The 57,671-nt window shown below is 72.0% G+C and carries 44 protein-coding genes and 2 tRNA genes; 10 read left to right on the forward strand and 36 right to left on the reverse strand.

The annotated features are described in order from the left end of the window. The 3 genes from ACIQUQ_RS14170 to ACIQUQ_RS14180 all read left to right on the forward strand — a co-directional run. Positions 1 to 2,079: CDP-glycerol glycerophosphotransferase family protein (locus ACIQUQ_RS14170; protein ID WP_403975153.1), on the forward strand; the 2,079-nt coding region annotated here is incomplete at its 5' end. Continuing rightward, on the forward strand, positions 2,045 to 3,217 hold the full coding sequence (locus ACIQUQ_RS14175; protein WP_403975156.1) for a glycosyltransferase: 1,173 nt from the start codon (positions 2,045 to 2,047) through the stop codon (positions 3,215 to 3,217). The genes ACIQUQ_RS14170 and ACIQUQ_RS14175, both read left to right, overlap by 35 nt. A 153-nt stretch (positions 3,218 to 3,370) precedes the next feature. After that, positions 3,371 to 5,269, forward strand: a complete 1,899-nt coding sequence (locus ACIQUQ_RS14180) for a glycosyltransferase family 2 protein (protein WP_403975158.1) — start codon at positions 3,371 to 3,373, stop codon at positions 5,267 to 5,269. 6 nt (positions 5,270 to 5,275) lie between these two features. On the opposite strand, the gene galE is transcribed toward ACIQUQ_RS14180, so the two are convergent. The 20 genes from galE to ACIQUQ_RS14280 form a co-directional block, all read right to left on the reverse strand. Further along, positions 5,276 to 6,274, reverse strand: a complete 999-nt coding sequence (gene galE, locus ACIQUQ_RS14185; protein WP_403975160.1) for a UDP-glucose 4-epimerase GalE — start codon at positions 6,272 to 6,274, stop codon at positions 5,276 to 5,278. A 70-nt stretch (positions 6,275 to 6,344) separates the two neighbouring features. Beyond that, the gene (locus ACIQUQ_RS14190; RefSeq protein WP_403975162.1) at positions 6,345 to 8,018 is read right to left on the reverse strand and encodes a glycosyltransferase family 2 protein; all 1,674 of its coding nucleotides are present in this window, start codon (positions 8,016 to 8,018) and stop codon (positions 6,345 to 6,347) included. A 150-nt stretch (positions 8,019 to 8,168) separates the two neighbouring features. Then, positions 8,169 to 9,611, reverse strand: a complete 1,443-nt coding sequence (gene obgE, locus ACIQUQ_RS14195; RefSeq protein ID WP_403975164.1) for a GTPase ObgE — start codon at positions 9,609 to 9,611, stop codon at positions 8,169 to 8,171. A 158-nt stretch (positions 9,612 to 9,769) separates the two neighbouring features. Next, positions 9,770 to 10,024: a 50S ribosomal protein L27 gene (rpmA, locus tag ACIQUQ_RS14200; RefSeq protein WP_008738950.1), complete on the reverse strand. Its 255-nt coding sequence runs from the start codon at positions 10,022 to 10,024 to the stop codon at positions 9,770 to 9,772. Positions 10,025 to 10,038: 14 nt separating this feature from the next. After that, positions 10,039 to 10,359 carry a 50S ribosomal protein L21 gene (gene rplU / locus ACIQUQ_RS14205; RefSeq protein ID WP_399950765.1) on the reverse strand — a complete coding sequence of 107 codons (321 nt, stop codon included), beginning with the start codon at positions 10,357 to 10,359 and terminating at the stop codon, positions 10,039 to 10,041. 186 nt (positions 10,360 to 10,545) lie between these two features. Then, positions 10,546 to 14,583 (reverse strand): ribonuclease E/G, encoded by a 4,038-nt coding sequence (locus tag ACIQUQ_RS14210; protein ID WP_403975166.1) that lies wholly within the window; start codon positions 14,581 to 14,583, stop codon positions 10,546 to 10,548. Between the two features lie 257 nt (positions 14,584 to 14,840). Then, entirely contained in the window at positions 14,841 to 15,596 is a 756-nt protein-coding gene (locus ACIQUQ_RS14215) for a TIGR03936 family radical SAM-associated protein (RefSeq protein WP_403975169.1), read from the reverse strand. A 197-nt stretch (positions 15,597 to 15,793) separates the two neighbouring features. After that, positions 15,794 to 16,378: a hypothetical protein gene (locus ACIQUQ_RS14220; protein WP_403975172.1), complete on the reverse strand. Its 585-nt coding sequence runs from the start codon at positions 16,376 to 16,378 to the stop codon at positions 15,794 to 15,796. Positions 16,379 to 16,488: 110 nt separating this feature from the next. Beyond that, positions 16,489 to 16,911, reverse strand: a complete 423-nt coding sequence (locus ACIQUQ_RS14225; protein ID WP_403975174.1) for a PIN domain nuclease — start codon at positions 16,909 to 16,911, stop codon at positions 16,489 to 16,491. After that, the gene (locus ACIQUQ_RS14230; protein WP_403975177.1) at positions 16,912 to 17,118 is read right to left on the reverse strand and encodes a type II toxin-antitoxin system VapB family antitoxin; all 207 of its coding nucleotides are present in this window, start codon (positions 17,116 to 17,118) and stop codon (positions 16,912 to 16,914) included. A 136-nt stretch (positions 17,119 to 17,254) separates the two neighbouring features. Further along, positions 17,255 to 19,177 carry a TIGR03960 family B12-binding radical SAM protein gene (locus ACIQUQ_RS14235; protein ID WP_403975179.1) on the reverse strand — a complete coding sequence of 641 codons (1,923 nt, stop codon included), beginning with the start codon at positions 19,175 to 19,177 and terminating at the stop codon, positions 17,255 to 17,257. A gap of 72 nt (positions 19,178 to 19,249) precedes the next feature. Continuing rightward, positions 19,250 to 20,794, reverse strand: coding sequence for a CHAD domain-containing protein (locus ACIQUQ_RS14240; RefSeq protein ID WP_403975181.1), 1,545 nt, complete (start codon positions 20,792 to 20,794; stop codon positions 19,250 to 19,252). 70 nt (positions 20,795 to 20,864) lie between these two features. After that, positions 20,865 to 22,064, reverse strand: a complete 1,200-nt coding sequence (gene rodA, locus ACIQUQ_RS14245) for a rod shape-determining protein RodA (RefSeq protein WP_399950743.1) — start codon at positions 22,062 to 22,064, stop codon at positions 20,865 to 20,867. A 4-nt stretch (positions 22,065 to 22,068) separates the two neighbouring features. Beyond that, positions 22,069 to 24,258 carry a penicillin-binding protein 2 gene (mrdA, locus tag ACIQUQ_RS14250; RefSeq protein WP_403975183.1) on the reverse strand — a complete coding sequence of 730 codons (2,190 nt, stop codon included), beginning with the start codon at positions 24,256 to 24,258 and terminating at the stop codon, positions 22,069 to 22,071. A gap of 10 nt (positions 24,259 to 24,268) precedes the next feature. After that, entirely contained in the window at positions 24,269 to 24,955 is a 687-nt protein-coding gene (mreD, locus tag ACIQUQ_RS14255; protein ID WP_399950737.1) for a rod shape-determining protein MreD, read from the reverse strand. Between the two features lie 9 nt (positions 24,956 to 24,964). Next, a complete protein-coding gene (gene mreC, locus ACIQUQ_RS14260) occupies positions 24,965 to 25,921 on the reverse strand; it encodes a rod shape-determining protein MreC (protein WP_403975185.1) in 957 nt (318 codons plus the stop codon). 199 nt (positions 25,922 to 26,120) lie between these two features. Then, positions 26,121 to 27,140: a rod shape-determining protein gene (locus ACIQUQ_RS14265; RefSeq protein WP_125647420.1), complete on the reverse strand. Its 1,020-nt coding sequence runs from the start codon at positions 27,138 to 27,140 to the stop codon at positions 26,121 to 26,123. A gap of 284 nt (positions 27,141 to 27,424) precedes the next feature. Beyond that, a complete protein-coding gene (gene ndk, locus ACIQUQ_RS14270) occupies positions 27,425 to 27,838 on the reverse strand; it encodes a nucleoside-diphosphate kinase (protein WP_403975187.1) in 414 nt (137 codons plus the stop codon). 64 nt (positions 27,839 to 27,902) lie between these two features. Further along, the gene (locus ACIQUQ_RS14275) at positions 27,903 to 28,259 is read right to left on the reverse strand and encodes a DUF4233 domain-containing protein (RefSeq protein WP_399950727.1); all 357 of its coding nucleotides are present in this window, start codon (positions 28,257 to 28,259) and stop codon (positions 27,903 to 27,905) included. Between the two features lie 8 nt (positions 28,260 to 28,267). Then, complete coding sequence (locus ACIQUQ_RS14280) at positions 28,268 to 29,740, reverse strand: bifunctional folylpolyglutamate synthase/dihydrofolate synthase (protein WP_403975658.1); 1,473 nt, start codon at positions 29,738 to 29,740, stop codon at positions 28,268 to 28,270. 162 nt (positions 29,741 to 29,902) lie between these two features. On the opposite strand from ACIQUQ_RS14280, the gene ACIQUQ_RS14285 reads away from it, so the two are divergent. Next, positions 29,903 to 30,952, forward strand: coding sequence for a rod shape-determining protein (locus tag ACIQUQ_RS14285; protein WP_403975190.1), 1,050 nt, complete (start codon positions 29,903 to 29,905; stop codon positions 30,950 to 30,952). Here the strand turns inward: ACIQUQ_RS14285 and ACIQUQ_RS14290 are convergent. Then, positions 30,949 to 32,100, reverse strand: a complete 1,152-nt coding sequence (locus ACIQUQ_RS14290; RefSeq protein ID WP_403975192.1) for a sensor histidine kinase — start codon at positions 32,098 to 32,100, stop codon at positions 30,949 to 30,951. The genes ACIQUQ_RS14285 and ACIQUQ_RS14290 overlap by 4 nt on opposite strands. A 174-nt stretch (positions 32,101 to 32,274) precedes the next feature. Between ACIQUQ_RS14290 and ACIQUQ_RS14295 the strand changes: the two genes are divergently transcribed. Continuing rightward, positions 32,275 to 32,856, forward strand: a complete 582-nt coding sequence (locus tag ACIQUQ_RS14295; RefSeq protein ID WP_403975194.1) for a vitamin K epoxide reductase family protein — start codon at positions 32,275 to 32,277, stop codon at positions 32,854 to 32,856. A gap of 64 nt (positions 32,857 to 32,920) precedes the next feature. Next, positions 32,921 to 35,509 carry a YfhO family protein gene (locus ACIQUQ_RS14300; protein ID WP_403975197.1) on the forward strand — a complete coding sequence of 863 codons (2,589 nt, stop codon included), beginning with the start codon at positions 32,921 to 32,923 and terminating at the stop codon, positions 35,507 to 35,509. 88 nt (positions 35,510 to 35,597) lie between these two features. On the opposite strand, the gene ACIQUQ_RS14305 is transcribed toward ACIQUQ_RS14300, so the two are convergent. Further along, on the reverse strand, positions 35,598 to 38,219 hold the full coding sequence (locus ACIQUQ_RS14305) for a valine--tRNA ligase (protein WP_403975200.1): 2,622 nt from the start codon (positions 38,217 to 38,219) through the stop codon (positions 35,598 to 35,600). A 278-nt stretch (positions 38,220 to 38,497) separates the two neighbouring features. On the opposite strand from ACIQUQ_RS14305, the gene ACIQUQ_RS14310 reads away from it, so the two are divergent. After that, positions 38,498 to 39,466, forward strand: coding sequence for a hypothetical protein (locus ACIQUQ_RS14310; protein WP_403975203.1), 969 nt, complete (start codon positions 38,498 to 38,500; stop codon positions 39,464 to 39,466). A 504-nt stretch (positions 39,467 to 39,970) separates the two neighbouring features. Here ACIQUQ_RS14310 and clpX read toward each other — a convergent pair. From clpX to ACIQUQ_RS14335, 5 genes are all read right to left on the reverse strand, one after another. Continuing rightward, positions 39,971 to 41,257 (reverse strand): ATP-dependent Clp protease ATP-binding subunit ClpX, encoded by a 1,287-nt coding sequence (gene clpX / locus ACIQUQ_RS14315; RefSeq protein ID WP_007264060.1) that lies wholly within the window; start codon positions 41,255 to 41,257, stop codon positions 39,971 to 39,973. Positions 41,258 to 41,409: 152 nt separating this feature from the next. Continuing rightward, positions 41,410 to 42,078, reverse strand: a complete 669-nt coding sequence (locus ACIQUQ_RS14320) for an ATP-dependent Clp protease proteolytic subunit (RefSeq protein WP_399950707.1) — start codon at positions 42,076 to 42,078, stop codon at positions 41,410 to 41,412. A 47-nt stretch (positions 42,079 to 42,125) separates the two neighbouring features. Then, positions 42,126 to 42,743 (reverse strand): ATP-dependent Clp protease proteolytic subunit, encoded by a 618-nt coding sequence (locus ACIQUQ_RS14325; RefSeq protein WP_403975205.1) that lies wholly within the window; start codon positions 42,741 to 42,743, stop codon positions 42,126 to 42,128. Positions 42,744 to 43,038: 295 nt separating this feature from the next. Beyond that, entirely contained in the window at positions 43,039 to 44,421 is a 1,383-nt protein-coding gene (gene tig / locus ACIQUQ_RS14330) for a trigger factor (protein ID WP_403975207.1), read from the reverse strand. A 159-nt stretch (positions 44,422 to 44,580) separates the two neighbouring features. Next, positions 44,581 to 44,657, reverse strand: a tRNA-Pro gene (locus ACIQUQ_RS14335). A gap of 141 nt (positions 44,658 to 44,798) precedes the next feature. On the opposite strand from ACIQUQ_RS14335, the gene ACIQUQ_RS14340 reads away from it, so the two are divergent. Next, a tRNA-Gly gene (locus ACIQUQ_RS14340) sits at positions 44,799 to 44,872 on the forward strand. A gap of 44 nt (positions 44,873 to 44,916) precedes the next feature. Here ACIQUQ_RS14340 and ACIQUQ_RS14345 read toward each other — a convergent pair. The 8 genes from ACIQUQ_RS14345 to ACIQUQ_RS14380 all read right to left on the reverse strand — a co-directional run bounded on the left by ACIQUQ_RS14345 (position 44,917) and on the right by ACIQUQ_RS14380 (position 53,538). Beyond that, the gene (locus ACIQUQ_RS14345) at positions 44,917 to 45,111 is read right to left on the reverse strand and encodes a hypothetical protein (protein ID WP_399950698.1); all 195 of its coding nucleotides are present in this window, start codon (positions 45,109 to 45,111) and stop codon (positions 44,917 to 44,919) included. 155 nt (positions 45,112 to 45,266) lie between these two features. Then, positions 45,267 to 45,725 carry an HD domain-containing protein gene (locus ACIQUQ_RS14350; RefSeq protein WP_403975209.1) on the reverse strand — a complete coding sequence of 153 codons (459 nt, stop codon included), beginning with the start codon at positions 45,723 to 45,725 and terminating at the stop codon, positions 45,267 to 45,269. Positions 45,726 to 45,747: 22 nt separating this feature from the next. Further along, a complete protein-coding gene (locus ACIQUQ_RS14355; RefSeq protein ID WP_403975211.1) occupies positions 45,748 to 47,148 on the reverse strand; it encodes a pyridoxal phosphate-dependent decarboxylase family protein in 1,401 nt (466 codons plus the stop codon). Positions 47,149 to 47,236: 88 nt separating this feature from the next. Continuing rightward, complete coding sequence (locus tag ACIQUQ_RS14360; protein ID WP_403975213.1) at positions 47,237 to 49,861, reverse strand: FtsX-like permease family protein; 2,625 nt, start codon at positions 49,859 to 49,861, stop codon at positions 47,237 to 47,239. Then, positions 49,861 to 50,730 carry an ABC transporter ATP-binding protein gene (locus ACIQUQ_RS14365; RefSeq protein WP_403975216.1) on the reverse strand — a complete coding sequence of 290 codons (870 nt, stop codon included), beginning with the start codon at positions 50,728 to 50,730 and terminating at the stop codon, positions 49,861 to 49,863. The genes ACIQUQ_RS14360 and ACIQUQ_RS14365 overlap by 1 nt, the downstream gene beginning before the upstream one ends. Before the next feature lie 113 nt (positions 50,731 to 50,843). Next, positions 50,844 to 51,986 (reverse strand): PP2C family protein-serine/threonine phosphatase, encoded by a 1,143-nt coding sequence (locus tag ACIQUQ_RS14370; protein WP_403975219.1) that lies wholly within the window; start codon positions 51,984 to 51,986, stop codon positions 50,844 to 50,846. An 80-nt stretch (positions 51,987 to 52,066) separates the two neighbouring features. Further along, positions 52,067 to 52,876 (reverse strand): Fpg/Nei family DNA glycosylase, encoded by an 810-nt coding sequence (locus ACIQUQ_RS14375; RefSeq protein ID WP_403975221.1) that lies wholly within the window; start codon positions 52,874 to 52,876, stop codon positions 52,067 to 52,069. A 173-nt stretch (positions 52,877 to 53,049) separates the two neighbouring features. After that, positions 53,050 to 53,538: a ribose-5-phosphate isomerase gene (locus ACIQUQ_RS14380; RefSeq protein ID WP_403975223.1), complete on the reverse strand. Its 489-nt coding sequence runs from the start codon at positions 53,536 to 53,538 to the stop codon at positions 53,050 to 53,052. 230 nt (positions 53,539 to 53,768) lie between these two features. On the opposite strand from ACIQUQ_RS14380, the gene ACIQUQ_RS14385 reads away from it, so the two are divergent. After that, positions 53,769 to 55,199 (forward strand): amino acid permease, encoded by a 1,431-nt coding sequence (locus ACIQUQ_RS14385; protein ID WP_403975225.1) that lies wholly within the window; start codon positions 53,769 to 53,771, stop codon positions 55,197 to 55,199. Between the two features lie 94 nt (positions 55,200 to 55,293). Here the strand turns inward: ACIQUQ_RS14385 and ACIQUQ_RS14390 are convergent, their stop codons facing one another. Continuing rightward, positions 55,294 to 55,878, reverse strand: a complete 585-nt coding sequence (locus ACIQUQ_RS14390) for a biotin transporter BioY (protein WP_403975228.1) — start codon at positions 55,876 to 55,878, stop codon at positions 55,294 to 55,296. 233 nt (positions 55,879 to 56,111) lie between these two features. Between ACIQUQ_RS14390 and ACIQUQ_RS14395 the strand changes: the two genes are divergently transcribed. Further along, a complete protein-coding gene (locus ACIQUQ_RS14395) occupies positions 56,112 to 57,506 on the forward strand; it encodes an amino acid permease (RefSeq protein ID WP_403975231.1) in 1,395 nt (464 codons plus the stop codon). Positions 57,507 to 57,671: the final 165 nt, after the last annotated feature.

Here is a 57,671-nt window from a genome sequence, read left to right on the forward strand (position 1 = left end):
CTGCGCGACCTCCCCCTCCTCGACGACGACTACCGCCACGAATTCGCCCAACTCGCCAACGGCTACCTCGACACCATCCACCCCGACGCCTACGACCACGTGCAGCCCCTCCAGGCGATCTGCGCCTACCTCCTCAAGCAGGAGGACTGGGACAACCTGCTGCCGACGGCCGAGGCGCTCACCAACAAGGGGCGGCTGACCTCGCCGCTGGCCGAGCGCGACGGCCGGATCTACTGGTGCGCCGAGCACCTCGACGACGCCGAGGCCCGCCGGATACTGGACGTCACGGAGGACGGCTTCCACACCCGTCCGCTGACCGCGCTGACCCTGGGCAACCGGCTCACCTCGTACGAGGACGACGGCCGCGGCACGGTACGGCTCTCCGGCGAGGTCGTGAACCCGCTGGGCCGCATCAAGCCGGACGCCAAGCTGAGCGCCGCCGTGGAGTTCCGGGCCCGCCGCCAGATCGGTGTGAAGTCCTTCCGCTTCCCGGCGACCTCCGTCCGGCACGAGGGCGGGACCATCGCGTGGTCGGCCGAGGCGGACGTGGCGCACAAGGTCCGCCCGCTGGGCATCATCGACGCGGTCTGGGACGTGCGGCTGGTCCTCACCGCGGGCGGCGACAAGCTGACCACCCGCGTCTCGGTGGGCGGCACCGACCTGGAGTCGGCCCGCTCGCTGCGCGTACGGCCCCGGCTGACCCGCATGGTCGCCGACCGGTTCGTCCCCGAGATGACCAAGAAGGGCAACCTCTCGTACGTGCTCACCGCCGAGGGCAAGGCCGCGGTGCGCACGACGGAGCTGCTGGGCGACGCCATGCAGTCGAAGGCGGCCGGGGTGCTCAAGAAGGGCCTCAAGCGCGCCCTGAAGGCCAAGCGGAACTTCGGCTCCGGCGAGCAGAAGATCAAGGTCTACCACGACGTCTTCTCGAAGCTGCCGGTCAAGAAGGGCCTGGTCGTCTTCGAGAGCCACCTCGGCAAGCAGTACAGCGACAGCCCCAAGGCCATCTACGAGGAGATGCGCCGCCAGGGCGTGAAGTTCGACGCCGTCTGGTCGTACGCCGGCAGCGCGAAGGGCTTCCCGAAGGACGCCACCCTGGTCAAGCGGTGGAGCTGGCAGTACCTGCGGGCGCTGGCGCAGGCGGAGTTCTGGGTGGACAACCAGGGCTTCCCGCTCAAGCTCACCAAGCGCCCCGAGACCACGTACATCCAGACCTGGCACGGCTCCGCACTCAAGCGCATGGGCTTCGACGAGCCGCGCATCAAGGCTCAGGGCCGCTCGGGCCAGGACGCCTACCAGGTGGCGCTCGACCGCTTCGACCACTTCCTGATCCGCTCGGAGCACGACACCCGCACCCTCGCCAAGGGCTTCCGGCTGAAGGAGTCGGTGCTGCTGCGCACCGGCTACCCGCGCAACGACGAGCTCGTCGCGGCCCACCGGAACGAGACGGAGAGCGGCGAGCGCGTCCGCGGGCCGCTGGCCGCCGAGCTGGGCATCGCCCCCGACAAGACGGTGCTGCTGTACGCGCCGACCTTCCGGGCCGGTCCCGACGGGGCCGTGCGGGGCTTCGAGCTGCCCTTCGACGTGGAGCGCTTCGCGGAGGAGCTGGGCGACCGCTTCACGCTGCTGATCCGCACCCACTACCTCAACAGCGTCACGCTGCCCCCGTCGGTGCGCGGCAAGGTCATCGACGTCAGCCGGCACCACGACATCAGCCCGCTGCTGGCCCTGGCCGACGGCCTGGTGACGGACTACTCCTCCGTGATGTTCGACTACGCGGTGCTCGACCGCCCCATGATCTTCTTCGCGTACGACTACGCCGAGTACGTGGACGACATCCGCGGCACGTACTTCGACCTGAAGGAGAAGGCGCCCGGTCCGGTCGTCTCCTCCGCCGACGAGCTCTTCGAGACCGTGGACGGCTTCGAGGACACCGCGGCGAAGTTCTCCGAGGCACGGCAGCGGTTCCTCGCCGAGTTCGGCGAGCACGACCGTGGCGACGCGGCGAAGCAGATCGTCGAGCAGTTCTTCACCAGGGGAGCAAGTGACCGATCAGACCCCACGGCCGGGAGGCCGTGACCTCTTCCTCGTCTGCAACAGCGTGGACGAGCTGGGCGGGGTGACCACCTGGTCGCACCAGATCGCCCGGCTGTTCACCGAGCGCGGCAACCGCGTCCACGTCATCGGCATCGCGCCGGTCGAGGAGCACCTCCGCCAGGAGCTCCCGGCCGGCCTGCCGTACGCGACGACCACGCTCTACGAGGAGAGGCCGCCCAGCATCCCCCCCATAGAGGGTCTGAAGGGGAGGCTGAACGCGGCGGAGCGGGCCCGCCGCGCGTCCCGCGCGTCGCAGATGCGCGCGAAGGCCGAACAGCTGTCGGAGATGTTCCGGGCGGCCGGCCCCGGCGCCGTCGTGATCGTCACCCAGGTGTGGGCGATGGAGTGGGTGGCGCTGGCCGACACCAAGAACGTCACGCTGATCGGCATGAGCCACGAGTCCTTCGAGGCCAGCAACAAGTCCTCGCGCGGCGGCCGGGTGCGCCGGTACTACCGCGACGTCGACCGGATGCTGGTCCTCACCCCGGAGGACGCCGACCGGTGGATCCGCGCCGGGATGGACAACACCGGCAGCATGCCCAACCCCCTCCCCTTCCTGCCGGACACCCCCGCGCCGCGCACCGCCAAGGTGGTCGCGTCCATCGGCCGGCTCTCCGACGAGAAGGGCGTCGACCTGCTGCTGGACACCTGGGCGGAGGTCGCGCCGAAGCACCCCGGCTGGACGCTGCGCATCTACGGCGCCGGCGGCGACGAGCCGCTGCTGCGCGCCCGCTGCACCGAGCTGGGCCTCGACGACTCCGTCGCGTGGATGGGCCGCACCGGCGACGTGCTCGGCGCCCTCACGGGCGCCTCGGTGTTCGCCCAGGCCTCCCGCGCCGAGGGCTTCCCGATCACGCTGCTGGAGGCGATGGCGGCGGGCGTGCCGTGCGTCGCCTTCGACTGCGCCCCCGGCGTCCGCGAGATCGTCCGGCACGGCGAGGACGGCCTGCTGGCCCGGGTGGGCAACACCATGGAGCTGGCCTCCCACCTCGACCGGCTGCTCTCGGACCGGGAGCTGCGCGACCGGTTCGGGGACGCGGCCTTCCACAACGTGAAGCGCTATGCCAGCAGCGAGATCATCGACCGCTGGGAGGCGCTTTTCGCGTTCCTCCAGCGCTGAGGAGGACGAAAAGGCCGATAGGCCCGGTTTCCGGCAAAGGATCTTTCGGGCACGGGCGACGGGTCACCATTTGAGCAGTGGTGGCCCGTCGTCCTCGTCCGTAACCTCGGGTTGCAGGAAGCAGTCTGGGCACAAACCCGAGGAAGTAGCCACATGGGCCCGCGCGTCAGTGTCATCGTCCCGGTCCACAACACCGAGAGATACCTCCGGCGCTGCTTCGATTCCGTGGCCGCCCAGACCCTCGGGCAGGACCGGATCGAGGTCATCGCCGTCGACGACGGCTCGGGCGACGGCTCGGGTGCGTGGCTGGACGCCTGGGCGGAGACCCACCCGAACGTGAGCGTGGTCCACCAGCCCGCCTCCGGCGGGGCGGGCAGGCCGCGGAACGTGGGCATCGAGCGGGCCACCGGCGAGTACCTGTTCTTCCTCGACTCCGACGACTACCTCGGCACGGAGGCCCTGGAGCGGATGGTCGCCATGGCCGAGGAGCAGGGCTCGGACGTGGTGTACGGGCGGATCGTGGGCATCGGCGGCCGCCCCGCCCCCGTGGACCTGCGGCTGAACAGCCCGGACGTGAGCATCTTCGACTCCCCCGTCTACTGGACCCTCGCCGCCTACAAGCTGTGGCGCCGCACCCTGATCGAGAAGCACGGCCTGCGCTTCACCGAGGGCTACCTGATCAACGAGGACATCCCCTTCGCCGCGCACGGCGTCCTGCACGCCGAGAAGATCTCCGTGGTCGCCGACCACGACTGCTACTTCCTGGAGGGCCGCGACGACGGCAGCAACGCCAGCCGCCAGGACGTGGACTGGGTGCGCCAGCTGGCGTACGTCTCCGGGATCCTCGACATGGTGGCCGCGCACGTCCCCGAGGGGCAGGACCGGGACAAGCTGATGGAGCGCCACTTCCACGGCGAGGTGCTGAGCATGTTCGGCGCCCCCTACCTCGCCCGCGACGAGGAGGGCCGCCGGGCCATGGCCGGGGCGGCCGCCCCACTGGTCGAGAAGTGGATGACGGAGCGGATAGCCACGGCACTGCCGCCGCGCCTGCGGCTGCGCGCCCACTGCCTGCGCACCGGCGACCTCGCGCAGCTCACCGCCGCCGTCGAGGCCGACACGGCCCGTGAGCTGGGGCCGGCCGTCATCGAGGGCGACCGTGCCTACGCCGCGTACCCGGCCTTCCGCGACCCCGCGGCCGGGATACCCGACGAGGTCTTCGACCTCACCTCCCGCATCACCCTGCGGCACCGCCTCACCGACCACCACTGGGACGGCCCGGTGCTGCGGCTGACCGGCACCGCCCGGCTGGAGGGGCTCGGGCCCGCCACCGAGCAGGGCGCCGGGATCCTGTTGCGGCGTCAGGGGTACACGTACTGGGTGCCCGCCGAGACCGACGAGGACGGCCACTACACCGCTGCGATCGACGTCGGCCACGCGGCCGACGGGGGCCCGCTGCCGGACGGCATCTGGACGATGCGCGTCACCGCGGCCGCCGGCGAGCTGGTCAAGGACGCCTGGCTGCCGCGGCCCGAGGGCGCCGCGTACGACGCCCCGCCCGAGCCCAGGGTCGTGGACCGCGGCCGGGCCGCCGGGCCGACGGCCGTGACCGTCTTCCACTCCGACCCGCACCGGCACGTGAACCTGGACGTCGGCGCCACCCGCTACCCCCTGGGCCGCGATGCCCTGGGCGCGGTGCACGTCGGCCCGCTGGGCCGCACCACCGTCGAGGCCTCCGCCACGGTGCCGGGCTGGCCCGCGGACGCCCCGGTGCACCTGGTGCTGACGGCGCCGGGCAAGGCGCCCTTCGTGACCCCGGGCCGGGGCTCCAGCTTCGGCGAGAGCAAGGTCTCCGCCGCCGCCGGCCTGCGGGGCGTGCCGGTGGGCACCTGGGAACTGGCGCTCCGGCTGGAGCACCGCGGGTTCCTGCGGGACCTGCCGGTGCGCGGTGCCGACGGCGAGCGGCTGCGCGTCACCGTACGGCCGTCCGTGCCGCAGCGGCTGGTGCGGAAGGCCCGCAGGACGCTGGGCCGGGCACGGAGGACCGTGGGCTGACGAGCCTCAGATGATCTCGGCGCCGGCCGGGGCGCGGTGCATGCCCCAGCCGGCCCAGGCCGAGCCGATCATGTCGCGCACGTCGTGCCGGGCCTTCCAGCCCAGCTCGCGCTCGATCAGGTCGGCTGAGGCCACGACGCGGGCCGGGTCGCCGGGGCGGCGCGGGGTGACGAGGGGCTCGACGGTGTGGCCGGTGATCTCGTTGATGAGGTCGACCATCTCGCGCACGGAGGCGCCCTCGCCGCGGCCGATGTTGACGGTCAGGTCGCGCGCGGTGCCCGCCGCGGCCCACTCGGCCAGCTTGCGGGCGGCGACCACGTGCGCGTCCGCCAGGTCCTCGACGTGGATGTAGTCGCGGACGCAGGTGCCGTCGGGGGTCGGGTAGTCGTCGCCGAAGATGCGCGGCGCCTCACCGGCGTCGAGCCGCTCGAAGACCATCGGGACGAGGTTGAAGACGCCGGTGTCGGCGAGTTCCGGGGTGGCCGCGCCCGCCACGTTGAAGTAGCGCAGGCAGGCGGTGGAGATGCCGTGGGCCTGGCCCGCGGCGCGCACCAGCCACTCGCCGGCGAGCTTGGTCTCGCCGTAGGGGCTGAGCGGCTTGCAGGGCGTCTCCTCCGTCACGAAGTCGACGTCCGGCATGCCGTAGACGGAGGCGGAGGAGGAGAAGAGGAAGTTCTTCACGCCCGCGTCCGCGACGGCCTGGAGCAGGACGGTGAGGCCCTGGACGTTCTCGTGGTAGTAGAACAGCGGCTTCTCGACGGACTCGCCGACCTGCTTCTTGCCCGCGAGGTGCACCACGCCGGTGATGTGGTGCCGCCGGAGGGTCTCGTCGAGGACCAGCCGGTCGAGTACGGAGCCGACCACCAGCGGCACGCCCTCCGGGACGCGGCGGGCGTCACCCGTGGACAGGTCGTCCAGCACCACGACGCGCTCGCCCGCGAGCTGCATCGCGCGGACCACGTGCGAGCCGATGTAGCCGGCGCCACCGGTGATCAGAAAGGTCATTGTTACTCCTGATTCCTGTCCTTGCGGGTCTCCGCGGTCCCTGCGTGCCGCGGGGTCGGCAGCGGTGTCGTCAGCCCGCCGAGCCTGCGGCCCTGGCCATCCGGGCCCGGCCCAGCCGGTTCCTGACCAGGCTGACCGTGCCGTGCATCCCGGGGGCGAGCCGCATCCCGAGCGAGCCGGAGTTCGTCACGTAGGACTGCACCAGCAGCACACCGTACCTTCTGCTGGGGACGGCCCGGCGGCTCAGCCGGTTCCCCGAACAGCGCAGGGATGCGAGCAGCGTCTCGCCGCCGGCGCACTCCACGCGCAGCTGGACCTGCCATATCTGCAGGCCGGGGCGGCCGCGGCGGCGTCCGGCGCGGGCCAGGGCGGTGAGGCCGACCGGCAGGTCCGCGGTCCAGGAATCCGGACCCGCGGGGGTGAGGGGCGTGGAGCTCCCGACGTGCGGCTCGTCGCTGCCGCGGGTGCGGAACTCCAGCCGGGCGGTACGGGGGGCGGCCGCCGCCAGGCGCCCGTACAGGTCGTGGACGCGGACCCTGATCCGGCCGTCGACCCCGGTGACCAGCTCGGCGTCCACGGTGACGGGCAGCCGGTCCGGCGCCAGCTCGTCGAGTCCGTCGAGCACGGCGGTGGGCAGCTCCTCGCTCCACACGGCGGTGCCGTCGGCGTCCCGCGCGTACGGCGGGAGCAGCCGCGGCGGTTCGGCGGCGAACGCGACCAGCCTGGCGATGTCGGCGGGTGGGGGGTCGGTGGCGCGCAGCACGTTGACGATCCAGCGGGCGGAGGCGTCCGCCGCGGCGACCTCCGACGGCAGGAAGCCGGCGAGGTACTCGCGGGTCAGCGTCCACCAGGCCTGCTGGTACTCGGGGTCGGTGCCCAGCTCGCGGAGGTACATGCGCAGGTCGTACTCGAGGAACTTGACCCGGCAGGCGTGGACGAGGGCGTCCGCGCCGGCGTGCCGCAGGATCTCGACGGCCTTGTGGTGGGCGTCGACCCGGGCCCGCCAGTTGCCGATGTCGGCGCGGTCCAGGGAGATGGAGACCTGCGCGGCGCTGCGGCGCACGTGCCAGACGTAGACGAGGTCCGGGATCACGGCGATGCGCGGGGCGGCGGCGAGCACCTGTGCGGTGAAGACGAAGTCCTCGTAGATGAAACGACCGTCGGGAAAGCGGATCGAATGCTTGTCCAGGAAGGAGCGCTCGTAGAGCTTGTTGACGCACAGGGTGTCGCGGACGAGCTCGGGCTTGTCCGCGGGCCGCTCGATGACCGCGGGAGCCTGGTACAGCCCGGGCACCCAGGGCGTGTCCTGCCCCTGCGGGAGCTCCCGGCGCACGCAGGCGCCGACGGTCACCGGCGCGTTGTGGCGCAGGGCGGCGCGCAGGAGGGCCTCGGCCGCCCCCTCGGGCAGCACGTCGTCGCTGTCGAGGAACAGGACGTACGGGGCCGACGCGGCGGCGATCCCGTCGTTCCGCGGGGTGCCGCAGCCGCCGCTGTTCTCCGAGCGGTGGATCACCCGCAGGCGCGGGTGTACGGCGGCCAGCTCGTCCAGCACCTGGGCGGTGCCGTCGGACGAGCGGTCGTTCACGGCGATGACCTCGGAGACCACCGGGCCCTGGGAGAGGGCCGACCGTACGGCCTCGCCGACGAGCCGGGCGTCGTTGTAGGCGATCACCACGACGGCGACGCTGCCGTCACGGGCGGAAGGCGCAGTTCCGCCCGGGTGCTGAGGGAGCACGTTACTCACCCCGGGATCCTACGGGAGCCCGGTGAACAGCCCGTTCCACCCCTCGGCCGGAGCCGGCGCCGGGGCACACGACGCGGCCGGGGCCGGGCGCACACCGCAGCCCCGGGCCGGGCATACGCCGTACGCCCGGCCCCGGGATCACGCGGACCGTCAGAAGGGACGGAACTCGTCGAACTCGCGCTGCACGTCGTCGCGGCGCGCCTCCTTCTCGCGGCGGCGCTGGGTCGCCGGACGCGGGGCGTCCAGGCGGTGGTCCTCACCACGGCGGCCGAGCATCTCGGCACCCGCCGTCAGCGTCGGCTCCCAGTCGAAGACGACCGCGTCCTCGTCGGAGCCGATGGCCACGCCGTCGCCCGCCCGGGCACCGGCCTTGACCAGCGCGTCCTCGACGCCGAGGCGGTTGAGGCGGTCGGCCAGGTAGCCCACGGCCTCGTCGTTGTTGAAGTCCGTCTGGCGCACCCAGCGCTCCGGCTTCTCGCCGCGCACCCGGTACACGTCCTCGGCCTCGTCGTAGGCGACGGTGAAGCCGGCGTCGTCCACGGCCTTCGGACGGATGACGATGCGGGTCGCCTCCGCCTTCGGCTTGCGGGCGCGCGCCTTGGCGACGATCTCGGCCAGTGCGAACGACAGCTCCTTGAGGCCCGTGCGGGCGACCGCGGAGACCTCGAAGACCTTGTAGCCGCGCTCCTCCAGCTCGGGACGGATCATCTCCGCCAGGTCCTTGCCGTCGGGGATGTCGACCTTGTTCAGGACCACCAGGCGCGGGCGCTTCTCCAGGCCGCCGCCGTACAGGCGCAGCTCCTCCTCGATCACGTCGAGGTCCGAGACCGGGTCGCGGTCCGACTCCAGCGTCGCGGTGTCCAGCACGTGCACCAGCACCGAGCAGCGCTCGACGTGACGCAGGAACTCGAGGCCGAGGCCCCGGCCCTGGCTGGCGCCCGGGATCAGGCCCGGCACGTCGGCGATCGTGTAGACCGTCGAGCCGGCGGTGACCACGCCGAGGTTGGGGACCAGAGTGGTGAACGGGTAGTCGGCGATCTTCGGCTTCGCGGCGGAGAGCACGGAGATCAGCGAGGACTTGCCGGCGCTCGGGTAGCCGACGAGGGCCACGTCCGCGACGGTCTTGAGCTCCAGGACGACGTCGCCGGCGTCACCGGGCTCGCCGAGCAGGGCGAAGCCGGGGGCCTTGCGGCGGGCGGAGGACAGCGCGGCGTTGCCGAGGCCGCCGCGGCCGCCCTGGGCGGCGATGTACGTGGTGCCCTCGCCGACCAGGTCGGCCAGGACGTTGCCCTGCTTGTCCAGGACCACCGTGCCGTCCGGCACCGTCAGGACCAGGTCCTGGCCGTCCTTGCCGGAGCGGTTGCCGCCCTCGCCGGGCTTGCCGTTGGTGGCCTTGCGGTGCGGGCTGTGGTGGTACTCCAGCAGCGTCGTGATCGACTGGTCGACGGTGAGGATCACGTCGCCGCCGCGGCCGCCGTTGCCGCCGTCCGGGCCGCCGAGCGGCTTGAACTTCTCCCGGTGAACGGAGGCACAGCCGTGGCCTCCGTTACCCGCGGCGACGTGCAGCTCGACGCGGTCCACGAAGGTGGTCATGGGGGGTGCCTCCGATACTGAGGGGTGAATCAGGCGAAATGTGGGTGCAGTACTGCACCCATGGAAACGCGCCGAGGGCGGACCCGCTTCCCGGCATGGCCAGGAAGTCTGAGATCCGCCCTCGGTGGGTGCTGCGTGTCGTTCCGCTGACGCCTGGATCAGGCGGCGGGAACGATGTTCACGACCTTGCGGCCACGGTGGGTGCCGAACTGCACCGCGCCGGCCTGCAGGGCGAACAGGGTGTCGTCGCCACCACGGCCCACGCCCGCGCCGGGGTGGAAGTGGGTGCCGCGCTGGCGGACGAGGATCTCACCAGCGGAGACGACCTGACCGCCGAAGCGCTTCACGCCGAGCCGCTGGGCATTGGAGTCGCGACCGTTCCGGGTGGACGATGCGCCCTTCTTGTGTGCCATGTCTCAGTCCCTCTTTACTTCGCGGCCGACGGGATCGCGGTGACCTTGATCGCCGTGTACTGCTGGCGGTGACCCTGGCGACGGCGGTAGCCGGTCTTGTTCTTGTAGCGGAGGATGTCGATCTTCGCGCCCTTGTGGTGGTCCACGACCTCGGCCTGGACCTTGATGCCGGCCAGGACCCACGGGTCGCTGGTCACGGAGTCGCCGTCGACAACGAGCAGGGTCGAGAGCTCGACCGTGTCGCCAACATTGGCAGTGGAAATCTTGTCAACCTCAACGATGTCGCCGACAGCAACCTTGTGCTGGCGACCACCGCTGCGCACGATGGCGTACACGCGGATCTCTCTCTCACTCGGGACGGAACCCCTGAAGCCAGCCGGCCCCGGCCGATGCACGGGCGGCCTCCCCCACGCCGCGAGGCCGGGAGGTGTGGTGCTCAGGAGTGCGGCGTGCCTCAGACACGCCGACGGTCAAGGTTACGGGGCCCGGTTTGAGAGGTCAAACCGGGCCCTGTGAACCGGTCAGGCGTCGGTGGAGGCCGACACGGAGGGCAGCGTCTGCTGCTCCGCCGCGGCGGTCTTCTTCGTCGCCTTCTTGGCCGTGGTCTTCTTGGCCACCGTCTTCTTGGCGACCGCCTTCTTCGCGGTGGTCGTCTTCTTGGCGGCGGCCTTCTTCGCGGGGGCCTTCTTGACGGCTGCCTTGCGGGCCGTCTTCTTGGCCGGAGCGGCCTCCTCGGCCTCCACCGGAGCCTCGGCCTCCGCGGCGGCCTCGGGGGCCTCCGCCGGCGCCTCGGCCGCCGGGGCGGCGACGACCACGACGGCCGCCTCCGCCGCACCCGCCGGCGAACCGGCAGGCGCGGTGGCCTTACGGGTGGCACGGCGGCGCGCACGCGGCGGCGCGGCGGTCTCCGCCACCGGCGCCTCGGCCTGCGCGGCCTCCGGCTCCTCAGCGGCGGCCGGAGCCTCCGCCACGGGCTCGGCGGCCACGGGCTCGGCCACTGCCACCGGCTCGGCCGCCGGTACGACGACCTCCGCAGCGGCCTCGGCGGCCTTCGGGGCACCCGCCGGAGCGGTGGCCTTCCGGGTCGCGCGGCGACGCGTACGGCCCTTGAGGGCGACCTCCTCGGCCGACGCCTCCACGTCCTCCGGGGCGGCGCCGACGGCCTCGACCGTCTCGGCGACCGCGACGGCCTCCGCGACGACCTCGGCGGCCGGCTCCAGCACCGTGTCCACGGGCTCGGTGACCGGCTCGTCCATCACCACCGGGGCGGCGACGACCGGAGCGGTCGCCTTGCGGGTGGCCCGGCGGCGCGAGCGACGGCCGCGCACCGCGGCCTCCGCCTCGGCGGCGCTGCTGTACAGCTCCTCGTCCGGGGCGAACGCCGGCTCGGGCAGCGCGACCGGCGCCGCGGCCTCGGCCGCGACCTCCGCCGCCGTCTCGACGGCCTCGGCGGACTCGCCCGCCACGGTCTCGACCTCGTGCTCGTGGTCGTGGCCCTCGGCACCGCCGCGGCCGCGCCTCTTCGCACGCTTGCCGCCGCCACCGACCGCGGTCGGCTGCTCCATGTGCACGATCACGCCGCGGCCGTTGCAGTGGACACAAGTCTCGGAGAAGGACTCCAGCAGACCCTGGCCCACCCGCTTGCGGGTCATCTGGACCAGGCCCAGCGAGGTGACCTCGGCGACCTGGTGCTTCGTACGGTCCCGGCCCAGGCACTCCAGCAGGCGCCGCAGCACGAGGTCCCGGTTCGACTCCAGCACCATGTCGATGAAGTCGATGACGACGATGCCGCCCAGGTCGCGCAGCCGCAGCTGGCGCACGATCTCCTCGGCCGCCTCCAGGTTGTTCCGGGTGACGGTCTCCTCGAGGTTGCCGCCCTGGCCCGTGAACTTGCCGGTGTTGACGTCGATGACGATCATCGCCTCGGTCTTGTCGATCACGAGGGAGCCGCCCGAGGGCAGCCACACCTTGCGGTCGAGCGCCTTGGCGAGCTGCTCGTCGATCCGGTACGTGGCGAAGATGTCGACCTCGGAGGTCCACCGCTGCAGGCGGTCTGCCAGGTCCGGCGCCACGTGGTTGACGTAGCCGTGGATGGTCTCCCACGCCTCGTCACCGCTCACGATGACCTTGGAGAAGTCCTCGTTGAAGATGTCGCGGACGACGCGGACGGTCATGTCCGGCTCGCCGTACAGCAGCGACGGCGACGAGGTCGTCATCTGCTTCGACTTCTTCTGGATGTCCTCCCACTGCGCCTGCAGACGCTCGACGTCGCGGCGCAGCTCGTCCTCGCTCGCACCCTCGGCGGCGGTGCGCACGATCACGCCCGCGTCCTCGGGGACGATCTTCTTGAGGATGGTCTTCAGACGCGCGCGCTCGGTGTCGGGCAGCTTGCGGCTGATGCCGGTCATCGAGCCCTCGGGCACGTAGACCAGGTAGCGGCCCGGCAGCGAGACCTGCGAGGTCAGACGGGCGCCCTTGTGGCCGATCGGGTCCTTGGTGACCTGCACGAGCACCGACTGGCCCGACTTCAGGGCGGACTCGATGCGGCGCGGCCCGTTGGCCAGGCCGAGCGCCTCGAAGTTGACCTCACCGGCGTACAGGACGGCGTTGCGGCCCTTGCCGATGTCGATGAACGCGGCCTCCATGGACGGCAGCACGTTCTGGACCTTGCCCAGGTAGACGTTGCCGACGTACGAGGTGGCCTGCTCCTTGTTGACGTAGTGCTCGACGAGCACGTTGTCCTCGAGGACGCCGATCTGGGTGCGCTCGCCGTTCTGGCGGACGACCATCACGCGCTCGACGGCCTCACGGCGGGCCAGGAACTCGGCCTCGGTGATGATCGGCACGCGGCGGCGGCCCTGCTCGCGGCCCTCGCGGCGGCGCTGCTTCTTCGCCTCCAGACGGGTCGAGCCCTTGATGGACTGCACCTCGTCGGAGGGCTCGGCCTTCTCGCGCGCCGGACGCGGCTCGCGGACCTTGACGACGGTGCGGACACCGTCCTCGTCGGTGGCCTCGGCCTCGCCCGCGGTGTCGCCGGACCGACGGCGGCGGCGACGGCGACGGCGGCTGGAGCTGCTGCCCAGGCCCGCGGCGCCCTCGTCGGCCTCCTCCTCGTCGTCCTCGTGCCCCTCGGCCTCGTCGGACTCCTCCGCCTCCTCGTCGGCGGACTCCTCCGCCTCGGCGGCCTCGCCACGACGGCGGCGACGGCCACCACGGCGACGGCGGCGCGCGGGGCGCTCGTCGCCCTCGGCCTCGTCCTCCGCCTCGGCCTCTTCGAGCTCGGCCTCGACGGCCTCCTCCTCGGCCTCGGCCTCGGGCTCCTGCTCGATGACCGGCTCGGGCTCGGCGGCACCGCCACGGCGGCGACGGCGACGGCCGGACACCGGCGCGGGCGCCTCGACGACCTCGGTCTCCTCGGTCTCCTCCACCTCGGCCTCGCGCAGCGCGGCGGCCTCGGCGGCGGCCTGGGCCGCGGCGGTCTCCGGGGTCTGGAACATCGGCTCGGTGAACACCGGCGCCTGGAAGACGGCCACGGCGGGGCGCGCCGCACGGCGGGCGGGCGCGGCCTGCTCGGCGGCGGGCGCCTCGGCGCGGGCCTCGGCCCTGGCCGGGGCGGCGGCACGGGTCGCGCGGCGGCGGGTACGGCCCTGCGGGGCGTCCACGGCGTCGGCGACGGTCACGGTCTTCGCCGGCGCGGCGGCGGCCGGGGCCTCGGCGGCCTCGGAACCGGCGGCGGGGGCGGTGGTGGCGCGGGTGGCGCGGCGGCGGGTGCGCTTGGGAGCGGCGTCCTCGACGACCGGCTCGGCGACGGGCGCCTCGGCAGCCGGGGCCTCCGCCTCTTCGGCGGCCTCGTCCTCGTCCTCGGCCTCGACGGCCGGAACCTCCTCGGCCACCGGCGCGGCGACGGCGCGGGTGGCACGGCGGCGCGTGCGCTTGGGGGCGGCCTCCTCGGCCACCGGCTCGGCGGCGGGCGCCTCGGCGGCCGGGGCCTCCACGGGAGCCTCGGCGGCGGCCGCGTCCGCGCCCGGGGTGCTCACGGCGCGGGTCGCACGCCGGCGCGTGCGCTTCGGAGCGGCGTCGTCGGCCACCGGCTCGGCGGCGGGCGCCTCGGCGGCCGGGGTCTGCGCGGGAGCCGCAGCCGGGGTCTCGGCGGGGGTCTCCTCCGCCACCGCGGCGGTGGTGGCGCGGGTGGCACGGCGGCGCGTGCGCTTCGGCGCGGCCTCCTCGGCCACCGGCTCGGCGGCGGGCGCCCCGGCGGCCGGGGCCTCCACGGGAGCCTCGGCGGCGGCCGCGTCCGCGGCCGGGGTGCTCACGGCGCGGGTCGCACGCCGGCGCGTGCGCTTCGGAGCGGCCTCCTCGGCCGCGGGGGCCTCGGCCGGAGCGGCCTCGGCGGCGGGGGCCGGAGCGGCCTCCTCGGCGGCGGCCGTCACCGGCGTACCGCCGGGAGGGCCGGCCGGACGCGACGCGGCCCGGCGCCGGCGGCGCGGGGGCAGCGTGTCGCTGGGGCTTTCGTCGGCATTGCGCTGCGCCGACGCGTCAGTCGATTCGTACTCGAGCATGCGGGCGGTTCTCCCGTCACGCTCCCGGGCGCCACGCCTGACTTCCGGCCCGCTCGGTTCCGCGCGATGAGCGCGGACCCTGCGTCCGGGGCGCGTGCGCCGCACGGGAGCTCTAGTCCATGACCGCCGGTTCCGTACGCGATGTGACGCACGGCCTGGCGGAAGTCTTCAGGTGGGTGCGCGGCCCGACCCAGGTGGCTCCCGAGTGCCAGGGCTGCGCGTCGACGGCTGTCCCTACGCGGGACCTCCTCCGGCGCCTACGCGCTGGCAGGTCCGGCGGCCGTGGGTGGGGCGGCCGTGACTGCCTCGCGGTCGGGCGCGAGCGGGTCGGTCACCGTGCCGGACTCCTCGTCGAAGAGCCCCTGCGCCAGCCTGGTCACCGCAGCGGGGACCGGCGGCGCCAGGTCGGCCACAGCTCGGAGACCGGACAGGACGTCGTCGGGTCGCACGGCAGGTGTCAAATGCCGAACAACCAGCCGCAGTATCGCACAGGCGTCGTCAGCAGGCCTATCAACCGCGGCAGGAAGAGCCTCGAGGCTCACCACGGCACCGCGGGTGTCGAAGGTGCGCACGCCGTTCTTGGTACGCCGCTGGACCTCGACGGCCTCGGCGGCGAGGAATGCCTCGGCGGCCCGCTGCGCCTCGGCGACCGCGACGCCGTCCAGCCGCAGCTCCCAGATGGAGGCGGTCAGCCGGTCGGCGAGACCCGAGGTGCGGGCCTCGACGGCGTCGGTGATGTCCAGCCCTGCGGGCAGCGACTCGTCGAGCAGCTCGCGGAGCTTCTCGGGGTCGCGGACCTGGGTGAGCGCGATCTCCAGGTACTCGGCCTCGCTGCCGGTACCGGTCGGCGCGGCGTTCGCGTACGAGACCTTCGGGTGCGGGGTGAAGCCGGCCGAGTACGCCATGGGCACCTCGGCGCGGCGCAGGGCCCGCTCGAAGGCACGCTGGAAGTCACGGTGGCTGGTGAACCGGAGGCGGCCGCGCTTGGTGTAGCGCAGGCGGATGCGCTGCACCGCGGGTGCGGGCGGCGGGCCTTCGGGCTGTCGCTTGCCCAGTGGTTCTTCTCCTTGATGCGGGGCGTGGCGCTCGCGCGCCGCCCTTGTGACGTCTTTCGCAGCGGGGGCGGCTACGGGGCCGCGCCTACGGCTGTCGTACTACCCAGAGTACGCGCCCCTGACCTCCCCGGTTCCCTGCCGGTGCGCCGCGCTCCCTACCCGAACAGGGCGACCCGCACCTCCCGCGCCGCCACCCGCACGCTCCTCCAGGCCTCCCGCGCCACCCGCCCCACGGGCACCACCACATACCGGTACACCCGCACGGCCCCCCACCCGACGAGCACCCACCCGAGCCACCCGAGGGCACGGCCGACGGCGCGCGAGGCGATGGCGGTGTACCGCCAGGCCCAGGCGAGCAGGGTCCCGACGGGCACCAGCACGTGGCGCCACAGCGGCCTTAGCAGGTACCGGTGAACGGCCAGGCCCAGCGGCACGAGCAGGTACCGCCACAGCAGCCGGGCCACGGGCGCGATCACGTACGTGCCGAACCACCGGGCCAGCCAGGCCAGCCCCCGGCCGACCGGGGCGAGCAGGTGCCGCCAGAGCAGCACGCCGACGGGCCGCAACACGTACCGCCACAGAGCCCGGACCGGCGCCACGACCAGCACCTCGAACAGCCACCCCAGCGCTCGGCCGAGGGGCTCGAGAAGGTACCGGTACGCCACCCGCAGCAGGAAGGTCAGCGCGTCCCAGACCAGCCGCACCGGCAGCACGACCACGAGCGCGATGCCGCGTGCCACTGCCCCGAGGCACCCTCCGCCGCCCGGCGGTCTCTTGTCGCGTTCCATACCGGCTAGGACATCAGAAGGCCCCCGGCCGTTGCGGCGGGGGCCGGGAGGGTGCTGAGCGGTCAGTCGATGGTGCCGGGCTCGGCCAGCCACTGCGTGCGCACGTCGATCACACCGCTGAGGGTGTCGAAGTCCCGGTCGTAGTGCAGCACCGTCAGACGGTGCTCCCGCGCCGTGACCGCGACGAGGATGTCGGCGGCACTCGCCGACCGGTGCCAGCCCCGCTCGACCAACGCTTCCTGGACATCGAGCGCCTTGAGCCAGCCGTCCTCGGGCACGGGCTGCCAGCCGTAGAGGCTGCGCAGCTGGGACTTCATCTCCTTGTAGTGGTCCGAAGCCCTGGCCGAGTAGAGCATTTCGAACTCGGTCGGCTCGCAGACGGAAATGCGCCCTGCCCGGAGACGCTCGAGCCAGGACTCACGGACCTTCGGGCGCAGGATGCGCGCGGCGGCCGACTTGTCGATGAGGTAGAGCTCGGACTTCACCTAGCGCCACACCCGTTCCTCGAAGTCGGGCTCCAGCATGTCGTCGAACGCACCCTCGTCGGCAAGCTTGATCATCCGCTCCAGCGCCCGCTCCCTCTTGAGCCGTGCTCCTATTTCCTGCAGCGCCGCGTTGACCGTGTCCTTCTTGGTCTTGGTGCCGAGCGCCTCCGCCGCGAGCGCGAGCGCTTCCTCGTCAATATCGATCAAGGTCTTGGCCATAAAGAACACCTCCACCATGGAGGATATCCAGCAGCGGTGATTGCAGAAACAATTCACTGCCACACGAACACATATGCCCCCTCACCGTTCCCGGTGAGGGGGCATATGCGGCGTCAGCCTGCGGCTACTTCACGACCGTCAGCGGCAGGAGCTTCTTGCCGGTGGGGCCGATCTGGATGTGCGTGTCGAGCTGAGGACAGACGCCACAGTCGAAGCACGGGGTCCAGCGGCAGTCCTCGACCTCGGTTTCGTCGAGGGCGTCCTGCCAGTCCTCCCAGAGCCAGTCCTTGTCCAGGCCGGAGTCCAGGTGGTCCCAGGGGAGGACCTCCTCGTACGTGCGCTCGCGCGTCGTGTACCAGGCGACGTCCACGCCGTGGTCGGGGAGGGCCTTCTCCGCCGCGCGCATCCAGCGGTCGTACGAGAAGTGCTCGCGCCAGCCGTCGAAGCGGCCGCCGTCCTCGTACACGGCGCGGATGACGTCGCCGATGCGGCGGTCACCGCGCGAGAGGAGGCCCTCGACGATGCCCGGCTTGCCGTCGTGGTAGCGGAAGCCGATCGAGCGGCCGTACTTCTTGTCGCCGCGGATCTTGTCGCGGAGCTTCTCCAGGCGGGCGTCCGTCTCCTCCGCCGAGAGCTGCGGGGCCCACTGGAACGGGGTGTGGGGCTTCGGGACGAAGCCGCCGATCGAGACCGTGCAGCGGATGTCGTTCTGGCCGGAGACCTCGCGGCCCTTGGCGATGACGTTGACCGCCATGTCGCCGATCTGGAGCACGTCCTCGTCGGTCTCCGTCGGCAGGCCGCACATGAAGTACAGCTTCACCTGGCGCCAGCCGTTGCCGTACGCGGTGGCGACCGTGCGGATCAGGTCCTCCTCCGAGACCATCTTGTTGATGACCTTGCGCATGCGCTCGGAGCCGCCCTCGGGGGCGAAGGTGAGGCCGGACCGGCGGCCGTTGCGGGTCAGCTCGTTGGCCAGGTCGACGTTGAACGCGTCCACGCGGGTCGAGGGCAGGGACAGGCCCACCTTCTCGTCCTCGTAGCGGTCCGCCAGGCCCTTCGCGATGTCCGCGATCTCCGTGTGGTCCGCGGAGGAGAGGGAGAGGAGGCCGACCTCCTCGAAGCCCGTCGCCTTGAGGCCCTTCTCCACCATCTCGCCGATGCCGGTGATGCTTCGCTCCCGCACGGGGCGCGTGATCATGCCGGCCTGGCAGAAACGGCAGCCGCGGGTGCAGCCGCGGAAGATCTCGACGGACATCCGCTCGTGGACCGTCTCGGCGAGCGGCACCAGCGGCTGCTTCGGGTACGGCCACTCGTCGAGGTCCATGACGGTGTGCTTGGACACGCGCCACGGCACGCCGGAGCGGTTGGGGACGACGCGGCCGATGCGGCCGTCCGCCAGGTACTCGACGTCGTAGAAGCCCGGCACGTACACGCCGCCGGTCTTGGCGAGGCGGAGGAGGACCTCCTCGCGGCCGCCGGGGCGGCCCTCGGCCTTCCACTCGCGGATGATCTTCGTCATGTCGAGGACGGCCTGCTCGCCGTCGCCGATGACCGCGCAGTCGATGAACTCCGCGATCGGCTCCGGGTTGAAGGCCGCGTGGCCGCCGGCCAGGACGATCGGGTCGTCGATGCCGCGGTCCCGGGCCGACAGCGGGATGCCCGCCAGGTCCAGGGCCGTGAGCATGTTGGTGTAGCCCAGCTCGGTGGAGAAGGACAGGCCGAAGACGTCGAACGCGCCGACTGGCCGGTGGCTGTCCACAGTGAACTGGGGCACCTCGTGCTCGCGCATGAGGGCTTCCAGGTCAGGCCACACGCTGTACGTGCGCTCGGCGAGGACGCCCTCCTGCTCGTTCAGTACCTCGTAGAGGATCATGACGCCCTGGTTGGGCAGGCCGACCTCGTAGGCGTCGGGGTACATGAGGGCCCACCGCACGTCGCAGCTCTCCCACGGCTTGACCGTGGAGTTGAGCTCTCCGCCGACGTACTGGATGGGCTTCTGCACATGCGGGAGCAGCGCTTCGAGCTGTGGGAAGACCGACTCGGACATCTGGAACCTTCGTGGGCGGCAGGGGGCGACTATCTAGCGTAACCCGAGTGGAGGCGGCCCCCTGCCGCAAGATCACGACCGGAGGGGTGCCCGGAGCGCCGGATCGGAGGCCTTCTTCCACACGGCGGGCAGCTCGCGCTCGCCGAGGTCGCCCAGGGCCTCCTCCCGCCCGAACACCAGACCCCAGGTGAACGCCGACTCGCCGGCGGCGTGCGCCTGCGCGGCAAGGCCCCGCAGGGCCTCGCGGGCCACCACGCTGTCCTGGTGGTCGCCCAGCAGCGTCTGCACCTTCTTCAGCCGCTTGGCCAGCCGCTTCGCGGGCTTGCCCAGTGCCGGGGTGGCGGCCTCGGCGGCGTAACGGGCCCGCTTCGCGGCCTTGCGGGCGTCGTGCAGCGCGAGGTCGCGCTCGTGCCCGGGGTCCATCGCCAGCGCGTGGTCCACCCGCTCCGCGAGCCGCCCGTAGTCCCGCAGCACCGCCTTGGCCAGCACCTTCTCCGGGGCACCGGCCGCGCCCGGGAGCAGCGGCGGCCCGGCCAGCAGGCGGTCGAGGGAGCGCAGCAGCGTGAGGTACCTGGCGCTGTCGAGCACTGCGACGGCGCGGCGCCGGGATCCGGTGCGCCGGGCGGCGTTCCAGATCCGGAGCCGGCCGCGGACGGGACCGAGGAGGAGGGTGCGGGGCAGTTCGCCGAGCCGGGTCTGGAGGCGGTCCATCAGGACTTCCTGGTCCCTGTCCACGCCGAGTTCGCCGCCGAGCCAGCGCAGTTCCTCGGACAGGGGGTCGGTGGCGTTGCGGTCCAGCACCTTGCGGTAGGTCTTGAGGGCGCTGCGCAGCCGGCGTGCGGCGACGCGCATCTGGTGGACGGAGTCGGGGAGGTCGCGGCGTACGGCCGGGTCGTAGGAGATCAGTGCGTCGACCTGTTCGCGCAGGTAGTCCAGTACGTACGCGCCTGCGGTGCCCGGTGGCGGGGCGTCCGGGGGTGCGGGCTGCGCGGAGGGGGCGGGCGCGGAGCCGGTCTCGGCGAGCGCGCGGGCCAGCTTCGAGGGGGCGTCGGAGACCTTGAGCCCGGCCTTGCGGAACCGTTTCTCGACGGCGTCCAGGAAGGCGGGGTCGACGCCGTCGGCCAGTTCTGCCTCGACCTCGGTCCACTTGGCGGTGGCGCGGGGTTCCGCGAGCCGCTCGGCCCGTACGGCGTCGGTGCTGACCTCGGCGAGGAGGGCGCCGTCGGCGGCCTTGAGGTGCTGGACCTCGCGGGAGGAGAGGAGGCGTACGAGGGGGACGAGTTCGGCGTCCCGGATCCGGGAGCGGACGAGGGCTGCGAGGGCCCGGGGGACGGTGTCGCTGAGGGGGGCGCGGATCTCGTCCCGTACGCCGGGGGCGACGGGGAGCTTGAGGTGCCAGCCGGCGTCCTCGCCGCCGGTGCGGCGGCGCAGGGTGAGGCCGTCGGCGGCGAGCCGCTGGTCGGTGGTGTCGTAGTAGACGGCATCGAGGTCGGCCGTGCCCTGCGGCACGACCTCGGCGACGTCCGCGGTCCCGGTCAGGTCGGGCAGCTTCCGCTGTCGCTTCTTGGCTTGTGTGAACTCGAATTTCCGCTCGATCTCGCGCTTCGTGTCCGCCATAGACCGAACTTAGTCTTCATCAGCTCATCTTGTGAACGTTACGTCGATTTCGGCCGCCGGCCGTGCCGCCTCAGGCGGACATCGGCCGCTGGACCCTGATCGACTGCAGCAGTCCGATCGCCACCCAGACCGCGAACATCGAGGACCCGCCGTACGACACGAACGGCAGCGGCAGGCCCGCCACCGGCATGATGCCGAGCGTCATCCCGATGTTCTCGAAGGACTGGAACGCGAACCACGCGATGATGCCGGCGGCCACGACCGTGCCGTACAGCTCGGTGGTCTCGCGGGCGATCCGGCAGGCCCGCCAGAGGATCACGCCGAGCAGCAGGATGATCAGTCCGGCGCCGAGGAAGCCGAGCTCCTCGCCCGCCACGGTGAAGATGAAGTCGGTCTGCTGCTCGGGCACGAACTGGCCGCTGGTCTGGTGACCGTTGAACAGCCCCGCGCCGTACAGGCCGCCGGAGCCGATCGCGATGCGGGCCTGGTTGGTGTTGTAGCCGACGCCCGAGGGGTCGAGTTCGGGGTTGGCGAAGGCCGCGAAGCGGTTGATCTGGTACTCGTCGAGCACGCCCAGCGCGGCGACGAGGGCGGCGCCGGTCGCTCCGGTCAGGATCAGGCCGAGGACCCAGCGGTTGGAGGCGCCGGAGGCCAGCAGCACGCCGAGGACGATCACCACCATGACCATCACCGAGCCGAGGTCGGGCATCAGCATGACGATGCCCATGGGGAGTGCGGCGAGGCACAGCGCCTTGGCGACGGTGCGGTGGTCCGGGTGGGGCAGGTCGCCCGCGTCGACGCGGGCGGACAGCAGCATCGCCATGATCAGGATGATGGTGATCTTGACGAACTCGCTGGGCTGGAGCGAGAAGCCGCCGCCGATGACGATCCAGGCGTGGGCGCCGTTGATCGTCGCGCCGAGCGGGGTGAGCACGGCGAGGATCAGCAGGATCGAGATGCCGTAGAGGACCGGCACCGCCCCGCGCAGGGTGCGGTGGCCGAGCCAGACCGTGCCGATCATCAGGACGAGTCCGATGCCGGTGTTCAGGGCGTGCCGGAACAGGAAGTAGTACGGGTCGCCCTGGTTGAGCTCCGTGCGGCCGCGGGTGGCGGACCACACCAGCAGGGCGCCCAGCAGCGACAGGCCGAGGCTGGACAGCAGGATCGGCCAGTCGAGCCGGCGGAGCACGGAGTCACGGGCGGTGAGCTTCGCCAGCGGCCCGCGCTCCGGTGCGTAGCGGGAGACGGAGAATCCGTGGGGTGCGGTCATCGGGTCAGTCCCTCAGGTGGGCGGGCGGACCCGCGAGCGCCGGCAGCCCGTCGCCCTTCTCTCCGGGGTCGACCTTCTGGGCGTCCGGGTCGTACGGCTTGATCTCGGGCGCCTCGATGGTGCCGTCGGGCAGGATCTTCGGCAGGGCCTTCTGCGGCTGCGGCAGCAGGGCCCGCTTGAGGTCCTGGTTGCCGGCGTCGTCGAGGCCGTAGATGGCGTCGTAGATGTTGCGGACGGCGGGCCCGGAGGCTCCGGAGCCGGTGCCGCCCTGGGAGATGGTCATGATGATCGTGAAGTCCCTGGTGTACGTCGCCAGCCAGGAGGTCGTCTGCTTGCCGTAGACCTGGGCGGTGCCGGTCTTGGCGTGCATGGGGATGCGGTCCTGCGGCCAGCCGCCGAAGCGCCAGGCGGCGGTGCCGCCGGGCTCGACGACGGAGCGCAGTCCCTTGTCCAGGTTCTTGATCGTCGCGGCGTCGACCGGGAGCCTGCCGTGCGGGGTGGGCCTGATCTCGTGGACCGTCTTGCCGTCGGGGCTGATCACGGCCTTGCCGATGGTCGGGGTGTAGAGGGTGCCGCCGTTGCTGATGGCCGAGTAGGCGGTCGCCAGCTGGATCGGGGTGATCAGGACGTCGCCCTGGCCGATGGCGAAGTTGATGCTGTCGAAGGCCTTGAGCTGGTTGCCTTCGAGGCAGCTCTCGTACGCGATCTGCTCGACGTACGTGCCGCCCTTCTTGCCCTGCTTGCACCAGGCGTCCTTGTTGGCCTCCCAGAAGGCCTTCTTCCACTGGCGGTCCGGGATGCGGCCCTTGACCTCGTTCGGCACGTCGATGCCGGTCTCGCCGCCGAAGCCGAACTCACGGGCGGTCCGGTAGAACCAGTCGTGGGCGTTCTTCTTGGGCTTGAGGCCGCCGTCGCGCTGCCACTCCTGGTGGCCCAGGCGGTAGAAGACGGTGTTGCAGGAGAACTTGAGGGCGTCGCCGAGGGTGATGGGGCCGTGCCCCTTGGACTCGAAGTTCGCGAAGCTGCGGTTGCCCATGCTGTACGAGGCGCTGCAGTCGTACTTGTCGTTGAAGTCGTGCCCGGCGCGGACCGCCGCGCTCGCGGAGACCACCTTGAAGACGGAGCCGGCGGGAGCCTGGCCCTGGATGGCCCGGTTGAGCAGCGGGTAGTTGGAGTTCTTGCTGGTCAGCTTGGCGTAGTCCTTGGCGGAGATGCCGCCGACCCAGGCGTTGGGGTCGTAGTCGGGCTGGGAGGCCATGGCCACGACGCGGCCGGTCCTGGACTCCATGACGACGACGGCGCCCGCGTCGGCCTCGTACTTGCGGCCGGTGATCTTGTCGGTCTCCTGGCGCACGGTCTTCATCGCCTGGGCCAGCTCGTACTCGGCCACGGCCTGGACCCGCGCGTCGATGCTGGTGACGAGCGTGGAGCCCGGCACGCCGGGGTCGGACTCGGCCTCGCCCATGACGCGGCCCAGGTTGTCGACCTCGTAGCTGGTGACGCCCGCCTTGCCGCGCAGCTCCCTGTCGTACGTGCGCTCGATGCCGGAGCGGCCGACCTGGTCGGAGCGCAGGTGCGGGGAGTCGGTCGCCTTGGCCTTCTGGATCTCGTCGTCGGTGACCGGCGAGAGGTAGCCCAGCACCTGTGCCGTGCGGGCCCCGCCGGGCGCGGCGTAGCGGCGTACGGCGGTGGGCTCGGCGGTGATGCCGGGGAAGTCCTCGGGGCGCTCGCGGATCTGCAGCGCCTGCTGGGTGGTGGCCTCCGTGGTGACCGGGATGGGCTGGTACGGGGAGCCGTTCCAGCAGGGCTTGGGGGTCTCGGAGTCGCAGAGCCTGATCTTGTCCATGACCTCCTTGGGGGTCATGTCCAGGACGCCGGCGAGGCGGGTGAGCACGGCCTTGCCCCGGTCCTTTATCCGCATCAGCTCGGTGCGGCTGGCGGAGACGACGAGGCGGGTCTCGTTGTCGGCCAGCGGGACGCCGCGGGCGTCGAGGATCGGCCCGCGGACGGCGGGCTGGACGACCCGCTGGACGTGGTTGCCCTTCGCTTCTGCCGTGTACTCGTCGCCGTTGCGGATCTGGAGGTACCAGAGCCGCCCGCCGAGCGTGAGCAGCAGCGAGAAGACGATCACCTGGATGATGCCGAGCCGGATCTGCACCCGGGGGGTGCGTCCGGTCTCCGGGATGTTGGTCACGCGCTCCCCCTCAGAGCTTCTTCGCGCTCTTGATGCCCTTTATGCGGCCGGCGTTCGAGGCTCTGCTGCGGGCCGCCTTGATCCGCAGGCCGTTGCGCCGGCCGCCGATGCGCAGGCCGGTGCCGCCGGAGAGCCAGCCGGAGGCCACGTCGGTGCCCTGCGCGGGACCGGCGTTGGCCTCGACGGCCATCGGGTCGCTCTCGGCGCGCCGGGCCAGCGCCATGATGAGCGGCACGGTGAAGGGCGCGAGGAGCAGGTCGTAGAGGGCGGCGCTGAACAGCAGCCCGGTGAGGCCCACGTGGCGGGCGGCGTCGTCGCCGACGAGGGCGCCGACCGCTCCGTAGAGGAGGGTGGAGCCGACGGCGGCCGCGACCACGGTGAGCATCGGGCCCCAGGCGGACCGGAACCGGCCGTCGGAGGGCCGGACCAGTCCGCAGAGGTAGCCGACGACGCACAGGACCAGGGCGTACCGGCCGGCGGCGTGGTCGGCGGGCGGGGCGAGGTCGGAGAGCAGGCCCGCGCCGAAGCCGATGAGGGCGCCGCTGGTGTGTCCGTAGACCAGGGCGAGGGCGACGACGGTCAGCAGCACCAGGTCGGGCACGGCGCCGGGCAGTTGGAGGCGTGCGAGGACGGTGACCTGGACGACGAGCGCGACCACGACGAGGGTGGTCGCGAGCAGGATCCGGTTGAAGCGCATGGCGGCCTCCTAGTCGTCGGCCGGCTGACCGGCGTCTTCCCCGGCGCCGGCACGCGCGCTGGGGGTGACCGTCACGGTGACCGTCGGGGTGGGCTTGGGCGGGGCGGGCTTGGCCGGCAGGACGGCGTCGCGCGGGTCGGTGCGCGGGGGCATCACGACCACGCCGACGATGTCGAGGCGGGAGAAGCCGACGTACGGGCGGACGAAGACGGTACGGGTGAGACCGCCGCCCGCGGGGTCGACGCGGACCACCTCGCCGATCGGGACGCCCGGGACGAAGGGGCGGTTGGCGCGGGAGCCGAACGTGACGAGCCGGTCGCCGGGCTTGACCCTGGCCTTGCCGTTGAGCATCTGGACGGAGAGGGAGTGGTCGCCCTGGCCGGTGGCGAAGCCGAGTTCGCCGGTCTTCTCCAGGCGGGTGCCGACGGTGAAGTCGGGGTCGGTGGCCAGCAGGACGGTGGAGGTGTCGGGGCCGACCGTGGTGACCCGGCCGACGAGTCCGTCGCCGTTGAGCACGGTCATGTCGCGCTGGATGCCGTCCTTGGTGCCGACGTCGATGGTGACGGTCCAGGAGAAGCCCTGGGCCGCTCCTATCGCGATGACCTCGGCGCCCTTGATGCCGTACTGGCCGGCTCCGGCCTTCTTGAGCATGTCGTCGAGTTCGCGGATGCGGCTGCGGTTGCGGTCGTCGCTGCCGAGCTTCGCCTTCAGGGCCGTGTTCTCGCGCTCGAGTTCGGTGATGCGGTTGTGGCGCTCGCCGGAGTCGCGTACGGCGCCTATGGCGTTGGCGACCGGGTCGACGGCGGTCGCGACGCCCTTCTCCACCGGTCCGAAGACCGCGGCGGCGGCCTGCCGGGCACCGTCGACCGGTGACTCCTCGCCGGCCCGGATGTCCACCGTGATCAGCGCGAACGCGATGGCGACCAGCAGTACCAGGAGCAGCCGGCTCTCTCGTGTGTCCCTCACGTGCGGCGGCCGTGCCTTCCGTTTGATCCGTACCGACGCGGCGGGCTCCACTGGAGCCGGTGCGCGCACCGGGTCTCTTGCCTGTATATCAACGATCCGCCGCACGGGCGCGGTAGCACCCGTACGGCGGATCTGTGTGTTTCCGGTATCCCCTGATCGGGGGCCTTGTCAATGCGCTGTCAACGACGGCCGGGCGGCGTCAGCGACGGGGCTGGGCGTCCAGCACCTGCTGGAGCGCCTCGAACTCCTCGACGCACTTGCCGGAACCGAGCGCGACGGAGTCGAGCGGGTCTTCGGCGATGTGGATGGGCATTCCGGTTTCCCGGCGCAGCCGCTCGTCGAGGCCGCGGAGCAGGGCGCCGCCGCCGGTGAGGACGATGCCGCGGTCCATGATGTCGCCGGACAGCTCGGGCGGGCACTTGTCGAGGGTGGTCTTCACCGCGTCGACGATGGCGTTGACGGGCTCCTCGATGGCCTTGCGCACCTCGGCCGCGGAGATGACCACGGTCTTGGGCAGGCCCGAGACGAGGTCGCGGCCGCGGATCTCGGTGTGCTCGTCCTTGTCGAGGTCGTACGCCGACCCGATGGTGATCTTGATCTGCTCGGCGGTGCGCTCACCGAGGAGGAGGCTGTACTCCTTCTTGATGTGCTGGATGATCGCGTTGTCGAGCTCGTCGCCGGCCACCCGGATGGACTGTGCCGTGACGATTCCGCCGAGGGAGATGACCGCGACCTCGGTGGTGCCGCCGCCGATGTCGACCACCATGTTGCCGGTGGCCTCGTGCACGGGCAGGCCCGAGCCGATGGCCGCGGCCATGGGCTCCTCGATGATGTGCACCTGACGGGCGCCGGCCTGGGTGGACGCCTCGATGACGGCGCGGCGCTCGACCCCGGTGATGCCGGAGGGCACGCAGACGACGACGCGGGGGCGGGCCAGGTAGCGGCGCTTGTGGATCTTGAGGATGAAGTACCGGAGCATGCGCTCGGTGATCTCGAAGTCGGCGATCACGCCGTCCTTGAGGGGGCGCACCGCGACGATGTTGCCTGGCGTCCGGCCGATCATCTTCTTGGCCTCGGAGCCGACCGCGAGGATTCCGCCGGTGTTCGTGTTGATGGCGACCACGGACGGCTCGTTCAGGACGATCCCCCGGCCCCTCACGTACACCAGCGTGTTGGCGGTCCCGAGGTCGACAGCCATGTCACGGCCGATGAACGACATTGAGTTCCCCTTGTTCCCCATGAGGAGCGTCTGGCCTTCCCAGTTGAGAGCGGCTGCTGTCAGGTCGGCGAGGTGGGTGTGTGGGTGGAGGTCCCATCGTAGTGCCGCAGGTGCGGAGTCCGCGCGACGGGACTCCTCCACTTCCGGCCGGAACGGGTACCCGCCCCCCTAATGGTGACGACATGTCTGGCCCATGCGTTCCCGGGCACCGCCGTCCATACCGAAGGGCGACCGAAATTACTTCGGTCGCCCCAGGTCATGAGCGCTATATGGCTGACGCGAGATCAGACGAGGGAGGGGAAGAAGAGCTTCAGCTCACGCTCGGCGGACTCCTCGGAGTCCGAGGCGTGGATGAGGTTCTCGCGCACGATGGTGCCGAAGTCGCCCCGGATGGAGCCGGGGGTGGCCGCGATCGGGTCGGTCGGGCCGGCCAGGGTCCGCAGGCCCTCGATGGCGCGCTCGCCCTCGACGACGAGGACGACGACCGGGCCGGAGGCCATGAAGCCCATCAGGGGCTCGTAGAACGGCTTGCCCTTGTGCTCGCCGTAGTGCGCCTCCAGGGTCTCCTGGTCCAGCGTGCGCAGCTCCATCGCCGGGATGGTCCAGCCGGCCTTGCGCTCGATACGGCCGATGATCTCGCCGATCAGGCCGCGACGGACGGCGTCGGGCTTGAGGATGACGAGAGTGCGCTGGGTCATGTTCCGGCTCCTTGCGGCATACGGGTGCGGTCTGAAGAGGCTACAGGGGTGCAGCGGGCCGCCGTCACGCAGCGTCAGCGGCCTCGGCGGCCGCTGCCTGCGCCGCCCAGCGGGCCTTCGCTTCGTCGATCTTGCGGCCGTAGTGGACGGAGCACCACCACAGGCCGGCGAAGACGGCGCCCAGGAAGAACATGGTGGGGACGACGAAGCCGCTGGCGATCAGGCCGGCCTGGAGGGCCCAGCCGATCTGGACCGCGCCGGGGCGGGACAGCATCCCGCACAGCAGCACGGTCAGCAGCATGCCGATCCCGCACACCGTCCACACGGTGGCGGCGGACAGGTCGCCCTTCATGGCGACCAGTCCGGCGAAGCCGATCACGAAGAACTCGCCGATCAGCGTGGATGCGCACAGCGTCCGCATGTCTTCCCTCAGTCCCTCTTCAGCAGCAGCCGGGCCTCGCCGACCGTGAACACCGAGCCGGTCACCAGGACGCCGGCCCCTCCGTACTCCGCCTCTTCCTCGGCCAGCGTGATCGCCGCCTCGATGGCGTCGTCCAGGCGCGGCTCGACCTGCACGCGGTCGGCGCCGAAGACCTCGACCGCCATGGCGGCCAGCTCGTCCGCGCCGATCGCGCGGTGGGTGGAGTTCTGGGTCACCACGACCTCGGCGAAGATCGGCTCGAAGGCCTCCAGCACGCCGCGGATGTCCTTGCCGTCGCTCGCGGCGACCACGCCGACGAGCCGGCTGAAGCCGAAGGCTTCGGTGACCGCCTCGGCCGTCACCCGGGCGCCGGCCGGGTTGTGCGCGGCGTCGAGCACGACGGTGGGGCTGCGCCGGACCACCTCCATCCGGCCGGGCGAGGTGACCGAGGCGAAGGCGCGGCGGACGGTGTCGATGTCCAGCGGGCGGGCGTGCTCGGCGCCGATGCCGAAGAAGGCCTCGACGGCGGACAGGGCGACCGCGGCGTTGGCGGCCATGTGGGCGCCGTACAGGGGGAGGAAGACCTCCTCGTACTCGCCGCCGAGTCCGCGCAGCGTGAGGAGCTGGCCGCCGACGGCCACCTCTCGGGACACCACGCCGAACTCCATGCCCTCGCGCGCCACCGTCGCGTCGACCTCCACGGCCCGCTTGAGCAGGGCCTGGGCCGCGTCGACCGGCTGCTGGGCCAGGATCACGGTGGCGTCCTGCTTGATGATGCCGCCCTTCTCCTGGGCGATCTCACCGGTGGTGCCGCCGAGGCGGTCGGTGTGGTCGAGGCTGATCGGGGTGATCACGGCGACCGACCCGTCGATGACGTTGGTGGCGTCCCAGGTGCCGCCCATGCCGACCTCGACCACGGCCACGTCGACCGGGGCGTCGGCGAAGGCCGCGTACGCCATGCCGGTCATGACCTCGAAGAAGGACAGGCGGTAGTCCTCGCGGTCGTCGACCAGCTCGATGTACGGCTTGAGGTCGCGGTACGTCTCGACGAAGCGCTCGGCGTCGATGGGGGCGCCGTCCAGGCTGATCCGCTCGGTGATCATCTGGACGTGGGGGCTGGTGTACCGGCCGGTGCGCAGGTCGAAGGCGGCGAGCAGGGCCTCGATCATGCGGGCCGTGCTGGTCTTGCCGTTGGTGCCGGTGACGTGGATGGAGGGGTAGGCGCGCTGGGGCTCGCCCAGGACGTCCATCAGGGCCGCGATGCGGGTGACCGAGGGCTCCAGCTTCGTCTCGCCCCAGCGGGAGGCGAGCTCCTGCTCGACCTCGCGCAGCGCCTTGTCGACCTCGGGGTCCTGGGGGCGGGTCGGTACGGGGTCGCCCTGCGGCGATCCGGCCTGGGTCCGCAGGGTGCGGCTGCCGGCCTCGATCACCGCCAGGTCGGGGTCGCGGTCGGTCTCCGCGTCGACGATCTCGTCGAACATGCCGGAATCGTCAAAACGGTCGTTGGCCTCGGGCTGCTCACTCACGGGGTCCAGTCTACGGACGGGGGCCGACGGGACTTCGGGCCCGGCCGTTTCGGGACCTTCGGCCGGAAGAGCGGCCGGATCGTTATGCAAGCCTTGCGGCAAAGGATTGGGGAACAAATGCCGCAGGCCAGCACCAACAAGACGGCTTCCAGCCGCGACATCGGCATCGACCTGGGGACCGCGAACACCCTCGTCTACGCCAGGGGGCACGGGATCGTGCTGAATGAGCCGTCCGTGGTCGCGGTCAGGGCGGGCACGACCGCCGCGCTGGCCGTGGGGGCCGAGGCCAAGGAGACGATCGGCCGCACCCCCGGCTCCATCACGGCGATCCGTCCCCTGAAGGACGGGGTGATCTGCGACTACGAGGCGGCCGAGGAGATGATCCGGCACTTCGTTCGCAAGGCCGTGCCGGGGCGCCGGCCGCGCACCCGGATGGTGGTGTGCGTGCCGAGCGGGGTGACTCCGGTGGAGCGGCGGGCCATCGTGCACGCCTCCACGCGGGCGGGCGCGCGGGCCGTGCACCTGATAGAGGAGCCGATGGCGGCGGCGATCGGGGCGGGGCTGCCGGTGTCGGAGCCGCGCGGGTCGATGGTGGTGGACATCGGCGGGGGCACGACGGAGGTGGCGGTGATCTCGCTGGGCGGGATCGTCACGTCCCGGTCGCTGCGGGTCGGGGGCGACCGGATGGACGCCGCGATCATGGACTTCGTCCGCAGGGAGCACGGGCTGCTCGTCGGCGAGCGCACCGCCGAGGACGTGAAGGTGGCCGTCGGCTCGGCCTGGCCGGTGCCGGACCGGCCGGAGCTGGAGACGCTGACGTTCACCGTGCGGGGGCGGGAGAAGGTCGGCGGGATGCCGCAGACGCTCTCGCTGGCGGCACCGGACGTGCGGGCCGCGCTGGACGAGCCGGTGGAGGCGATCGTCGAAGCGGTCCGGGCGACGCTGGAGGACTGCCCGCCGGAGCTCTCCGGCGACGTCATGGAGCACGGCATCGTGCTGACCGGCGGGGGCGCGCTGCTGCCGGGCCTGGACCTGCGGCTGGCCTCGGCGACGGGCATCCCGGTCTTCGTGGCGGACGACCCGCTGGACTGCGTGGCGCTGGGGTCGGGGAAGTGCGTGGAGGACCTGGACGCGCTGAACACGCTGCTGACCCCCTCGAAGGTCTAGCCCCGGGGCAGCGTCGCGACGACCTCGTACGCGTCCTCCGTGCGCGTCGCCGTCAGGGTGCCGCCGAGGCTCCTGACCCGCTCCGACATGCTGGCCGTGCCCGAGCCGGACGAGACGGGGGCGCGGCCGGTCCGGTCGCGGGCCGGCAGCGGGTTGCTGACCTCGATCCGCAGCTGCGGGCCCTCGGCCGCGATCGAGACGTCGACGGCCTGGCCCGGGGCGTGCTTGGCGGCGTTGGTCAGGCACTCCTGGACCACGCGGTAGACCGCCGCCTGCCGCAGGGGCGACAGGGTGCGGCCGGCCTCGTCGACGCGGAGGCGCACGGGCGATCCGGCGCGGCCGCTCTCCTCCGCCAGCGCCGGCAGCCCGTCCACGCCCGGGGTGGAGACCCGCTCGCCGCGCAGCACGATGATGTCGTTCAGGACCAGGTGGGCGCGGCGGGCGGTCTCGGCGAGCTCGTCGAAGTCCTTCTCGTACGACTGACCCCGCGCCCGCAGGGCGAGGACCTCGGAGCGCACGGTGAGCAGGGTCAGCTCGCGGCCGACGAAGTCGTGGACGTCGCGGGCGACGGAGGTGCGCTCCTGCTGGACGGCCTGGAGTACGGCGGCCTCGGCGCGCCGCGCGTCGAGTTCGCGCACCAGGTCCTGCCGGTACGCGGCGATGCCGACGGCCGCGGCGAGCACGCCGATCGGCACGACCAGGCCCAGGAAGGCGCTGAGGGTGTCGGCCCGGTCGGCGGGCCAGCCGGGGAGGTTGAAGAGGAGGTAGGCGTAGCCGACGTAGACGGCCGTGGCCACGACCGCGGCCCGGCGCCCCCAGTAGCGGCCCAGGGAGTAGAGGGCGAACTGGATGAGGGTCAGCTCGTGCAGCCAGCCGATGAAGAGGAGTGCCGTCAGGTACGCGAGCCAGGGCGCCCGGCGGCGCACCAGCAGCGTGGCCGCGCCGGCCGCGAGCACGAGGGCGGCCGTGGGTCCGTCGAGGGAGTTGTCGGCGGCCGCCAGGCCCGGCAGGTCGAGGCCCATCAGGGCGAAGCAGCTGAGCGCGGTGAGCGCGTCGAGGGCCCGCGGGGAGGTGCCCCACCGGTCGGTGAGACGGCGCACGGCAGCCGGGATTCGCTGGATGGCCGAACCGCCGCGCTTCGCGTACATGCCCTCCATCATCCAAGGTCCGGTCCCGCAAGATGCCCACCAAAAGCCGCAAATGACGTGAGATAGGGCACTTCGGCCCGGGACCTTGGCGGCCGGCCTCCGGGACCTTGGGCCCGCCGGTGACGGCCCTTCCGCCCTGCCGCGGGCGCCGTCCGCCCGCCTAGCGTCGGGAGAATGACCGCCGACCACCCCACCACCCGCCGCACGGGACGCGGCCTGTCCTCGCTGCTGCTGGCCGGCGGCCTGGTCGGCCTGTGGGCCTCCGGCGCCCTCACGTACGACCGCCTGCGGGCACTGGAAGACCCGCTGTTCACGCCGGGCTGCAACATCAGCGCGGTGTTCAGCTGCGGCGACGTGATGTCCACGTGGCAGGGCAACCTGCTGGGCTTCCCCAACATGCTGCTGGGGATCGCCGGGTTCGGAGCCCTCGCGGCCCTGGGCCTCGCGCTGCTCCTGGGGGCGGTGTTCCCGCGGCTGCTCTGGCGGGTGGTGTGGGGCGGGCTCGCCGCGGGCTTCGCCTTCACCGTGTGGTTGATCACTCAGTGCCTCTACGTCATCGGCGCCCTCTGCCCCTGGTGCACGGCCGTCTGGGCGGTGATGATCCCGATGTTCTGGTACGTCACGCGGCATGTGGCGGGGCCGGGTTCGGCGCTCCGGGCCGTGCCGCACTGGCTGCCGCCGCTGGCCGCCTACGCGGTGCTCGGGGCGCTCGTACTCCTGGCATTCGGCACCCGGCTCTTCCAAGCCTTTCCCTAAGATATGACTTTGGATTCGGCCGGGGGATGGCCGGACACTCGATCCGTACGGGGAACCCACCGCCATGACGACTCCAACCACCGCCGCCCCGGCGCGCCCTGCGCCGGAGGGTCCCGGCCGGCCCGCCACGGGCACCCGGTTCACCGACCGGCTGCGCGGCAGCGGCACCGCCGCCGCCCTCGCTTCGGCGGTGCTGTCCATGGCGGCGTACTGCATCGGCATGGCGGCCCACGGCACCTACCCCTTCGGGCAGGGCTCGCGGGCCATGAACGACCTGCGCAACCAGTACGTCCCCTTCCACGCCCACCTCTGGGACCTCCAGCACGGCACCGCCCAGGGCGACCTCTTCTTCAACTGGCAGAGCGGCTACGGCAACGGGTTCCTCGGCGAGTTCTTCACCTACCTCGCCAACCCCTTCTCGCTGCTGACCGGCCTCTTCCCGCGCGAGTACGCCGACCTCCCCGTCTTCCTCGTCACCCTCCTCAGCACCGGCCTCGCCGCCGCCGTCATGACGGTCTTCCTCGGCCGCCTGCGCCCCGGCTCCCCCTGGCTGCGCGCCCTCCTCGGCACCGGCTACGCCGTCTGCGGCTGGACCCTCATCGAGGGCGGCATCGTGCCCATGTGGATGTGGGGCCTGGTCGCGCTCCCCCTGCTCTGCATCGCCGCCGACTTCTGCCTCACCGAGCGCCGCTGGGTCCTGGGCACCCTCTTCTTCGCCCTGTGCTGGTACGCCAACTTCTACAGCGCGGCCATGGCCACCATCGGCGCCGTCCTGGTCCTTCTCCTGCGGCTCGCGGTCACCGACGCCGACTGGCGCACCCGCGGCCGCGCCATGTGGCGGGCGAGCACCATGGCCGTCGCCGGCCTGCTCCTGGCCGCCCCCGCCGTCCTGGTCTCCGGCCTGGCCAGCGCCCAGGCCCAGCCCTCCGACAGCTACGTCGTCAGCGTCGCCACCGGGCCGCGGACCTTCCTCGGCCTGCTGCTGCCGGGCACCGTGCCCGAGCCCGCCGCGCCCAACGTGTTCGCCGGCGTGCTCGTGCTGCTGCTCGTCCTGGCCCTGCCCTTCCAGTCCAAGGTCCGCGTCCGCGAGCGCGCCGCCTGGCTCGTCCTCATCGTGCTGACCGCGCTGTCCTTCGTGTGGACGCCCACCGCCAAGGTCTGGCAGGGCTTCACCCTCCCCCACGGCTCGCCCTTCCGCGAGAGCTTCGTCCTCAGCGGGCTCCTGGTGATGGCCGCCTGGATCTGCCTCGCCCACATGCCCCGCCGCCGCGCCCTGCTGGGCGGGGCCGTCCTGCTCGGCGGCGTGCTGCTGCTGACCCGCGACACCCAGCCCGTCAACACGTACGCCGTACGGGGCACCCTCGTCGGCGGCGCCGTCGTCACCGCGCTGCTCCTGCTGTACGCGGGCGGCCTGCGCCGCTGGGCCCGCACCCTCGTGGTCGGCGCCCTGGCCCTGAGCACCCTCGCCCTCACCTCGTACGCCGTGTACGCCACCCACGTGGAGTTCGACCCCGCACGCCGCGGATACACCGAGGCCTCCACCCTGAACCGGCTGGCCCACGACACCCGCGACGCCGCAGCCGCCCACCAGGACTGGCCCCGCTCCCGCACCGGCATCACCCCCGGCATCTTCGTCACCAACAACGACCCGATGCTGCTCGGCATTCAGGCGGGCGGCTACTACAGCAGCTACGTCACCAAGGAGGCCGCCACCGGCCTGCGCGACCTGGGCATCGGCTACGCCATGGGCGGCCGCAACCTGCGCACCGCCGGCGACCCCTTCCTGCACGCGCTGTTCGGCACCGGCACCCTGCTGGAGAAGGCCCCGGACGGCGGCGTCACCGCCCGCAGCGTCCCCGCCCTGCCGCTGTTCAGCCTGCGCTCCCCCGGCACCGACCAGGCGTACGGCGCCCCGGCCGGCTCCGTGTGGGCGCACCGCCAGGCCGCGCTCGGCGCGAAGGTCTACACCGTGCCGGCGCTGAAGTACGAGAAGGGCCCGGTCGGCGGCCACGTCCCCGCGGGCCGGCAGCTCGGCCGGCCCGCCAAGGGCGAGGCCTGGAGCACCTTCTCCGCCCGGTGCACCCCCGGCGACCAGGCCTTCCTGTACGCGCCCGGGTTCTACGGCCAGTCCGTCGGCGACGGCGGCGAGGCGCAGAACAACACCGCGCACCCGCCGGTCGTCCTCAACCCCGTCAAGCCGCTGGGCACCGTCCCCGCCGACGGAACGTTCCGCTTCGCCCTCGGCGCGACCAAGCCCGGCCAGGTGCTGCCCGACGACGCCGTCGGCTGCCTGAACCCCAAGGCCTTCAACGCCGCCGTCCAGGCCGTCCGCTCCGCCTCGCCCGCGCCCGACCGGGTCGACGTCGGCGGCCACTCCATCGAGGCCCGGCTGCCCAAGGGCGCCAGCGGCACCGCCGTCGTCGCCACCCCGGCGATCCAGGGCTGGACCTGCTCGGTGAACGGCGGCGCCGCCCGCACCCCGGTCTCGTACCAGGGCCTGCTCGGCGTGCCGCTGGGCGCCGGCGCCGACCGGGTCTCCTGCTCGTACACCCCGCCGGGCCTGAAGCCGGGCCTCGCGGCCACCGGCCTGGGCTCGCTGGCGGTGGCGGGCGTCCTGGCCCGGCCGCTGTGGCGCCGGCGCCGGGACGCGTAGTCCGGAGCCCTCCGCGAAAGGGGAAGGCCCCCGCACCCTCGGGTGCGGGGGCCTTCCCCTTCTTCGTGCTTCTTCGTGCGTACCGGCCCTACGCGGCCGGCAGCGCCGCCAGCTGCGCCTGGATCCGGGCGATGTCCGCCTCGGCCTTGGCCAGCCGGCCCTTGATCTTGTCCACGACGTTGTCGGGGGCCTTGGCCAGGAAGGCCTCGTTCCCCAGCTTGGCCTCCGCCTGCGCCTTCTCCTTCTCGGCGGCGGCGAGGTCCTTGGCCAGGCGCTTGCGCTCGGCCGCGACGTCGATCGTGCCGGACAGGTCGAGGGCGACCGTGGCGCCGGCGACCGGCAGGGTGGCGGTGGCGCTGAAGCCCTCGCCCTCCGGCTGGAGGCGCAGCAGCTGACGGATCGCACCCTCGTGCGCGGCCAGCGGGGTGCCCGCGAGGTCGAGGCGGGCCGGAACCTTCTGACCGGGCTGCAGGCCCTGGTCGGCGCGGAAGCGGCGGACCTCGGTGACGACCTGCTGGAGGTTCCCGATCTCGGCCTCGGCGGCCTCGTCGCGGAAGCCGCTGTCGGTCGGCCACTCGGCGATCACGATGGACTCGCGGCCCGTGAGGGTGGTCCACAGCGTCTCGGTGACGAACGGGACGACCGGGTGCAGCAGGCGCAGCATGACGTCCAGGACCTCGCCGAGGACCCGGCCGGAGACCTTGGCCTGCTCCCCGCCCGCGAAGAACGTGGTCTTCGACAGCTCGACGTACCAGTCGAAGACCTCGTCCCACGCGAAGTGGTACAGCGCGTCGCTGAGCTTCGCGAACTGGTAGTCCTCGTAGTACGCGTCGACCTGCGCGACCGTCTTGTTGAGGCGGGACAGGATCCAGCGGTCGGTCGCGGACAGCTGCTCGACCGGGGGCAGGTCACCCTCGATCGTCGCGCCGTTCATCAGCGCGAAGCGGGTGGCGTTCCAGATCTTGTTGGCGAAGTTCCGGGACGCCTTGACCCAGTCCTCGCCGATCGGGACGTCGACGCCCGGGTTGGCGCCGTTGGCCAGGGTGAAGCGGACGGCGTCCGAGCCGTACTCGTTCATCCAGTCCAGCGGGTTGACCGCGTTGCCGAAGGACTTCGACATCTTCTTGCCGAACTGGTCGCGGACCATGCCGTGCAGGGCGATGGTGTGGAACGGCGGGGTGCCGTCCATCGCGTACAGGCCGAACATCATCATCCGGGCGACCCAGAAGAAGAGGATGTCGTAGCCGGTGACCAGAACGGAGTTCGGGTAGAACTTCGCCAGGCTCGGGGTCTGCTCCGGCCAGCCGAGCGTGGAGAACGGCCACAGGCCGGAGGAGAACCAGGTGTCGAGGACGTCGGTGTCCTGGCGCCAGCCCTCGCCCGTCGGCGGCTGCTCGTCCGGTCCGACGCAGACGACCTCGCCGTTCGGGCCGTACCAGACCGGGATGCGGTGTCCCCACCACAGCTGGCGCGAGATGCACCAGTCGTGGAGGTTGTCGACCCAGTCGAAGTACCGCTTCTCCATCTCCTGCGGGTGGATCTTGACCTTGCCGTCGCGGACCGCGTCGCCCGCGGCCTTCGCGAGCGGGCCGACCTTGACCCACCACTGCATCGACAGGCGCGGCTCGATGGTGGTCTTGCAGCGCGAGCAGTGGCCGACGGAGTGGACGTACGGGCGCTTCTCGGCGACGATCCGGCCCTCGGCGCGCAGCGCGGCGACGATGGCGGAACGGGCCTCCAGCCGGTCCAGGCCCTGGAAGGGGCCGTGGGCCGTGATGACCGCGCGCTCGTCCATGACGGCGAGGTTCGGCAGGCCGTGGCGCTGGCCGATCTCGAAGTCGTTGGGGTCGTGGGCCGGGGTGACCTTGACGGCACCGGTGCCGAACTCGGGGTCGACGTGCTCGTCGGCGACGACCGGGATGCGGCGGCCGGTCAGCGGCAGCTCGATCTCGGTGCCGACGAGGTGCTTGTAGCGCTCGTCCTCCGGGTGGACGGCGACGGCGGTGTCGCCGAGCATCGTCTCGGCGCGGGTCGTCGCGACGACGATGGACGCGTCGCCCTCGCCGTAGCGGATGGAGACGAGCTCGCCGTCGTCGTCCTGGTACTCGACCTCGATGTCCGAGATCGCCGTGAGGCAGCGCGGGCACCAGTTGATGATGCGCTCGGCGCGGTAGATCAGCTCGTCGTCGTAGAGCTTCTTGAAGATGGTCTGGACGGCCTGGGACAGGCCCTCGTCCATGGTGAAGCGCTCGCGGGACCAGTCGACGCCGTCGCCGAGGCGGCGCATCTGGCCCGAGATCTGGCCGCCGGACTCGGCCTTCCACTGCCAGACGCGCTCGACGAACGCCTCACGGCCCAGGTCGTGGCGGGACTTGCCCTCCTTGGCGAGCTCGCGCTCGACGACGTTCTGGGTCGCGATGCCGGCGTGGTCCATGCCGGGCTGCCACAGCGTCTCGTAGCCCTGCATGCGCTTGCGGCGCGTGAGGGCGTCGATGAGCGTGTGCTCGAAGGCGTGCCCGAGGTGCAGGCTGCCGGTGACGTTCGGCGGCGGGATGACGATGGTGTAGGCGGGCTTGTCGCTGTTCTCGTCGGCCTCGAAGTAACCGCGCTCTACCCAGCGCTCGTAGAGCTTCCCCTCTACCTCGGCCGGCGCGTACTGGGTCGGCAGTTCGGAGTTGGGGCTGCTGGGTGTCTGCGTGTTCTCGGTCACGGACACAGTTTAGAGGCGGCCTCGCCCCCGAATCGAATCGATACCGGCGCCCGCGCAGGGGCCCGCCCGGCGGTGGCAGTTGGCCCGCGAAGGCGCGATCGCGCCGGATGCGCCCGGAAGATCCGGGAACGGCGGCAGTTGCCCGTATCGCTCCCCGCACGTGCGGTAACGGTCTCGTACTGATCGCCGAATCCCCGGGGCCCCGGCGCCGTCGCGGCGCGGGGCTTCCGCCAGGATGTCAGCAGTAGATAAAGGAATCCTGGAGGGGAACGCAGGACATGAGCTACAACCAGCCGGGCCCGTACGGCGGACCGGGTCCCCAGCAGCCGGGGCCGTACGGCGGCCAGCCGAACCCGTACGGGCAGCAGCCGCCGGCCCCGCAGCCGGGATACGGCTACCCGCAGCAGCCCGGCCAGCAGCCCGCGCCCGGGTACGGCTACCCGCAGCAGGCCCCCCAGGGCGTCCCGCCGCAGCAGGGCTACGCCTACCCGCAGCAGCCCCAGCAGCCCTACCCGGGCCAGCCGCAGCCGCCGTACGGCATGCAGCCCCCGGCCCCGCCGAAGAAGGGCAAGGGCGGCGCGGTCCTGGCGGTCGTCGTGGTCCTGGCCGTCGTGGCCGGCGGCGCGTGGTGGTTCCTGAAGGGCAGCGGCGCGTCGATCTCGGACGACACCAAGGGCTACAAGCTGGCGTTCCCCGCCTCGGTGGACAACTACAAGCTGCCGGCGGGCGCCGGGAAGCCGCAGGACACGCCGATGCAGGGTGAGAGCAAGACCGAGGCCGAAGCTCTGGGCATCAAGGACGCCCACAGCACCTTCGTGCAGTACTCGAACGGCACGAGCAAGAAGGCGAAGCAGCTGTCGGCGAACGGCATGTGGGGCCAGATCTCGGACCCCGAGGCCACGGTCGACAACTACTTCGACAGCGTCGGCAAGAAGCCGAACCCGCTGATGCCGGACGTGAAGTTCGAAGTCGTCGGAAGCCCGCGCGAGTTCCAGCCGGACGGGTTCGAGGGCGCCGTGCTGAAGTGCGCCAACATCAAGCTCACCAACCCCAAGGGCGACGGCACTCTGAAGAACGGCCCCAAGGAGGCGCAGATCCCGACTTGCGCATGGGGTGATTACTCGACCATGGCCGCCATCAACGTGATGGACCCGGCCGTAACGCTGCTCGGCGGAGCCAGCGCCTCCCTGGAGGACGTCTCCTCGCTCGCGGCCAAGCTGTACAAGACCGGCCGCACCAAGGTCTGACCGAGGCGCCCGTCGGCGCGGGACATGCCCGCGCCGACGGCCCTGTGCCCTCAGGCCAGTTGATAGCAGGCTGTGTAGGCGTGGGCGCGCCTCACCCCAATGTTCTCCAAGTGAAGCTGGCAAATGACGTTGTCAAGCCCCGAGATGTTGTCGTCGGCACCGATGTCGCACGCTGCCTTCACCTTCGGGCCCACGGTGTAGCCAAGGTTCCGCAGGTAGCCCATACAGTCGAACGACGAGGCCGATGCCGGCGGAGCCGCAACTATCGGCAGCGCGGCAGCAACAAGCGTGGCCGCCAGGACACCGAACGCGCGCTTCTTTCCCGTTCCCTAGTTCCTCCGTCGCAGGGGTTTCCACCGCGGAGTGGATCAAGGAACCTCGCGCCATATCAAGGCGATTTAGAACGTTTGACCGGTTTCATGGCGCGAATGTCCGGAACACGAACGCAAGGGGCGCCCTCCCAAGCCAGGAGGGCGCCCCTTGCGTTTGTCGATACCGGACGCGCTACGCCGACTTCTCGTGCGGGCCCTGGTCCTTGGGGACGATGCGGGGGACGAGGGTCGGGTTCACGTTGGAGCGGACCACGTCGGCGGTGATGACCACGCGGGCCACGTCCTTGCGGGACGGGACCTCGTACATCACCGACATCAGGACCTCTTCCATGATGGCGCGCAGGCCGCGCGCGCCGGTCTGGCGGAGGATGGCCTGGTCGGCGATGGCTTCGAGTGCCTCGCGCTCGAAGTCCAGCTCGACGCCGTCGAGTTCGAAGAGGCGCTGGTACTGCTTCACCAGCGCGTTCCGCGGCTCGACCAGGATCTGGAGGAGGGCTTCCCGGTCCAGGTTGTGGACGCTGGTGATGACCGGGAGGCGGCCGATGAACTCGGGGATCATCCCGAACTTCACCAGGTCCTCCGGCATGACCTCCTGGAACTGGTCGCTCGCCTCGATCTCCCGCTTGGAGCGGATCGTCGCGCCGAAGCCGATGCCCTTGGCACCCGCCCGCGACTCGATGATCTTCTCCAGGCCGGCGAAGGCGCCGCCCACGATGAACAGCACGTTCGTCGTGTCGATCTGGATGAACTCCTGGTGCGGGTGCTTGCGGCCGCCCTGCGGCGGGACCGAAGCGGTGGTCCCCTCCAGGATCTTGAGCAGGGCCTGCTGCACGCCCTCGCCCGAGACGTCACGCGTGATCGACGGGTTCTCGCTCTTACGGGCGACCTTGTCGATCTCGTCGATGTAGATGATCCCGGTCTCGGCCTTCTTGACGTCGTAGTCGGCCGCCTGGATCAGCTTGAGCAGGATGTTCTCGACGTCCTCGCCGACGTATCCCGCCTCCGTCAGCGCCGTGGCGTCGGCGATGGCGAACGGGACGTTCAGCATCCGGGCGAGCGTCTGCGCGAGCAGCGTCTTGCCGGAGCCGGTCGGGCCGAGGAGCAGGATGTTGGACTTCGCGAGCTCGATCGCGTCGTCCCTGCCCTGCGCGCCGCCGTTCTCGCCGGCCTGGACGCGCTTGTAGTGGTTGTACACCGCGACGGAGAGCGCCTTCTTCGCGGGCTCCTGCCCGACGACGTAGCTCTCCAGGAACTCGTAGATCTCGCGCGGCTTGGGGAGTTCCTCCCACCTGACCTCGGAGGTCTCCGCGAGTTCCTCTTCGATGATCTCGTTGCAGAGGTCGATGCACTCGTCGCAGATGTACACACCGGGGCCTGCGATGAGCTTCTTCACCTGCTTCTGGCTCTTTCCGCAGAACGAGCACTTGAGCAGGTCGCCGCCGTCACCGATGCGTGCCACGAGGTGCTTCCCCTTCGCCTGGGAGACGCTTGGTTCAGCGCTCCTGGTGCCTCATATCCGACGGTACCCTGCCGGGGCCCCGGTACGGGGCCCCCTTGACGTGGTTCACATCGCCGGAGCGGCGAAGTGGCCACGCCAAGGGGCCGCGAGGATCAGATGTTGTTCATCTTCCGGGTGGAGATGATCTGGTCGATCAGGCCGTAGGCCAGCGCGTCCTCGGCGGTGAGGATCTTGTCGCGCTCGATGTCCTCGCGGATCTTCTCGATCGGCGTCGAGGAGTGCTTGGCCAGCATGGACTCCAGCTGGTCACGCATCCGGAGGATCTCGTTGGCCGCGATCTCCAGGTCGGAGAGCTGCTCGCGGCCGGTGCCGCCGGACGGCTGGTGGATCAGCACGCGGGCGTTCGGCAGCGCCATGCGCTTGCCGGGGGTGCCGGCGGCGAGCAGGACGGCGGCGGCGGAGGCGGCCTGGCCCATGCAGACCGTCTGGATGTCCGGCTTCACGAACTGCATCGTGTCGTAGATGGCGGTCAGCGCGGTGAACGAGCCGCCGGGGCTGTTGATGTAGATCGAGATGTCGCGGTCCGGGTCCATCGACTCCAGGCACAGCAGCTGCGCCATGACGTCGTTGGCGGAGGCGTCGTCGATCTGCACGCCGAGGAAGATCACGCGCTCCTCGAAGAGCTTCGCGTACGGGTCGTACTCGCGGATGCCCTGCGAGGTGCGCTCGACGAAGCGCGGGACGACGTAGCGGTTGTCCACGGGAGCGCCGGTGTAGAGGCCGCTCGCGGAGAAGTTGTTCTGCATGTGGGTGTTCACCATCCTGTGGCGTTCTGCGGGGGCTGTCGGCTGGGGGCGCGGGGCCGGGATCAGGCTCCGGTGCCGCCGCCGCCCGGCGCGCTGGACGCGGCAGAGATGATCTCGTCGATGAGGCCGTAGTCCTTGGCCTCTTCCGCGGTGAACCAGCGGTCGCGGTCGCCGTCGCGGATGATCGCCTCGACGGTCTGGCCGGAGTGGAGCGCGGTGATCTCGGCCATCCGCTGCTTGGTGCGCAGCAGGTACTGGGCCTGGATCTTGATGTCCGAAGCGGTGCCGCCGATGCCGGCCGAGCCCTGGTGCATCAGGATGTCGGTGTTCGGCAGGGCGAAGCGCTTGCCCGCGGTGCCGCCGGTCAGCAGGAACTGGCCCATGGAGGCGGCCATGCCCATGCCGATGGTGACCACGTCGTTCGGGATGAACTGCATGGTGTCGTAGATCGCCATGCCCGCGGTGACGGAGCCGCCGGGGCTGTTGATGTACAGGTAGATGTCCTTCTCGGGGTCGGCCGCGAGGAGGAGCAGCTGCGCCGTGATCTTGTTGGCGATCTCGTCGTCGACCTGCTGGCCGAGGAAGATGATGCGCTCGCCGAGCAGCCGGTTGTAGACATGGTCGCCGAGGCCACCACCGATGGACGGCTCACCCGCGGCGTAAGGCATCAGATTCGTCACGTATCCACCTGCTCGTCTCCGACGGCCGGTCGTCGGCCGTCTCAGCGTCTCGTTCAGAGGGCAGTGCCCTCGTATTCATGGACCCTAACGCGCAGGTCGGACAACGCCATCCCGCTTCCCGAACTGTTCGCTGGGAGCGCAAGGTGCGTACGGCCTCCGGCGGCTTCCGTTCCGTGCCCGCGAGCACCCGTCCGGCGCCCGGCAGGGGATACGCCGGAGGGCCCGGACGCTGCTGCGTCCGGGCCCTCCGTACGGGCTCAGGCGGGCCGTGTGGGGCCCGCCGCGACCTGGGGCCCTACTTGGCCTCGTCCTCGTCGGAGGCACCCTCGGCGGCCTCGACGACGGCCTCGGCGATCTCGTCCTCGTCCTCGTCGGACAGGTCGACCTCGTTGCCGTTGGTGTCGGTGACCTTGGCGGCCTCGACGACGACCGCGAGGGCCTTGCCGCGGGCGACCTCGCCGACCAGCATCGGGACCTGGCCGCCCTCGACGACGGCCTGGGCGAACTGGTCGGGGGACATGCCGGAGGAGGCGGCGCGACGCATGAGGTGCTCGGTGAGCTCCTCCTGGTTCACGTTCAGCTTCTCCTTGTTGACGAGCTCGTCGAGGACGAACTGCGTCTTGATGCCCTTGACCGCCGCTTCCTTGGTCTCGGCGTCGAACTCCTCGACCGTCTTGCCCTGGAACTCGAGGTACTTCTCGAGGGTCAGGCCCATCTGGCCGAGCTGGTGGTGCTCCAGGTTGTGCTTGCGGGTGTTGATCTCGTCCTCGAGCAGCTTCTCGGGGATCGGCACCTCGACGAGCTCCAGCAGCTTCTCCAGGACGCGCTCCTGGGCCTGCGTGGCCTGGTCGTACTGCTTCATGTTCTCGAGGCGCTTGCGGCTGTCCGCCTTCAGGTCCTCGAGGGTGTCGAACTCGCTCGCCAGCTGGGCGAACTCGTCGTCGAGCTCCGGCACCTCACGGGCGGCGACCTGGGTGACCTTGACGGTGACCTCGGCGTCCTTGCCCTCGGCGGAGCCGCCCTTCAGCTGCGAGGTGAAGGTGGCCTCGCCGCCGGCCTCCAGGCCGGTCACGGCCTCGTCGATGCCGTCGAGCAGCTCGCCGGAGCCGATGGTGTAGGAGACGTCGGAGGCGACGCCGTCGGGCAGCACCTCGCCCTCGACCTTGGCCTCGAGGTCGATCGTGACGACGTCGCCCTCGGCGGCGGCGCGCTCGACCGGGTTGGTGGACGCGAAGCGGTTGCGCAGCTGCTCGACCGACTTCTCGATGTCCTCGTCGGTGACCTCGACCGCGTCGACCTCGACCTCGATGCCGGTGTAGTCCGGGATCTCGATGGCCGGGCGGACGTCGACCTCGGCGGTGAAGTTCAGCGTCTCGCCGTCCTTCAGCTCCGTGATGTCGACCTCGGGCTGGCCGAGGACGTTCAGCTCGGCCTCGTTGACCGCGGCGGTGTAGAACTTCGGGAGGGCGTCGTTGACGGCCTCCTCCAAGACGGCACCGCGGCCGAAGCGCTGGTCGATGACCCGGGCCGGGATCTTGCCCTTGCGGAAGCCCTTGACCGTGACCTGCTGGTTGATCTTCTTGTACGCCGCGTCGAGGCTGTCCTTGAGCTCCTCGAAGGGCACCTCGACAGTGAGCCGAACCCGGGTCGGGTTCAGGGTCTCCACGGCGCTCTTCACGGTTCGGTCTCCTTGTGGCTGACTTCGGGGGGTTCTGCCGATGCTGTGGTGTTCAGCGGATCAGCGGATCGGGCCCGGCACATCAGACACACGGGCACGCAGCTTGCATAGTAACCGCAAGCACGAGTCGGCCCACAACGCGATCAAGGTGGTGCAAGGTGGTCGGGGTGGCCGGATTCGAACCGACGACCTTCCGCTCCCAAAGCGGACGCGCTACCAAGCTGCGCCACACCCCGTCGGTGCGACACGTAGGGTACATGCCCGCGGACGCTCCGACGCGCGTGTTCCGCCGCCTGGAATGGGGTGTGCGCCCGGCGCCCGGGACCCGCTAGGATGCAGTGCGTACCGCGGTCCTGTGACCTGCGGTGCTTCGCAGTGCGGGCGTAGCTCAATGGTAGAGCCCTAGTCTTCCAAACTAGCTACGCGGGTTCGATTCCCGTCGCCCGCTCCAATGACGCAGAGAGCCGGTCCCCCGCGGGGCCGGCTCTCTGCGTTCTAGAGCTTGATGCCGGCGATGGTGTCCGCGAGGGAGGTCAGGAATCTGTTGACGTCCGGCGCGATGGAGCTGGACGCCAGGAAGAAGCCGAAGAGGACCGCGACGACGGCGGGGCCGGCCTTGAGGTGGTTGCCACGGATCAGCACCACCAGAATGATCGCCAACAGCACCACCACTGACAGCGAAATGGCCATTACTCATCACACCCTCGGTCGTCCCTGTCGGCCCGGGGCATACGGCCGCGCACACCCCCATGCCCTCATCGTGCCACCAAGTGGCCGGTGCTATCCGCCCCGTGACGAATCGTGGACAGCCGAATCCGGCCAACTCGACGTGCTTCAGGCATATTTCACCCCTGCGGGCCGGCCGGGAGGCCCAAGAGCGCGCGCATCCCGGCGTACTTGGCGGTGAGCCGCTCCCGGGTCGCGGCGTCGAGCACCGCCTGCCGTGCGGGGTCCGCGTTGTGCGCGAGGTCCGCCTCCTTGACGAGGAGCGCGCCGGGGGTCGCGAGGATGCGCGCGGCGTACTCCTCGGCCGGCTCGCCGGGGCGCTTGGTCACGGCCAGGACCATGGCCTTGACCTCCGCCGGGAGAGGGGCGGAATCCAGCCACTCGACGGACAGCCGGTCGTCCTCGACGGAGTCGTGCAGCCAGGCCGCGGCCCGCTGCGCCTCGCTGCCGCCGCGGGCGCGGACGCCCTCGGCGACGGCCGCGAGGTGCTCGGCGTAGGGCCGGCCGGCCTTGTCGGTCTGGCCCTCGTGGGCGGTACGGGCGATCTGCTCGACCTCGTCGAGGCTCAGGTACGTCATGCGGGTCTCCCCCTCACGGGCGTCACGCCGGCCCGGCGAGCCCGGCGGCCGCCTCGCGCAGGGCCCGCGCCGCCCTCCGTACGTCGGCACCGGTGGTTCGCCAGTTGGAGAACGCGGCCCGCAGGGCGGCAGTGCCACCGTAGACCGTGGGGGTGACGAAGACCTCGGGGCCTGCGGCCTCGCGCAGGGCCGTGAGGCGTTCGGGGGTGGGCCGGTCGGCGAGGGTGAAGCAGACGACGTTCAGCCGTACGGGCGCCAGCAGGCGGAACTCGGGCGCGGCCGCCAGCTCCTCCCCCAGGGCCCGGGCCGCGGCGACGTCGCGCTCGACGACCTCCCGGTGGCCCGCGCGGCCGTAGGCGGCCAGGGTGAACCAGGCGGCGAGGGCGCGTAGCCGGTGGGAGTTCTCCGGGGTGAGGTGGACCAGGTCGGGGTGTTCGCCGAGCGGTCCGAGGTAGGCGGCGGCGTTCTGGAAGACCCGGGCCTGGAGGTCGGGGCGTCGGGTGAACTGGACGGCGCTGTCGTAGGGGACGTTGAGCCATTTGTGCAGGTCGACGCAGACGGAGTCGGCGAGGTCCAGGCCGTCGACGAGGTGGGCGTGTCCGGACGAGAGGGCGGCGAAGGCGCCGAAGGCGGCGTCTACGTGCAGCCAGAAGGGGTGGCGCTCGCGGAGCGCGGCGACGGCCCGGAGGTCGTCGAAGTCGACGGTGTTGACGGTGCCGGCGTTCGCGACGACCACGCAGGGCCGGCCGTCGCCCTCGGCCAGCAGCCGCTCCAGGGCCGCCGGGTCGACCGCCTCGCGGCCGGGCAGGGTGGGGACGGGGACGAGGGAGCGGCGGCCGAGTCCGAGGACGGAGAGGCCCTTGGCGACGGAGGAGTGCGGGGCGCCGGAGAGGACGCGTACGGGGCCCAGCGCGGCGGCGCCGTCCTCCGCGGGCGAGACGCCGAGCCGCTCGCCCAGCCACTCGCGGGCGACGGCGAGGCCGGTGGTGTTGGACATGGTGGCGCCGCTGACGAACGTCCCGTGGTGGGCGTCGGAGAGGCCGAACAGCTCGCGCAGCCAGCCCACGGTGGCGCGTTCCAGCTCCTGGCCGGCCCCGTCGAGGGCGGAGTTGGAGTTCTGGTCGTAGGCGGCGGTGAGCCAGTCGCCGGCCAGGGCGGCGGGGGTGGCGCCGCCGGTGACGAAGCCGAGGTAGCGGGGGCCGGCGCTGGCGGAGAGCCGGGGCGCCCAGTCCTCGGCGAAGGCGTCGAGGGCGGCGGCGAGTCCGGCGCCGTGCTCGGGGAGGGGCCCGGTCTTCGGGGGTGCGGAGGCGGCCGGGACCACCGGCCGGGCGTCGAGGCCGGCCAGCATCTCCACGGCGTGGCGGCGGGTGGCCTCCAGCAGGTCGGGGAGCCGGTCGAGGTCGTGTGCGAGGTGCGCGTCCATGGCCGCACGGTAGGCGTGGTGAGGGCGGGGGTACCGGGCCAATCCGGGCCGGGTGGCCGGTGGGTGCCGGCCCGGTACCCACCGCGCCTCATGCCGCCGTGGTCGTGCCCGGGCGCAGGGCGCGTCTGGCCGGGAGGGCGGTGGCCGTCAGGGACAGCAGGAGGATGCCGCCGGCGAAGGACGCGTACACCGGCACCGGGATGTACGGGGAGCCGCCGGTGACGCCGCCGACCAGCGGGACCAGGGTGGCCAGGGCGATGGCCGTGCCCAGGGTCAGGCCGACGGCGCCGACCAGCAGGGCCTCCCAGCGGATCATGCGGAGCACCTGGCGTCGGGTGGAGCCGACCAGGCGCAGGGTGCGCAGCTCGCGGCGCCGGTCGAGGACGGTCATGACCAGGGTGTTGGCGGCGGCGATCGCGGCGAAGCCGCCGAGCACGGCCGCCATGGTGGTGTTGGCCCAGGCGTTGAGGCGCCGGTCGAGGTTCTGGGCGGTGGTCCAGCCGTCCCGGTCGGTGACCGTGCCGCCGAGGGCCGCGAGGCCGGGGGCGGAGCCGCGTACGAACAGCTCGTGCGGGGCGGGGTCGGTGAGGTGTCCGCGCAGGTCGGCCGCCGGGAGGGTGACCTCGCCGAAGCCGAGGCCGCGGGTGTAGGCGGCGACGACGGTGGGACGGGCCCGGGTGCCGTCGGGCAGGCGGAGGTCGAGGCGGTCGCCGACGCGGACCCCGGCGGTGTCGGCGAGGGAGGCGTGGAGGGCGACGGTGCCGGGCCGGAGCGCGGCCAGGGAGCCCTTGCCGACGCCGAGGTCCTGGACGGCGGTGAGGTCCCCGGAGACGGCCTGGGCGGAGGCGGTGCGGAGGTACCCCTCCACGCCGTCGACGGGGATGACGAGGGAGGTGCGGATGACGGGCACGGCGGCGGTGACGCCGGGCAGCGCGGCCGCCCGGGCGGCCGCGTCGGTGGGGAGGTCGCCGGTGACGACGCGGTCGGCGAGGACCCCGGCGGTCTGCTGCTCGCGGGTGGCCCGGTCCTCGCTGGTGTGCAGGAAGACCAGGACGGACGAGAAGGCCATGGCCAGCACGATGGGGGTGATGGCGGAGGCCAGGCGGCGGGCGTTGGTACGGGAGTTGGCGGCGGCCAGCGAGGCGGCGGGGCCGGCGGCGCGCAGCGGGAGCCCGAAGAGGCCGGCCGCGGCGCGGGCGATCAGGGGGCCGAGCAGTGCGACGGCGAGCATGAACAGCATGACCACGCCGAGGGCGGCGTTGGCCGCGTCGTCGCCGCTGCCGGCGGCGGCCAGGCCGGCGCAGGCGATGCCGCCGGCGAGGGCGGCCAGGCCGAGGGGGGTGCGGACCTTGCCGGGGCGCAGGCGCTCCACCGCGGCCTCGGTGAGGGCCTGGCCGGGCTTGGTGCGGGAGGGGCGGCGGGCGGCGAGGTACCCGGCGGCGAGGGCGGTCAGCAGACCGGTGCCGACGGCGATGGTGAGCGGCAGCCAGGAGACGGTGAGTTCCACGGCCCCGGGGATGGCGCCCTTCTCCTTCAGCTGCCCGAACCACCAGGTGGCGAGGGCGGTGCCGGGGACGCAGCCGAGGGCTCCCGCGACGGGTGCGACGAGCAGGGCCTCGGTGGCGATGGTGCGGCGGATCTGGCGGGGCGTGGTGCCGATGGCGCGGAGCAGGGCGTACTCGCGGGCGCGCTGGCCCACGGAGAGGGCGACGGTGCCGGCGGCGGTGAAGACGGCGACCATGGCGGCCACGCCGCCGAAGGAGCCGCCGAGGCCGGTGAGGACCTCCTGCGCGGCGGCGAGCGCCGGGTCGGTGGCCCGGTCGTCGCCGGTGTGCACGAGCGCGGCCCCGCCGAGGGCCTTGGCGGCCCGGTCGGCGAGCTCGCCGGGCGTGGTTCCGGGCGCGGGCAGCAGCGCGATGGCGTCGAAGCTGCCGGGGTGCCCGGAGAGTACGCGGGCCTGCGCGTCCCCGAACCAGACGGCGCCGCCGGCGGGTGCCGCGCCGGCCGCGGGCGTCGCGGCAAGGCCGGAGACCCGGAAGTGGCGGACGCCCACGGGAGTGTCGAGCGTGACGCGGTCGCCGACGCCGGCGGTACCGACGGGCAGGACGGCCTGCCCCTCCCCCGGCGCGTTGCCGGCGGTGAGGCGCTCACCGGTGAAGGCGGTCGATCCCCACCCGGAGGCGGTCAGGGTGGCCCCGGGTGCGGACCCGAGGGCGGTGGCCGGGCGGCCGGGACCGGAGCGGGCACCTGCCTCCGTGCCGGTGCCGGAACCCGTGCCGGCGGCCGTGCCCGGGGCCGGGGCCGTGTCGGCGGCCGTGCCCGGGGCCGGGGCCGTGTCGGCGGCCGTGCCCGGGGCCGGGTCGGGGGTGACCGCGCGTACCGGGAAGACCGTGTCCGGCACGGCGCGGGCGCCGGTGCCCGCCAGTTCCGTGAGCAGGGCGGCGGGGACGCGGGCGCGGTCCGGGACGCGGACGGCCGCGTCGTACGTGCCCTCGCCCCGGCCGAAGCGCTGGTGCAGCTGCTGGTCGGCTGCCACGAGGACGGGGGCTCCGGCGTAGCGGGTGGGCGGGACGCTCGCCCGCAGGCCGGTTTCGAGCAGGATGCCGCAGGCGGAGACGATCGCAACCGCCGTGAACAGGGCGAGGAAGGTGCCTGCGAAGGCCGCCGGCCGGAAGCGCAGGGCCGCGCGGGCCAGTCCGTTCGTACGCGTCATCAGGCGGCCGCCCCCGCGTACGCCGGAGCCGTCAGGGAGGTCATCCGGGCGGCGATCCGCGGCGCGTCGGCGCCGGCCAGCCGGTCCACGATCAGCCCGTCGGCGAGGAACAGCACCTGGTCGGCGTGGGCGGCGGCCACCGGGTCGTGGGTGACCATGACGACGGTGGCGCCGAGGGAGTCCACGGCGTCCCGGAGCAGGCCGAGGACCTCGGCCGCGGTGGTGGTGTCGAGGGCGCCGGTCGGCTCGTCGGCGAAGACCACGTCCGGGCTGGTGACCAGCGCGCGGGCGATGGCGACGCGCTGCTGCTGGCCGCCGGACAGCTCGGCGGGGCGGCGGCCGCCCTTGCCGTCCAGTCCGACGCGGGCCAGCAGCTCGGCGGCGCGGCGCCGGTCGGGGCGGGCGCCCGCCAGCCGCATGGGCAGCAGGACGTTCTGCTCGACGGTGAGCGAGGGCAGCAGGTTGAAGGCCTGGAAGACGAAGCCGAGGCGACTGCGGCGCAGCTCGGTGAGGCGGTTCTCGTTCATGCCGGTGATCTCGGTGCCGCCGAGGCGGACCGAGCCGTCGGTCGGGCGGTCGAGCCCGGCGGCGCACTGGAGGAAGGTGGACTTGCCGGAGCCGGACGGGCCCATCACCGCGGTGAAGGTGCCGCGGGGCAGGCTGAGGTCGATGCCGCGCAGGGCGTGCACGGCGGTGTCGCCGCGCCCGTACGCGCGCCGGACGCCGCGCAGCTCCACGGCGCCGGGCGCGGTGGCCGCGTACCCGGGTACGGCGCCCAGCGCGTGTCCGGGGGCGTGTCCCGGTACCGGTGCCGGGGCGTGTGCCGCCTGCGCCTCGCCCTTGTTCCGCCGGTTCCTGCGCAGCCCCATGGCCGTCCCTTTCCGCTGTCCCTGCTGTCGTTCCCGACGCTACGGAGCGGGGCGGGGGCGGGACCATGACGGTCTCCGGCGGACCGGGGGTGGGGCTGTCCCCAGGGCCGTGGTCAGGCTGACCGGCGGATGAGCAGCAGGGCGCGGTCGTCGTTGACGTCCTTGGCGACCTTCTCGATGAGGTGCCAGGCGGCGCCCTCGAAGCCGGAGGCGACGTAGCGGTCGGCCTCGCCGGTGAGCCGGTCGATGCCCTCGCTGATGTCGCGGTCGGCGGTCTCGACGAGCCCGTCGGTGAAGAGCATCAGGACGTCGCCGCGGCGCAGGTTGCCGGTGGCGGGTTCAAAGCCGGCGCCGTCGTAGACGCCGAGCAGGGGGCCCTCGCCGTTCTTCTCCTCCCAGCGGCCGGTGCCGGCGGAGAGCTGGAGCGCGGGCAGGTGTCCGGCGGAGAGGAGCTGGTAGTCGCCGGTCTCCAGGTCGAGGACGAGGTGGATGGAGGTGGCGAAGCCCTCGTCCCAGTCCTGGCGGAGCAGGTAGCCGTTGGCGGCGGGCAGGAAGTCCCGGGGCGGGAGGGAGCCGAGCAGGCCGCCGAAGGCGCCGGAGAGGAGCAGCGCGCGGGAGCCGGCGTCCATGCCCTTGCCGGAGACGTCGGTGAGGACGATCTCCAGGGTGCGGCCGCCGTTGGTCCGGGCGGCGACGACGAAGTCGCCGGAGAAGGACTGGCCGCCGGCGGGGCGCAGGGCCATCTCGCGGTGCCAGCCGCGCGGCAGTGCGGGCAGCTTGCTCTGGACCCGGATGCGTTCGCGCAGGTCGAAGAGCATGGTTCCGCCGCGCCGCCAGGGGACGCCGACGCGGCTGCGGAACTGGGCGATGACCAGCCCGAAGAAGCCGCAGGCGGCGACGACGAGGACGGTTCCGGGCGTGACCCGGCCGGGGCCCTGGGTGTACGGGCCGAGGACCACGGACTCGACGATGAGGGCGGTCGCGGCGGCGGCGTACAGGCCCAGCAGGGAGGCGGGCCGCAGGAGCAGGCCGCCGGCCACGATGGGCAGGACGAGGGCGGAGGGCGCGAACCAGACCGGCATCACGAGCGTGCCGCAGGCGATGGCGGGGACGGTCAGGAAGAGGCCGGTGAAGGCGAGCCAGTCGGAGGCGTCGCCGCGGAAGTAGTCGACCGCGGATCTGCGCAGGCCGGTCCGGGCCCGGTGCGCAGCCTTGCGCATCCGTGCCACGAGTGATTCCACGCGCGCTCCGGCCATTGCTTCGGGACCCTATCCATCCAGCCTGTGTCCGCGCAGGGGTACCCCCGCACATCCGTCGGTCAGCTCCGCCGGGGCGGTCAGCGCTGCTGGCAGGCGGGACACCAGAAGAGGTTGCGGGCGGCCAGGCCGGCGGTGCGGATCTCGCCGCCGCAGAGGTGGCAGGGCAGGTCGGCCCGGCGGTAGACGTACACCTCGCCGCCGTGGTCGTCGACGCGCGGCGGTCTGCCCATGGCCTCGGGGGTGTGCTCGGGGCGGACGGTGTCGATGCGGTTGTTGCGGACGCCCTCGCGCATGAGGAGGACGAGGTCGGCCCACATCGCGTCCCATTCGGCGCGGGTGACGTCCTTGCCGGCGCGGTACGGGTCGATGCCGTGCCGGAAGAGGACCTCGGCGCGGTAGACGTTGCCGACGCCGGCCACGACCTTCTGGTCCATGAGGAGGGCGGCGATGGTGGTGCGGGAGCGGGAGATCCGGCGCCAGGCGCGGTCGGGGTCGTCGCCGTCCCGGAGGGGGTCGGGGCCGAGCCGGTCGTGTATCGCCTTCTTCTCGGCCTCGCCGATCAGGGCGCAGGTGGTGGGGCCGCGCAGGTCGGCGTGGTGGTCCTCGTTGAGGAGCCGCATGCGGACGGTGTCCGTGGCCGGCGGGGCGGGCGCGGGGCCGAAGCCGTACTTGCCGAAGAGGCCGAGGTGGATGTGGATCCAGTCGTCGCCGGGGAAGCCGAGGAAGAGGTGCTTGCCGTGGGCCTCCGCGCGCTCCAGTTCGCGGCCGTCGACGAGGGCCGCACCGTCGGCGAAGCGGCCCTGGGGGCTGCTGACGCGTACGGGCCGGGCCTCGAAGCGCTCGGCGTGGTCCTGGGCGAGGCGGTGGATCGTATGCCCTTCGGGCACGGCTGTTCTCCTCGGTCGGACATGCCCCGGCCGGCGGGGCGGGCGGGGCCTGGGCCGTGCGGCGGGCGCAGCGGGGTTCCGGGCGGCGGCCGCCCGGCGGCGGGACACGGCGGTGCCGCCCGGCGGCGGGACATGGCGGTGCCGCCGGACGGGGGTCCGGCGGCACGCGGGTGCTACTGGTCCTGCGGGTGGTGGGCCGGGATGGGCGGGAGCTCGCCGGTCACCTCGTAGCGGGAGAGCATGTCGATGCGGCGCGTGTGGCGCTCCTCGTCGGAGTACGGGGTCGCCAGGAAGGCCTCGATGAAGCTGGTGGCCTCTTCCTCGGTGTGCATCCGGCCGCCGACGGAGATCACGTTGGCGTTGTTGTGCTCGCGGCCGAGCTTGGCGGTCTCGACGCTCCAGGCCAGCACGGCGCGGACGCCCTTGACCTTGTTGGCGGCGATCTGCTCGCCGTTGCCGGAGCCGCCGATCACGATGCCGAGGCTGTCGGGGTCCGCGGCGGTCTTCTCCGCGGCGCGCAGGCAGAACGGGGGGTAGTCGTCGACGGCGTCGTAGATGTGGGGCCCGCAGTCGACGGGCTCGTGGCCGTTGTTCTTGAGCCAGTCCACGAGGTGGTTCTTGAGCTCAAAGCCGGCATGGTCGGATCCGAGGTACACGCGCATGACTCCGAGTGTGGCACGTGGGTCTCGCCGGACCGCGCCGGGGTGTCGCGTAAGTCACGTCGAAAGCTCAAGTAATCCCTAAGACCCCAGTTGAGGGGGGTCGGGACTTTGGTCCCGACGCGCCCGGGTCGATTGTCATGTGACAACGATCCGGATTGGGGTCTTCCGTCCCGGGACCACTCCGGGTTTGAATGCCCGGGCTCGAAACCCGAGAACCTAAGGATTCGTCCATGAGCTCCACGACGACCCTTCAGAAGGCAGGCGGCGCCGGTGACCCCGGCACCCCCCAGTCTTCCGACGGTCTGAAGGCCGGTCTCAAGAACCGCCACCTGTCCATGATCGCCATCGGCGGCGTCATCGGGGCGGGCCTGTTCGTCGGCTCGTCCGGCGGCATCGCCAAGGCCGGTCCGGCCATCCTCATCTCCTACGCGCTCGTCGGCGCCATGGTCGTCTTCGTGATGCGGATGCTGGGCGAGATGGCCGCGGCCAGCCCGAACTCCGGCTCCTTCTCCGCGTACGCCGACCGCGCGCTCGGCCGCTGGGCCGGGTTCTCCATCGGCTGGCTGTACTGGTTCTTCTGGGTCGTCGTGCTCGCCGTGGAGGCCACGGCGGGTGCGGTGATCCTGGAGGGCTGGATCCCGGCCGTCCCGCAGTGGGCGTGGGCGCTCATCGTGATGGTGGTCCTGACGGCCACCAACCTCGCCTCGGTCTCGTCGTACGGCGAGTTCGAGTTCTGGTTCGCGGGCATCAAGGTCGTCGCCATCGGCGGCTTCGTGATCGTCGGTCTGCTCGCCGTCTTCGGCGTGCTGCCGGGCTCGGACAACCCGGGTGCGGGCTTCGCGCACCTGACGGACGCCGGCGGCTTCCTGCCGAACGGCGCCGGCGCGATCCTCACCGGTGTGCTGATGGTCGTCTTCTCCTTCATGGGCAGCGAGATCGTCACGCTGGCCGCCGGTGAGTCGGAGGACCCGCGCCGCGCGGTCACCAAGGCCACCAACTCGGTGATCTGGCGCATCGGCGTCTTCTACCTGGGCTCGATCTTCGTGGTCCTGACCCTGCTGCCGTGGAACGACAAGTCGATCGTCGAGAAGGGCTCGTACGTCGCCGCCCTGGACTCGATCGGCATCCCGCACGCCGGCACGATCATGGAGGTCATCGTCCTGACCGCCGTGCTGTCCTGCCTGAACTCCGGCCTGTACACCGCCTCCCGCATGGCGTTCTCGCTGGGTGAGCGCGGCGACGCGCCGAAGTCCTTCGCCAAGGTCAACGCCAAGGGCGTGCCGACCGCCGCGATCCTCGGCTCCGTGGTCTTCGGCTTCCTCGCCGTCTACTTCAACTACGCGTTCAAGGACACGGTCTTCGACTTCCTCCTGAACGCCTCGGGTGCCATCGCCCTCTTCGTCTGGCTGGCGATCTGCTTCACCCAGCTGAAGATGCGCGGGATCCTGCTGCGCGAGGACCCGGAGAAGGTCACCGTCCGGATGTGGCTGTTCCCGTGGCTGACCTGGGCCACCGCCGCGATGATCATGTTCGTCATCGGCTACATGTTCTTCGACGACGGCAACCGCAAGGTCGTCATCCTCTCGACCGTCGTCGCCGCGGTCGTGGCGCTGGTCGGCGTGGTCCTGCAGAAGACCCGCAAGGCCTCCGTCGAGGCCTGACCCCCGCGGCCGCCGTCCCGGCCGTACGCATGACGAAGCCCCGGTCCGCCGCTCGCGGACCGGGGCTTCGCGGTACGGGCGACCGCGCCCGGCGTCAGCCCTTGCGGCCCAGCAGCTTCCACGCGGCGGGCAGCACGCCCATGGCCAGCGCGGCCTTGAGGGCGTCACCGACGAGGAACGGCGTCATGCCCGCGGCCACCGCGGCGGACAGGGACATGCCGGTGGCCAGCGCCAGGTACGGCACGCCGACCGCGTAGATCACGGCGGAGCCCAGCACCATCGCCCCGGCGGTACGGGCCACCGAGCGGTCCGCGCCGCGCCGGGCCAGGGCGCCGACCAGCGTCGAGGCCAGCAGCATGCCGAGCACGTAGCCGAAGGTGGCGCCGCCGGCGCCGGAGGTGCCCTCGGCGAACCACGGCACGCCCGCCATGCCGACGAGGGTGTAGAGCGCCATGGAGAGGAAGCCGCGTCGGGCGCCGAGCGCGGTGCCCACGAGCAGGGCGGCGAAGGTCTGGCCGGTGATGGGCACGACCAGGCCCGGCACCTTGACGGCGATCTGCGCGGCGACGCCCATCAGGGCCGCACCGCCGGAGACCAGCAGGACGTCGCGGGTGCGGCTGGCGGGCAGCAGGTCGGCGAGGACGGCGCCGGGCCGGAAGGTGACGGAAGCGGTGCTCATCGGTGCTCCGGGAGGGTGAGGGGGTGGCTTGCCCTCAGGACGTTAGTCCCGGCCGCTCGGGATGATCACCGTCGTCCGGGCACAAAGCCCTCTTCCCTCCCTTGGTGGGGAATGCACAAAGCCAGGACCTCCGACGGGAGTTCCTTACGCCCCGAAGTGACGCGGATCACTCGGACTAATAGTGCGTCACGTCCGTTTTGCACGGCGGGCGCGGACTCAGAGAGACTGTTGGAATGCCACAAGCACCCCTCCGTGAAACCGCGCTGCCCGACCTGCCGGAGGAACCCCTCGGCCACGGTCTGAAGCAGCGCCACCTGACCATGCTCGGCCTCGGCGGGGTGATCGGCGCCGGTCTGTTCGTCGGCTCCGGCGGCGGCATCGCCGTCGCGGGCCCCGGGATCATCGTCTCGTACCTGCTCGCCGGCGCCCTGGCGATGCTGGTGATGCGGATGCTCGGCGAGATGGCGGCCGCGATGCCCGCGTCGGGCTCCTTCTCCGTGCACGCGGAGCGGGCGATGGGCCGCTGGGCCGGCTTCTCGGTGGGGTGGCTGTACTGGTTCCTGCTGGTGGTCGTGCTCGCGGTGGAGGCCACCGGCGCGGCGAAGATCGCCAACGGCTGGGCGCCGGGAGTCCCGCAGTGGGCCTGGGTGCTGATCTTCATGGTGGTCTTCACGGTCAGCAACCTGGCGGCGGTGCGGAACTTCGGCGAGTTCGAGTTCTGGTTCGCGGCCCTGAAGGTCTTCGCGATCGTGGCGTTCCTGGTGCTGGGCGGCCTGGCGGTCTTCGGCCTGCTGCCCGACACGGACCCGGTCGGCCTGACCAACCTCACCGGCCAGGGCGGCTTCCTGCCCAACGGCTGGGAGGGCGTGGTCTCCGGCGTGCTCGCCGTGATCTTCGCGTTCGGCGGTCTGGAGGTCGTCACCATCGCGGCCGCCGAGTCGGACGACCCGGCCCGCTCGGTCTCCCGGGCAGTGCGCAGCGCGGTCTGGCGCATCCTCCTCTTCTACATCGGCTCGATGGCCGTCATCGTGACGCTGCTGCCGTGGGACTCCCTGGAGCCCGGGCAGAGCCCGTACGTGGCGGTCCTGGACTCGATCGGCATCCCCTCGGCCGGCCAGATCATGAACATCGTGGTCTTCGTGGCCCTGCTCTCGGCGCTCAACGCGAACCTGTACGGCTCCTCGCGGATGGTGTTCTCGCTGGCCGAGCGCGGCGAGGCACCGCAGGGGCTGCTGAAGGTCTCCGGCGGCGGGGTGCCCCGGCGGGCGGTGCTGGCGTCGGTGGCCTTCGGCTTCGTCTCCGTCGTGCTGAACCTGCTCTGGCCGGAGTCGGTCTTCCTCTACATGCTCAACGCGGTCGGCGCGGTGCTGCTGTTCGTCTGGACGCTGATCGCCGTCTCGCAGCTGCTGCTGCGGCGGCGGATCGAGCGGGAGACGCCGGAGCGGCTGGTGCTAAGGATGTGGGCGTTCCCGTACCTGACCTGGCTGGCACTGGCGGGCATGGCGGCCGTGCTGGTGCTGATGCTGTTCGACGACTCGGCGCGTACGCAGGTGCTGTGGTCGGCCGGCGCGACGGCGCTCGTGCTGCTGGTCGCCTGGGTACGGGAGATCCGCGCCCGGCGGAGCTGACGCCGCGGGACCCGGCCCGGTCCGCGAGGAACGGCCGGGCCGCGCGCCTCTCGTGCGGGGACGGTCACGCCGGGTGAGCCGGCTGTCCGAATAACGGGCGTTCACGTCCGACTGCCGGACGCTCCGGCCAGACTGGGCGCCCCATCCCGTCCCCGCACACGGACA

It is taken from the genome of Streptomyces sp. NPDC101118, assembly GCF_044759445.1.
GTDB lineage: Bacteria > Actinomycetota > Actinomycetes > Streptomycetales > Streptomycetaceae > Streptomyces.

Excerpts from the sequence above, each read along its gene's own strand:
- ACIQUQ_RS14180 (WP_403975158.1), top strand. The coding sequence starts at position 3,371 with ATGGGCCCGCGCGTCAGTGTCATCGTCCCGGTCCACAACACCGAGAGA.
- galE (WP_403975160.1), bottom strand. The coding sequence starts at position 6,274 with ATGACCTTTCTGATCACCGGTGGCGCCGGCTACATCGGCTCGCACGTG.
- obgE (WP_403975164.1), bottom strand. The coding sequence starts at position 9,611 with ATGACCACCTTCGTGGACCGCGTCGAGCTGCACGTCGCCGCGGGTAAC.
- rpmA (WP_008738950.1), bottom strand. The coding sequence starts at position 10,024 with ATGGCACACAAGAAGGGCGCATCGTCCACCCGGAACGGTCGCGACTCC.
- ACIQUQ_RS14210 (WP_403975166.1), bottom strand. The coding sequence starts at position 14,583 with ATGCTCGAGTACGAATCGACTGACGCGTCGGCGCAGCGCAATGCCGAC.
- ACIQUQ_RS14235 (WP_403975179.1), bottom strand. The coding sequence starts at position 19,177 with ATGTCCGAGTCGGTCTTCCCACAGCTCGAAGCGCTGCTCCCGCATGTG.
- ACIQUQ_RS14240 (WP_403975181.1), bottom strand. The coding sequence starts at position 20,794 with ATGGCGGACACGAAGCGCGAGATCGAGCGGAAATTCGAGTTCACACAA.
- rodA (WP_399950743.1), bottom strand. The coding sequence starts at position 22,064 with ATGACCGCACCCCACGGATTCTCCGTCTCCCGCTACGCACCGGAGCGC.
- mreD (WP_399950737.1), bottom strand. The coding sequence starts at position 24,955 with ATGCGCTTCAACCGGATCCTGCTCGCGACCACCCTCGTCGTGGTCGCG.
- ACIQUQ_RS14265 (WP_125647420.1), bottom strand. The coding sequence starts at position 27,140 with ATGTCGTTCATCGGCCGTGACATGGCTGTCGACCTCGGGACCGCCAAC.
- ndk (WP_403975187.1), bottom strand. The coding sequence starts at position 27,838 with ATGACCCAGCGCACTCTCGTCATCCTCAAGCCCGACGCCGTCCGTCGC.
- ACIQUQ_RS14275 (WP_399950727.1), bottom strand. The coding sequence starts at position 28,259 with ATGCGGACGCTGTGCGCATCCACGCTGATCGGCGAGTTCTTCGTGATC.
- ACIQUQ_RS14280 (WP_403975658.1), bottom strand. The coding sequence starts at position 29,740 with ATGTTCGACGAGATCGTCGACGCGGAGACCGACCGCGACCCCGACCTG.
- ACIQUQ_RS14285 (WP_403975190.1), top strand. The coding sequence starts at position 29,903 with ATGCCGCAGGCCAGCACCAACAAGACGGCTTCCAGCCGCGACATCGGC.
- ACIQUQ_RS14290 (WP_403975192.1), bottom strand. The coding sequence starts at position 32,100 with ATGTACGCGAAGCGCGGCGGTTCGGCCATCCAGCGAATCCCGGCTGCC.
- ACIQUQ_RS14295 (WP_403975194.1), top strand. The coding sequence starts at position 32,275 with ATGACCGCCGACCACCCCACCACCCGCCGCACGGGACGCGGCCTGTCC.
- ACIQUQ_RS14300 (WP_403975197.1), top strand. The coding sequence starts at position 32,921 with ATGACGACTCCAACCACCGCCGCCCCGGCGCGCCCTGCGCCGGAGGGT.
- ACIQUQ_RS14310 (WP_403975203.1), top strand. The coding sequence starts at position 38,498 with ATGAGCTACAACCAGCCGGGCCCGTACGGCGGACCGGGTCCCCAGCAG.
- ACIQUQ_RS14320 (WP_399950707.1), bottom strand. The coding sequence starts at position 42,078 with ATGGTGAACACCCACATGCAGAACAACTTCTCCGCGAGCGGCCTCTAC.
- ACIQUQ_RS14345 (WP_399950698.1), bottom strand. The coding sequence starts at position 45,111 with ATGGCCATTTCGCTGTCAGTGGTGGTGCTGTTGGCGATCATTCTGGTG.
- ACIQUQ_RS14350 (WP_403975209.1), bottom strand. The coding sequence starts at position 45,725 with ATGACGTACCTGAGCCTCGACGAGGTCGAGCAGATCGCCCGTACCGCC.
- ACIQUQ_RS14355 (WP_403975211.1), bottom strand. The coding sequence starts at position 47,148 with ATGGACGCGCACCTCGCACACGACCTCGACCGGCTCCCCGACCTGCTG.
- ACIQUQ_RS14360 (WP_403975213.1), bottom strand. The coding sequence starts at position 49,861 with ATGACGCGTACGAACGGACTGGCCCGCGCGGCCCTGCGCTTCCGGCCG.
- ACIQUQ_RS14365 (WP_403975216.1), bottom strand. The coding sequence starts at position 50,730 with ATGGGGCTGCGCAGGAACCGGCGGAACAAGGGCGAGGCGCAGGCGGCA.
- ACIQUQ_RS14370 (WP_403975219.1), bottom strand. The coding sequence starts at position 51,986 with ATGGCCGGAGCGCGCGTGGAATCACTCGTGGCACGGATGCGCAAGGCT.
- ACIQUQ_RS14380 (WP_403975223.1), bottom strand. The coding sequence starts at position 53,538 with ATGCGCGTGTACCTCGGATCCGACCATGCCGGCTTTGAGCTCAAGAAC.
- ACIQUQ_RS14385 (WP_403975225.1), top strand. The coding sequence starts at position 53,769 with ATGAGCTCCACGACGACCCTTCAGAAGGCAGGCGGCGCCGGTGACCCC.
- ACIQUQ_RS14390 (WP_403975228.1), bottom strand. The coding sequence starts at position 55,878 with ATGAGCACCGCTTCCGTCACCTTCCGGCCCGGCGCCGTCCTCGCCGAC.
- ACIQUQ_RS14395 (WP_403975231.1), top strand. The coding sequence starts at position 56,112 with ATGCCACAAGCACCCCTCCGTGAAACCGCGCTGCCCGACCTGCCGGAG.